Source organism: Streptomyces klenkii (assembly GCF_003626645.1).
GTDB lineage: Bacteria > Actinomycetota > Actinomycetes > Streptomycetales > Streptomycetaceae > Streptomyces > Streptomyces klenkii.
This window is the reverse complement of sequence record NZ_RBAM01000010.1, coordinates 113,042-170,712: the sequence shown is the minus strand read 5'-3', so window position 1 is coordinate 170,712 and position 57,671 is coordinate 113,042. Positions and strand designations below refer to the sequence as shown.

Here is a 57,671-nt window from a genome sequence, read left to right as displayed (position 1 = left end):
GACCCAAACCCTGGGTCAGCCCCGCCGAGGGGCAGATCTGGCTGGCCGGCGGCATCGACTTCACATCCTTCGAGTTCGTGCAGGCGCGCGTCCTGCTCCTGCTGGAAGCCGGCAACGCGCTCACCCTCGCCCTGATCGGACGCGCCGAAGCGAGCTTCCCGAAGAAGGGCACCAGGAAATACGCGCGCATCGGCGTCGACCTGCGCATCGTCTACCAGTCGGCGCGCGGCGAGTTCGCCGCCACCGCCCAGCTCGTGGACTCCTACGTCATCGACCCGTCCTGCGTGCTCACCGGCGGCTTCGCCTTCTGCTCCTGGTTCGGGCCGAGCGCGCACGCCGGCGATTTCGTCCTCACCGTCGGCGGCTACCACCCCGACTACAAGCCGGTCCCGTCGCACTTCCCGGTCGTACCGCGCCTGGGTTTCACCTGGTCCGTCGGCTCCGCCGTCACCGTCAGCGGCGGCGCCTACTTCGCACTGACCCCGAACGCCGTGATGGCGGGCGGCTCGCTGGACGTGCGCTTCAAGGCCGGGAACGTCGAAGCCTGGCTGACCGCGCAGGCCAACCTGCTCATCCAGTGGGCGCCCTTGCACTTCCGCGCCGGAATCTCCGTACGTGTCGGCGCCCGCGTCAAGCTGCTGTTCACCGTCAGCGGCGAGATCGGCGCCTCGCTCGACCTGTGGGGGCCGCCCACGGGCGGCACGGTCACCGCGAAGTTCGTGTTCATCAAGGTCACCGTCAAGTTCGGCGCCGCGTTGTCCGGTCCGGACCCGCTCACCTGGGGCGAGTTCCGGGACCAGCTCCTGCCGCCCGAGGCACCGCTCACCGCGCACGCACTCACCGGGCTGCTCACCGACTCCGATGCCGACCCCGTGCTGCGGGCCGCGCGGATCGATGCCGGTGAGGAGCCTTGGCTCGCCGATCCCGCGGGCTTCTCCTTCGCCGTGTCCACCGCCGTCCCCACCGCGCGGGCCCGGTTCAACGCGCGTGATCCGGAGGGCAGCGACACCGTCGACATCCGGCCCATGAAGGTCAAGGACATCGACGGACTGCTGCACGTCACCGTCGAGTACAGCGACACACGCCGCCGGCAGGTGGCTTCCTGGCGCTCACTGCCCAACGAGGACAAGTGGCAGATCGATGCCGAGCACGGCAACGTCCCCTTCGCCCTCTGGGGCGACCCGGACGTCCCCCAGGACGAGGCCCTCGGCCAGGAGCCGCTCCTCGACCACCTCACCGGGCTGCGCGTCACCGTGCCCCCGCCCCGAATCAACGGCCAGGACCTCGGCACGATCGCCGAACGCGACCTCTCCTGGGAGAAGCTCCCCGACGACGCCGCGCTGCCGCTCGACCCGCACGCCGGCCCCACCGGCTCGCCCGTCGAACTCGCCGCACCACTCGGCGCGGGCGTCGGAGTCCTCGCCGACCGGATCGCCGACCTAGCGGCCGGCTCCGCCCGCACCCGCATGCACACAGTCCTCGCCGGTCTCTGCCCCGACATCCCCCTGCCCAACGGCACGGTCAGCGCCTACGCCGAGCAGGCCCGTACCGCCGGACTCGACGCGGACCCGCTGCTGCTCACCGAGGACCCCGCACCGCCCGCCCCCGGGCCCGTGGTCCTCGTCCTGGACGACACCACCGGGGCCGTTCTGTCCGTCGACCCGGACACCGCGACCGTCGTCGGCCGCGTCCCCGTCGGGCAGCCCGGCCCGTACCTCGCGGTGACCTCGGCGGACGGCGCGACGCTGTACGCGGCCGGGACGAACCCGCGAGAGCTGGCAGTCATCGACGTCATCGCCCAGCAGGTACGCGCGCCGCGCACCGGCATCCAGCTGGCCGGGCAGCCGACGGTCCTCGCGGTCAAGCGGGACGGCTCCCGGGCGGTCGTGGCCCGTCCGGCGTACATTGCGGCTGCCGCTGTCGATCTGACCGGTGGCACCGAGCCCATCCGCACGGACGTCGAACATCAAGACGTGCAAGCCTTCGGGGGCATCGCGGTCGACGTGGAGGCGGGCCGCTTGTACGTCAACGCCAACGACGGCACCAAGACCCTCACGTACGACACCTCCACCGGTGAGAAGCTCGGCGTGGTCTACGGCCCCGCGACACCCACGTTCGTCACCCCCGGGGAGCCGGGACGGGTGTACGTCTACGGTGCCGCGGCGGGGACCAAGGGGCAGGTGCAGGTGACGCCGGTGCCGGCACCAGGCGTCTGGTACGCGCCGTACAACTTCCCGGTGCACGGCACGGCGCTGGCCATGCTGACCGGCTCCGCCCGTCGCGCCGTCGTCCTGCGGAAGACCGGCGACAGCGGGCATGTCGTGACGCTCTACGAGCGTACGGGCTCGACACCGGTCACGATCGCCGAGCACGACGTCGCGGTCGGCCCCGACCCCCGCTCCCTCGCCCTCGACCCCGCCGCCCGCGCCTGGGTCCTGCACGGGGCCGCCGTCTCCGTCGTCAGCGGCGACGACCTCCTCGGCGCACTCCCTCTCGACGCCCGCCCCCTGTCCGTCACCTTCACCCCGGACGCCACCCGCGCCTTCGTCGCCTGCGACGACGCGAGCGTGACCGTCATCGAGATCCACGACAACGCGCCGGTCGCCACCGCACACTGGCCGCTGCCGTCCGGCACTGTCGCCTCCGCCGCCCTCTACACCGTGTTCGCCGACACCGCCTCCGAAGGGGCCGCCCGATGACGGACCAGCGCCGCGCTCCCGCGCCGGCCGACGACCCCGGCTTCGTCCTGCGCTTCCAGGACAACCGCGAACCGGCCATCAACGCCGGGCTCTACCGCGTGAAGGCCACCCAGACCCTGCCCGGCGTGGACACCGGCGGCTACCTCGCCGACACCGAGGAGACCTTCGAGGTCCGCGCCCCGCAATTCGCGCTCGCCGAGGAAAGGGTGCACGCCGTCAACCCGGCGCCCGAAGCCCGCTCCGACTACTCCACGACCCTCGCGCACCTCACCCTCACCGATCCGCTCCTGCCGTGGATGCGCCGCCTGGACGAGCCCGAGCCCGAGACGGCCGAGGCGGCGGAAGAGCCGTGGCTGGCCCTGCTGCTCTTCGCCGAGGGCGAGCTGCCCGGTGACCCCGAGTCCGCGGCCCTGACCGTGACCATGACGGCGGAGGAACTGCTCACCGACGCGGACGGCGTACGCCACCCGCACATCGCGCCCTCACAGATCGAGGGCGACCCCACAGCAACCTGCCGCACCATCGACATCCCCGGCGACGTCTTCGCCACGATCGTGCCCCGCACCGACGAACTCCGGCACCTGATCCACGTCCGCGAGGTGCGCACGGACACCGGCCTGCGCGGTGAACAGCTCGCCGAAGGCACGTACGCGATCGTCCTCGCCAACCGCCTGCCCGACCGCGAGCACGAGGTCCGCTACGCCGCCCACCTCGTCGCACTGGAAGGCTGCCGGTCCATCCTCGCCGACGCGGACGACGGGCTGCTGACCGGCGACGTACACATCCGCCTCGCCGCACTGCACAGCTGGTCCTTCACCAGCAACCCGGCGCCCGGCGGAGGCTTCCCGGGGCGGGTGCGGCACTTCCTCTTCGACGCCGAGGGTGAGCAACGCGATCTGCTGCTGCGTGCGCCCGCGCCGCCGCCCGAGCCCCCCGCCGGGGCCGACCCCGCCGCGTACGCCGAGGCCCGCGCCCGGCTGGCATCGGGCCGCGTGCCACTGGCGTACGGTCTGGAGACCGGTGAGCGCAGCGTCGCCTGGTACCGCGGCCCCCTCACTGCCGAGCCTGCCCAGCAGCTGCCGGACCAGCCCGCAGCCGGCTGGACGAGCGCCGCACAGCTGATGGCGTACGAGAAGGCATGGGGCCTGTTCGACGCGGGCTGGGGCGCGGCCTGGACCCTGGGCCGCACGCTGGCCCTCGCGGACGCGGACTTCGCGGCGATGCTCACCGCGTGGCACGCGAAAGCCCGCACGAGGGCAGCGATGCTGGCACAGCGGCTGGCAGCGGTGGGGCTGGACGTAGCGGGGCCGCAGGAGGCAGCGACCCGCGCCCTCGCTCCCCGCCCCTTCGGCACCCTCCTCGAAGACCTCGCCTCCGACGGCGCGGCCGCCCGCCTCCTGCGCGCCGGCACCCACCCGGCCGAGACCCGTCACACGCCCCCGCCGGGCCCCTTCAAGCGCGTCCCCACCGCCGGACGCCGCGGAGCCGGACGAGCCACGCCGACCGCCGCACTGCTCGCCGATCCACCGGCGCCCCTTCGCGCCGCCCTCACCGCCCAGCTCGCCGACACCGCGGCCCCCATCAGCGAGTGGCTGCAGCGGCTGCGCCTGCTGCACCACGTCCCCTTCGCCGACCTCGTGCCCGACGAGCGCGCCCTGCCCGCCGAGTCCCTGCGGCTGTTCTACGTCGACCAGGGCTGGCTCACCGCGCTCGTCTCCGGCGCGGCGGGCATCGCCATCACCGGCGAGGCCGACGCCGCCCTCGCCCGGATCGCCGCGCCCTGGGCCCGCGGCGAAGACGAGCCGGATCGCCACGCGGGCGTGCTCATCCGGTCCGCGCTCGTGCACGAGTGCCCCGGGCTGCTCGTCCGCCCGTACCGGGGAACCGGCGACAGCCGTACCCCCATCGCCGTACTGCGGCAGGACGCCCTCGGGCCCGGCGTCCTCCTCGTCCTCTTCGAGCAGGTACCCGACGAGATCGAGCTCGCCGAGCCTCCCGAGGGACTGTCGTTCGGCGTCGACACCAGCTTCGACGACAAGCGCGTGATCGGCCTGCGGCGCGTCGACGCGCCCGGCGTGGCCCGCCAGATCGACGGCGAGGCCTTCCCGCACCCCGCCGGCGGCGACGGACTCGACGCCCACCTGCGCCCCGACCCCGCCGGCCGGCGCGCAGTCCTTGACCTGCGCCCCGCGGACGCGGACGGACTGCTGAAGGAACTCGGCACCCGCCTCACCGAACTCGGCCAGCAGGCCGCCGCCGAGTTCGGTCCCGCCGGACTCGCCGTCCAGCTCGTGAACGCGCCCCGCCGTCAGCTCATCACCCGCGGGCAGGCCCGATGACCCCGAACGGCACCGACGCCCCCGCACGACACCGAAGGAAGGGCAGGACAGCGCAGTGAGGCAACCCCCCGGCTCCCGAGGCGAGTCGCAGCCGCTCGTCGTCCCCTTGCAGATCGAGGCCCTGACCGTCAACGAACGCGTCCGCTACGCCGAGGTCTTCCAGCGCTGGCAGGCCAACTACGCTCTCACCCGGCTCAACCTGTCGCCCGAACCGCCCGCCTTCTCCAACACCGACACGGCCTTCAACGCGGACCCCGGCCGCGAAGGCGTCTACCTGCACTGGCAGCTGCCCGAGGCCCTCACCCACGGTGTGGACGACCAGGGCGACGGCGTCCCCGTCTTCCCGCTCGTACCCAACCGGTGGCTCGTCGTCCGCCAGGCCGTCGTCGGCGCCGCGGGCACACGCACCGACACGGGCTGGATCGTCGAGAGCGACTACCTGCACCCGGCGCACGGCTCCAGCGCCTACATGGACCGCGACGGCCGGCTCACCCGCATCGGCCGCCGCGTCGACCTGGCAACGGGGGAGTGGAGCGAACCCGGCACGCCGGACGGCGGCCTGTTCCTGACCGCGGTCGGCCCCGGCCTGCCGACCTTCGCCGCGTACCAGCCGTACAACACCGACGTCTTCTCCGTGCACGACCGTACGGACGACCTCGACCCCGACACCCCGTACGAGCTCAACTACCTGGTCGCCGGCTGGTACAGCGACCCCGCCGCCGACCCGCTCGCCGGAGACCTCGCCGCCCGGATGGCCGCCCTCAACTGGACGGCCACGGGCACCGCGCCCGACTCCGCCCGCACGGTCTGCCACGGCACCGCCCTCGACGTGCAGTGGCAGCGCCGGGGCAGCGGCATGCCCGCCTCCGACCGGCCCGACTACGTCACTGTCGCCGTCGGCAACAACACCGAACACGCCGGCAAGGCGCTCACGGAGTACGCGGCCCGCAGGGCCGGATCCGCGCCCCAGCTGGCCGCCCTGATCTCCGCCGCGCACTCCGGCGTCCTCGACCTGCTCGACGAGCCGGACGGCCAGTTCCAGGCCGAACGCGCGCTGCACGCCTCGTGGTTCACTCCCGAACCGGGCGGATACACGTGGGTCCTGGAGGACGCCGAACAGCCCGCCGGGCAGGCTGCCGAGCGGTCCGCCGCGCCGGGTGGCAAGCGCCGCCGCCCCCGGGCGGTACGCAGCGCGTACACACAGGCCCTTGCCCAGCTCAATGAGGATCAGGCAGCGCACGACACCGCCTTACAGGACCTCATCGCCGCACAGCGCCGGCTGTACGACCTGTGGTGGGCCGCCAACCTGCCCAAGGTGCCGGACGCACCGGGGGAGCCCGCGGGCAAGTACCGCGACGACCTCGACAAACTCGTACAGGACGCCACCAGGACGGCGAAGGACCAGCGCGACCGGGTGGCACGGCTGCGCGCCGCGATCCCCTGGGGAGACACCCCCGAAGACCTCACCACCGCCATCGGCTGCTACCAGCGCGACCACGGCCTCCCCGAGGACGAGGTCGTCCTCAAGCGCGCCGTCCAGCCCGACCACCACCGGCCCAACGACCCCGTCGTCGTCATCCGGGGGACGAAGGACCGGCCCCTCCCGCCGGACCCGGAGCACTCGACCGCCGTCGCCGACCCGTACGCCGTGCCCGAAGGCGCGTACGACGACTCGGAGCAGGACGAGGACCCGCCGCTCGGCTGCCGCTGGCCGGACGCGCTCATCACCGGCGTGAGGGTGGCGGGCAGCCCGGTCTCCGCGACCGAAGCCCAGGCTCCCAAGCCGCCCAACCTTCCGGCCCCCGAGGGGCTCCCCGGCATCCTGCCGGCCCTGCTGCGCGAGCTGTTCCACCTCGCGTCCTCCAACGCCCGCACGCTCGCCACGGCCACCGGCTTCACCGGGAACGTGACGGCACTCGCCGAAGCCATGCGCGACCCGTACGCGAACGCCGCCGGCACGCCGGGCGCGTACACCGCCCAGTGGCGCCAGCCCTGGCAGCCCCTGTTCTTCGAATGGAAGGTCGACTACTTCCCCATCGAATGGCAGGGCGACCCCGACGGCAGCCACAGCGACCGCGACAACTGGGCCTTCGACGGCAACGAGTACCACTGGCTGGGAACCGGCGCCCACACGATCCCGCGCACCCTCAGCGGCCGCCAGTTCCTCACCCCGGCACCCCGCGACACCATGGCCGACGCGCTGCGCCAGTACGCCCGCACCCACCCGGGACCGGGAGCCGCCGCGCTGCGCTCCCTCGCCCGGCAGGTCGAGGACGACGCCGACTGGCTCTCCCAGCCCCTCGTCGGCTTCACCGAACAGCTCGCCGCCCGCGGGTCCCACCCCGCGACCCTCAACCCCCACACCGAGCTGTCGCCCGACCTGCGCACCGCGCTCACCGAAGCGACCGGACGCACCCTGCCACCCGCCCCCGGTGCACTGCCGCGCCCGTTCACCGGCTGGAACGAAAGCCTCTACCAGCCGCTGCGCGCCGGACAGTTCGCCTTCGCACGGCTCGCCGTCATCGACCGCTTCGGACACGCGCTGCCCGCCATCTTCCCGGACCCCCGCGCCCTGTCCTTCGCGGCCGGGAACGAGCCGGGCGACGTCATCGGCGTCGGCGTGCCCGCGCGCCGCTTCGCGCCCGAGCTCCCCGAGGAGCTGACGCCCTCGTGGAAGGACCCGAACGACCCCGGGCAGGGCCACTGGACCATCAACCCACCCACCTGGTACCGCTTCACACAGCTCACGCCGCGCCTCACGCAGCCCGCGCGAGCCGGCTTCACCCTGCTGGACGCGAGGGACGACCTCGCAGCACTGACGACGGCGAGCGACCCGGACGCGACCCCCGTCTCCGCGTGGCTGGTCCCCGCCCATCTCGACCAGGCCCTGTACGCGTACGGACCGGACGGCGCCCCGCTCGGCGAGCTCCGCACAACCCTGCCACCCAGCGGAATCCGGCAGGTGACCTGGCACGCCCTGCCGTACTCGCAGTACCGCGCGATCGACGACCTGCGCGAGGGGTATCCGCACCTGCACGGCTTCCTCAGCGCGCTGGTCGCGCAGGACCGGGGGCCGGAGGCCCTGCGCGCCCTGCTGAGCGTCATCGACCGCACACTGTCCACGACCGCCCCGATCGGGGACGCCGCGCCTCCGCACGCCCCGAGCGTGCTCGTCGGGCGGCCGCTCGCCCTGATGCGCCTGCGGTTCGGCATCGACCTCGACGGGCCGGCCTACGCCGACCCGTCGTGGGAGAACCTGCGCGAGGCGGAGCCGCCCGCGTACCCCGGCTACCGCTGGCCGGTGCGGCTCGGCGAACGCAACGAGCTGGCGGACGGGCTCGTGGGCTACTTCCACGGCGCCCACCGCGACACGGACTACCGCGTCCTGCACACGGTCCTGAGCGAGGCCGAACTCCCCGGCGAAGCACGGGACTACTTCGACCCGATCGGCGCCGGCGCGTCACTGACGCTCCCGGCCCGGGTGCCGGGCAGTGACCCGGAGAACCGTGACGCGGCCTTCCTGACGGTGCTCGCCGATCCGCGCGGCACGGTCCACGCGACCACCGACATCCTGCCGACCGCCGGAGTCCGGCTGCCGGCCCGGCTCGTCGAGCCGCCCCTGGCCGAACTCCCGGTGTCCTTCCGGCTCGGCCCGCTGCCGGTGAGCGAGTACGTGCCGGACGCGTCGGCCGTACGGGCCACTGGGGAGCCGCCGGCGCTCGTCCTGCCGCGCCCGTCCGACCGGCACGGCACGTGGACCTGGGTACAGAACGAGTCCGCCGCCACGTGGAGCGAGGCCACCACGTACGCCTCCGACGGCGAACCCCGCCACCCGCACCCCGCCCCCACCCTGCGCTCCGGCCGCCTGACCCTCCGCCCCGGCGGCGACGCCGACCACACCGAAGGAGACCGCCGATGACCGACGAGTCCCACGCCTGCGTGCTCAGCTACGCACTCACGACCGTCCCCGCTCCGCTGACCGTCAGCCCGCCCAAGGTGGACTCCGGCAACGAGGACGAGCTGGCCTACGGATCCATCGACCTCGTCATCTCCAACAGCGGCAGCACACCGGTGCGCTGCGGCAAGATCGCCATCGTGCTGCCGGTGGGCTCCCTCGCGCAGGACCTCGCCCTCACGGGCGAGGGCATCGCCCCGTACGTCGAACCGGAATCCGGGTGGACGATCGTCGGCCCGCAGCCGGACGTCCTGGTCGCCGTGCCGACGGCGGAGACGGCGGTGTTCCCGGCGGCGGGGGAGACGCCGAGCGAGACCTCGGGGGACTCGTCGAAGGTCCGGTTCAGCGTGGAGCCGAGCGGCGGGGCGAGCGAGGTCACCGTCGACGGGCTGTACATCACCCTCAAGAACATCGCGATCAGCAACAAGACAGGCGTCGCCCGGATCGGCATCGAGGAGTGGGCGACGACGGAGGGCGAGATCCCGGCCACGCCCAACACCGGCAGGCTGGAGGTCGCGAAGTTCCCGTTCCGGAGCGGGGCGGACCCGTCGCCGGGGATCGGGCGGGCGCTGGTGGCCGTCAAGAGCGTCGGCGGCCCGCCGGCGACGCGGATCTCCGCCGGCGCGGAGGTGCGGCTGGAGTGGCACCACGTGCGGGGCGACAACCACGAGCTGTACATGGACGACCGACGCGTCGCGGATCCCTCGATCGCCGGCGGAAGCGCGTACCAGGTTCCGGCGGACACGGTGCTGCGGGACACCGCCTTCGCACTCAAGACGGTGACGCCGACGCCGGACGGCGGGTATGTGACGCGGTGGGACCACCTCACGGTGTGCGTCACGGACCAGAGGCTGGCCTCGCTGACGGTGAACGGTGCGTTGGATGCCAAGGACGTGGTGACCGCCAGGAGTTCCCTGGAGGTCACCGGGGCGGTGACGGCGCGGAGCACGCTGAATGTCACCGGGGACGCTACGGTCGAGGGGACGCTCAGGGCCACGAATGATGTGACGGTCGGAGGAACGCTGGGCGTCACGGGCCTGCTGACGGCGAACGGTCCGATTCAAGCGAACGACTCGCTTACCGTCGGCAAGACCCTGACGACACACGGTTCGATCGATGCGAAGGCCGGCGCGACAGTGGCAGGCACGCTCAACGTCACGGGCACTCTGGCCGGCGTCTCCGTGACGGTGACGCACGGTGGCTGGGTCGACTGCAGGAAGGAGAGCGGCAACTCATCGACGGCGCCCTCGGGGCAGGTCATGGTCGGCCGTAAACACGACGGTGACGAGAACGGCCAGACCTGTTACAAGTACGCCAGTCTCACCGTCAGCTGAGGCGTGTTCCGAAAGCCGGTCGGCCGCCGCCTTACGTGAGGCGGCGGCCGGCGATCAGGAGCTGTTCGACTTCACAGGCCCGGTGCTCACGGCGGTCAGAGCCTCCTGACCTGCCCGTGGCCGGCTTCGCAGTGCGAACAGGCAGAGCAGGAGCAGCGACAGGGCAGGCAGGGCGATCGCCAGAGCGAGCGCCGAAGCATCGGGAGACCCCGGGATGCCGGTCAGGGCGGTGTAACAGGCTCCCGATGCCATCTGGAGGAAGAAGAACAACCCCGAAGCGGCACCGGCGTACTCGCCCTCGTATCGCATCATCCCGGCCTGGCAGGTGGGGAACAGCGCTCCTACGCCGAGCATGCACACCGCCATCGGCAGGACGATGCTCAGAGTGCTGTGCGGCCACAGGCGCACCGTGGCCGGCATCAGCAGGGCGGCACCCGCCGCCACCGCGGCGGCGCTGCGCGCGACGAACTCCAGCGACCGCGTCCTGCCCAGCCGTTTCGCCGTGGTGCTGCCGGCCACGTAACCCGTGATCACCAGGGTGTACAGCGCTCCGTAGAGGGTGGGGGAGGCGCCCAGTTGCAGCTGGAGCAGGTCGCTGGAGTAGGTGGTGAAGGTGAAGTAGGTGCACCAGGCGAGGCTGATGGCACCGGCGAACACCGTGAAGTCGCGGTTGGCGAGGACCGTGCGGTACGCCCTGCCCAGCCCGGCGAGGCCTCCCGGCGGCCGCACGGGATCGGCGGCCGGGGCCCCTGAGGTTTCGGCGGCCGTGCCCGTGCCCGTGCCCGCCGGCAGGAACTTGGCGACCGCGCCGACGGTGACCGCTCCGAGCACGGCCATGAAGGCGAACAGCGCACGCCAGGACGTGTGTTCCACGACCAGGCCCGCCAGCGGCGGCGACGCGGCGGGGGTCACCGCGATCACGGTGGAGAGCGCGGTCAGCATGGGCAGTCGCTGCTCCTCGGGCAGCGCCCGCTGCACCCACAACCGGGAGATCACCGTGCCGGCACCGGCACCGAGCGCTTGCAGCACCCGGCCCGCTACGAAGACCTCGTACACGGGAGCCAGCAGACAGAGCACGGACGCGCCCGTGAACAGGACGAGCCCGGTCAGCTGGACGCGTCGGGAGCCGTAGCGGTCCGCCAGGTTGCCGGTGAGGATCATGCACACCGCGTACGCGGCCATGTAGCCGACCAGCGAGCTGCTGGTGCCGCCCGGCCCGACCCCGAACGACCTGCCGATGGCGGGCAGGGCGGGAACGTAGGCGGCGAGCGCCAGCTGAGGCACGAAGACCAGTGACATCAGGCAGACGGCCAGCCCCCGCGGAAGTGCGGGTGCCTGCTTCACGCGACGGCCCCCACCAGGAGGCGGTCCGGGGCCGGTACGAGCTGCCCCGCCACCTTGGCCGCCTGCCGCGCCACCAGTTCCATGGAACTCACGTGGAAGTGCTCCCCCGAAGCCAGGTCGCCGATCACGTAGAGCCGGGGGAACGCCGCTCCCGCGGAACCCCGCACCTGGTTGGTCTCCGGATCGACCCGGATGCCGCCCAGCGGGTGCGAGACGAAGGTGCCGTTGCGCACCAGCCGGGACGTCAACGAGGAGGCGGACGCGGCGGCTGTGTTGTTCGTACGTCCCACCGCGTTGACGACCGCGTCGTAGTGTTCGGTGCGCCCGTCGGCGAAGGTCGCGGTGAAGCGGCCACCCGCAGTCTGCGTGACGCTGGTGATGCCCTTCGCGAAGGCGAGCCGGCCCCCATCGTGGAGGCCGAGCAGCCGGTGCGCGTTGGTCACCGGCATCGGATTGCGCAGGCAGTTGTACGTCCGGTAGTGGTCCCGCAGGAACAGGCGCCGGCTCGCGTCCGGAAGGGACCGCCACAGCTCCGAGTAGAAGGGGGTGAGAGCACCCACGCAGCGCTGCGCGAGGCCGCCGGGCAGCGGGTTCTCCAGCCGGTGGCGCATCAGCTCGGGCGCGGACCAGGCGTCGGTGTACGGGAGGAGCGCCTCGCGGATGCTGGTTCCGCCCAGCCGGAGGGCGCTGTCGAGGAGCTCATGGATGCTGCGGAGGCTGACGCGGCCTTCAGCAAGTAACGTGCGTGCGCCTGCGATGAGTTCCGGCAGTTCTCCGGTGCCGAGGTCGGTGCGCACGTCCGGGATTCTTCCGGACCGCGAGGCGAGGGTGATCCGGCGCTCGCGCCCGGCGTCCGCCAGGACGACGGCCGCGTCGATCGCCGTCAGCCCGGCCCCCAGCACCAGTACCTCCGCGCTACGGTCCACCTGGCTCAGTGAGTTGACGAGAGGGTACGGCTGGGCGACGAATCCGGCGCTCCCGGTGAGCCCGTAGACATCGGACGGAGCGATGGCGCCGATCGCGAAGACCACCTCGTCGGCGACGAAGCGATCCCCGTCGGCGGTGGTCAGGACGTGGCTCTCGGTCCCCCCGTTCCCTCGGTTCCCTCCGGTGGCCCCGGTCTCCACGGTCAGGTCGATGACGGCCGACGGCACGAGCGTCACCTGCGACCCGAGCAGCCGCAGGTCCTCCCGCGACTGACGGAAGACGTTCTCCAGATACTGACCGAAGAGCGAGCGGGGGACGAAGTGCGAACGCGTCGTGGGCCGGGCTTCCGGGGCGCTGCCCGCGCTGTTCTCGCCGGCCTCGTTGTTATCGCTGCTTTCGCGGGCTGAGGGTTGCCGGTAGAGCCAGCGGCGGAACTGTCCCGGGTCTCCGTAGTCCACGGACATGGCGGAGTAGGGCCGGTTGAGCAAGGCGGTGTCGGCGTCCTCGGCATAGGCGATGCCGGGCCCGAAACTCTTCCCCGGTTCGAAGACGATGACATCTGCCGACGCCCCGGCCACGTCGCCCGACAGCCGTCGGGCGTATGCGGCGAGGAACGCGGTGCAGGCGGCACCGCCTCCCACGACGGCGATGGTGCGTTTCTTCAGCACGGCTACTCCGGTGTGTGGTGGACAAGGCCCGCGCTGCGGGCGGCCTCCGGCGGTCGGCTCCACCGGAGTTCCGGCATGCGTATCGAGCCGATCCCTCAACTTGCCTGCTGGGAACCGACGTCGAGTCCGGGCGGGTAAGGCTTACCTCACCAGTTCGGGACGAGGTTCCACAGTGATGGAGGCCATAATTCCCCCACCAGGATTCCCCGGCCTCGGTTCCGGTGCCCCACGGAGCCTGATCAGGCCGTCCACCAGGTGAAGGCCCGGCAAACGCGGGGCCTTCACTTGCTGTCCGGCGTGAGGTGAGGGTCAGTCCGCCAGGTCGTACCGCGGTGCGGCCTGACGTACGGTGTCCGGCTTGACCTCGCGCTGGCGCGCGGCGCGGCGTCGCACGTCGCTGTGGCCTCGCCGGCGGACCGGCTTACCCGATCGAGTGAAGCCATGCCTCACGGGTGATGATGGTGGTCAACACATCGGTACATCGATTGCAAGCCCAATCACAAGCCCAATCACAAGCCCAATCACAAGGCCAATCACAAGGCCAATCGCAAGGTCAGGAGCTCGGATGGCAAAGCTGGTCCACCAGCCACGGGAGGACGAGGAGTTCGATTTCATCCTCAGGGTGAGCCGTGCCCCGGTCCTCGCGTACTTTTCCGGGACGTGGCCGAAGGCGATCGAGGCATGCCGGGCCATGGACCTCGTGATGGGCGGGATCGCCGAGGAGTACGCGGGCCGCCTGACGGCCGTCAAGGCCGACATCACCCGCTGCCCGGCGGCGACCAAGCGGTACGGCGTCACCGGGGCCCCGTCCTTCGTCCTGCTCCGGGAGGGTGAGGTGGCGGCACGCGGTGCGGGGCCGATGACCCGGACCGAGTTCCAGGACTTCCTCGGCCCGTACGTGTGATCGATGGCCGCTCGTCCCCCAGGGAAGCGACGCGACCCCGATCGCTGTCTGCGCCGCCGTGGCCGTCGGGGGAGGTCAGCGACGCGGTACGCCGGATGTTCGCCAACGGGCCGTTGGACTCCTCCGAAGCCGACCGGGCCGGGCCCGGAGGGCGATTCAGCGGCACCCTTGCTCGCCCCCGGCGGCGCGATCCTGGCGGACGGAGGCGGCTGCCCGGGGCGGGGCATGGGCCGCTCTGCGGCGGCGGGACCAGGTCCTGCCGCGCTCGCTCCTCGACGCAGGCCCCACCAACCCTGTGGCCGGGCGGACGGCGCCCTCTAGCGGTCCGACACCGGTAGCCGAACGCGTGTCGACCGTTTGTTGAACGCCGGTTCCTAGCCTCCTCGAGTCAAACACCCCGGGCGCCCGCTGCGTCCCGGGGTCACTCGAAGGATGAGGAAACGGGACCCATGCAGGCGTCGACCAAGAAGTCACTCAACAAGTCGCTCAAGGCCTCCCACATATGGGGCGTCCTCGCCCTGGCCACGGTCGGCGTCACCGTCCTGCCGGCACCGGCGCAGGCGGCCGCGCAGGCCGGCCCTCTCGTCGGGCTCGCCGGCAAGTGCCTGGACGTCCGCGGCGGCGTCCGGGACAACGGCACCCCGGTCCAGCTCTACGGCTGCAACGGCACGGAGTCCCAGCAGTGGATGTACGTCGAGCAGCCCGGTGAGATCGGCGCCACGATGACCGCGTTCGGCAAGTGCCTGGACGTCGCCTCCAGCGGCACCGCCGACGGCACCCCCGTCCAGCTGTGGGACTGCAACGGCACCGCCGCCCAGAAGTGGGTCCGCTACCAGGGCGACGTCCTGGTCAACCCGCAGTCCAACAAGTGCCTGGACGTCCGCGGCGGCAACACCGGTGACGGCACCCCGGTGCAGATCTACGGCTGCAACTACACCGCGTCCCAGGTCTGGAAGTTCTCCGGCGGCGGCCAGAACCCGAATCCGAACCCGGACTCGAAGTCGCTGCAACGCCAGGTCTTCGACCTCGTCAACGACTACCGCGCGCAGCACGGCAAGGCCCGCCTGGAGTACGACCCCGTCGTCGAGCACGCCGCCCAGGACGCGGCCGACGAGCAGGCCCGGCGCCAGCAGCAGGGCCACTACATCGGCACGATGGACTCGCTCCACAAGTACGGCTACTCGCGCCCGTTCAGCGAGACCGCCGAGAACGCCGCGGGCGCCCGCGGCTTCTGGAAGGACGCCCCGTCGGTGGTCGACGCCTGGATCAAGGAGCCGCTGCACGAGCAGAACATCCTGAAAGACCAGCACAAGTACACCGGCGTCGGCGTGACGATCGACGCGAACGGCACGTACTGGTGGGCGCAGGACTTCGTCGGCTGACGGCTGTCCGTTATGCAGGGACGCGAACCTGGTCGACGCGCTCCGGGAGAGGAGCCGCCCAGGGCGGCCGTCTCCACGATCTGCACGTACGAGTCGCGGATGCGCAAGGTGCTGCACCGCGACTCGTCCGAGTCCGTGCTGGACTCGCTCGGCGACGGCTACCGGCTCCGGCCGCCCGACGACGCCGTCGACGCGGCGCGGCGAGCCGCCGGCCAGGCTGCCCGGCCCGTTCGCCGAACGGCACCGCGAGTGCTCGCCGCTCCGGAGGAGCGTCTCGCCCTCGCCCTGGACCTCGGCGGCTCGCTGTGCTGCCTACCTGTCCTCCGTCCGTGAGACCGCCCGGCTCATGGGCGACCTGGGCGCCTCCGCCGGGGGCGCTACGTCACGCTTCGGTAGTGGTCATTGCGAGGACCACCAGGTCGACGAGGTGGCGGCGGTGTAGCCCAGCGACTCGTACAGTGGCCGTCCGAGCCGTGAGGCAGTGAGTGTCACCGGAAGGTTCGCCATGGGCGCGAGCGAGCCGAGCATGACGGCCCGCCCGGCGCCGCGGGAGCGGTGCGCCGACGGCGTGCCGACCCAGTAGTGGCTGCCGTACCCGTCGTGGACGACGGTGACACCGGCTCCGACCGCCTCGCCGTCGAGGACGGCGAGAAAAACGTCCACGCCCGGCTGCTCGGTCAGCGTCGTGGGGAACAGCTCGCCGGGACGGTAGGGGGCGAATCTGGTCAGCTCGAAGCCCTCGATCACGATCTGCTCGGCAGCCCGCAGCTCGGGCGTCCCGTCGACTCGGACAACCTCCATCGCGGGGGCGGGGACAGGACCGGGCGGGCGCACCATGATCGGCATCTGCCAGTTGCGCATGCCCAGGTGACTCAGGTCGGTGGAACTGAACGGATCTTCAACGTCCACCGGTCCGGTCGATCGGCCGGTCAACTCGGTCAGCTCGGCGAGCTCGTCCGCGTCGGAGTCGGGCTCCTGCAACAAGACGCGTGTCCCGGCGCGCTCACCGCCGAGCACGGCGAGGAAGCTGCGTCGGCGGATCACCTCGTGGCCGCGGGAGTTGCCGATTGCGGTCCAGAACGCGGCGGAGTTGCGGGCCTGGCGTATCACCGCATCGTCGAAGGCCGCGGGGTGATCGGGATGGTCCTGCCTGCTCCGATCCTCGACACGAGCGTCGGGGGTGGTCTGCCAAGTGTTGGCCACGGATGGCTCCTGTTCAGTTTCAGTCACTGTGCGGTGATCCAGGCGAAGGGGTAGACAGGGCCCAAGTAGATGCCGACTCGGGCCCTCGTCATGTCTCCAACCTGACGACGTAATGTCGCTGATAGCCGGGCCGATCTCAACTGGGATTACTGAGCCGTTCGCCCTATGAGTTCTCGACGGCCAGTACAACAAGCGCCGTCGCCGCGGAGCTTCCAAGGGCCGTCCACTGGCGCGCGGAGGTGCTGGGGTATCGCGCGAGCTCTGTCGAGATCACCCAGGAACGCCCGGCTTGAGTGACGCCCCCGCCTACTCCGCGGCGCTGTCGGCGCTGTAGCCCCGCAGCAGTGCGCTCAGGATGCCCGTCAGCCGGGGGGCGACGTCGACGACGGCGTGAGCGAGGTCCGGGTCCGACTCGTAGAGGCGGCGCAGTTCGGTTCCCGGGGCGGCCATCTGCCACAGGGCTCCTGCCATCGCCGTGGCCGTGGCGACGACGTCACCGGCCTGCGCCGGGCTCAGCGCGGCCACGCGGCGCAGCGCCTCACCCACGGCCGCGACCTCGGCGATGGCGATCAGCTTGAAGGACCGGACGCTCTCCAGAGAGACGTTGCGCTCCAGGGTCATCGGCGTGTGGGCGAGCAGGTCGCAGAACAGGGGTCGCCCGACCAGCGACTCGGCCAGCAGGCCGGCGGCCGCGTGCAGGCGAGGCTCCCGGTCCGCGCTGTTCGCGGCATGCGCGGAGTCCTCGTCATCCGCGCCGGGCGAGATGCCGGCGAGCTGCTCGCGTACCGCCTGCGACCACTCCACCCACCCGGCGCCGGCCAGGCGGAGGAAGATCTCTTCCCGGGTCTCGAAGTAGCGGAGCATCGCCGACTTGTGCATGCCGACCTCTGCCGCGATGTCGGTCAAGGTCACCGATCGGATGCCGTTCGCCGTGGCCAGGCGGGTGGCCGCGGCGAGGATCGCGGCTTCACGGGCGCGCTTGGCCTCGGGGCTCCGGGCTCTCGTGGGCTGACTGCGGCTGGCCATGCGGACATCCTAACGCAACGAGGTTGCGCTATTAACGCAACGGTGTTTTGCTATCTGTATGGCACCCCAGACGTGGTTCATCACCGGTTCCTCCCGCGGCTTCGGCCGCTCCCTCGCGGTCGCCGCCCTGGAAGCGGGTGACCGGGTCGCCGCCACTGCGCGCAGGCCGGAACAGCTCGCCGACCTGGTCGAGCGGTTCGGCGGCCGGGTCCTCCCGGTCGCGCTCGACGTGACCGACGCCGAAGCGGCCAGGGCCGCACTCGACGCCGCCCGTGACCGCTTCGGCCGCATCGACGTGGTCGTCAACAACGCCGGCTATGCGAACGTCGCCCCGGTCGAGACGGCTCCGGAGGACGATTTCCGTCGCCAGTTCGAGACGAACTTCTGGGGCGTGTACAACGTCTCCAAGGCGGCACTGCCCCTGCTGAAGGCCCAGGGCGGCGGCATCGTCGTCCAGTTCTCCTCAATCGGCGGCCGGGTGGGCGGCAGCGCAGGCCTGGGCTCCTACCAGGCCGCCAAATTCGCCATCGACGGCCTCACTCGTGTGCTCGCCACCGAGACCGCGCCGTTCGGCATCCGCTACCTGGTCGTCGAGCCCAGCGGCTTCGCCACCGACTGGGCCGGAGCCTCCATGGGTGTCCAGGACGTCCCGCCGGAGTACCAGGCGACCGTCGGCGCCTTCAACGACCGGGCCCGCGGCAGCCGCACCGCCGGTGACCCGGACCGCGCCGCCGGCATCCTCGTACGCATGGTCAAGCGCGACCATCTCCCCACCCACCTGCCCCTGGGTGCGAACGCGGCCCGGATGGCTCTCGCCTACTCGCGGCAGCAGATCGCCGAGGCCGAAGCCTGGCAGGCCGTCTCCCTCTCCGCCGACTTCGGTGCGCAGTACCCCGTAGAGCTCCCGGCGGACACCGAGTAGACCGGCCGCATCACGCAGGGGGAACCGTCGTTGCGCCGGCACTCTCGATGACGCTTCTTGCCGGCCCCGCGTCGGCCGATGGCCCCGCTACCCGACAGGCGGCCACAAGGTTGTGGAGGCCATGGGACCCCGTGGGCTTCCACGGCTCCTTACGCAGCAGGTCAGTCGCCCGACGCCGTTGGCCGGAACGGCACTCTGGGCCGGATCTGATGCGTGGCCAAATACCGCCTTAGTGGCGGATTGGCCGGTTTTGAAGCCGTGATGTTGCGGGGGAGTTAACACGAAGGACATGATCACTGCTCGTATCGACCCGATCACTCATCCGGGAGACGAGAAGTGATACGCAGAACCGTTCTCCGCACCCTCGCCACCGCCGCCGTGACCGCGGCCCTCGCCCTGCCCCTCACCCAGGGGGCCCAGGCGGCCACCCCGGACACGACCGCCCCTGCGGCCGCCACCACCCCCGCCCCGATCAAGGCGGACGACGGCAACCCCTTCCGCTGGATGGAACTGGACGGCCTGCGGGCCGACTTCCGGTTCATGTGTCCCGCGGGCCACTGTGTGGGCTTCTGGTCCCTGGTCCTGACGGACGACGTCGCGCGGCAGAAGTTCGAGGGCGGCAAGTTCTTCGTCTACGCCCCGGCTACGCGTGAGTTCAGCTTCTTCCTCGACACGGACATCGCCGTACGCACGGTCGCCCACCCCGGCCAGGTCCGACTGGTCGACACCGAGTTCATGCGCTCCCACCCGCGCGTCGAGGTCCGCTACGGCGACCCCGACCACCCGGGCCGGGCCCGCGTCGTCGCCTCGGCGACGACCCTGATGTAGCGAGCCACCGGCCCCGCCCTGCCCGGCCGATCAGCTCACACGCCGGGCCGGCGACCGAGTCGCGTTGGCCCCCGCCCGGTGGCCACCACGGTCACGACCGGCGATGAGCGCGCCGCAGGACGGCGCGGCCAAGCCCCTGAGCGGCAGCTCGCCGCAAACCCCTCCATCGCGTCGTGCTCTCGCATGCCCTCGTTTCACGACCTTTCAACAAGGGAGTTGTTGATTTCCATGCGCAAACATCGGAGATTCCTCGCCTTCGCCACCGTGGGTGCAGTCGTATGCACCGCCGGTCTCATCCCGTCGGTCAGCCAGGCCGCCGACAGCGGCGACAAGGATGAGAAGGGGTCCTACGCCGCAACACACGGTCTGACGGCGAACGACGTCAAGAACATCAACGCGCTCAACGAAAGCGCTCTGACTCCGGGGCAACCGCCGAGCGCCGGCTCCTTCTCCCGGACCCCCGACTCCGTCGACGACAGGGAAACCCCTCCCGCCGAGCCGCTCGACAGGATGCCTGACGCGTACCGGGCCTACGGAGGCAGGGCCACCACGGTCGTCAACAACTACATACGCAAGTGGCAGCAGGAATACAGCCACCGCGACGGCAAGAAGCAGCAAATGACCGAAGAGCAGCGAGAGAAGCTGTCCTACGGTTGCGTCGGCGTCACCTGGGCCAACTCGGGCCCCTACCCGACGAACAAGCTGGCGTTCGCGTACTTCGACGAGAACAAGTACAACAACGACCTCAAGAACACCAGCCCACGACCCGACGAGACGCGGGCGGAGTTCGAGGGCCGCATCGCCAAGGACAGCTTCGACGAGGGGAAGGGCTTCAAGCGGGCGCGTGACGTGGCGTCCCTCATGAACAAGGCCCTGGAAAACGCCCACGACGAGGGGACGTACATCGACAACCTCAAGACAGAGCTCACGAACAACAATGACGCTCTGCTCCAGGAGGACACCCGCTCGAACTTCTACTCGGCGCTGCGCAACACACCGGCCTTCAAAGAGCGGGACGGAGGCAACTACGACCCGTCCAAGATGAAGGCGGTGATCTACTCGAAGCACTTCTGGAGCGGACAGAACCAGCGGGGCCTCTCTGACAAGAGGAAGTACGGCGACCCGGAAGCCTTCCGTCCCGACCAGGGTACCGGCCTGGTCGACATGTCGAAGGACAGGAGCATCCCGCGCAGCCCCGCCCGCCCTGGCGAAAGCTGGGTCAATTTCGACTACGGCTGGTTCGGGGCTCAGACCGAAGCGGATGCCGACAAGACGATATGGACCCACGGCAACCACTACCACGCGCCCAACAGCGACCTGGGCCCCATGCACGTATACGAGAGCAAGTTCCGGAACTGGTCAGCCGGGTACGCGGACTTCGACCGCGGAACCTACATGATCACGTTCATCCCCAAGAGCTGGAACACCGCTCCCGCCAAGGTGAAGCAGGGCTGGCCGTGACAGGCCGGTACTGCGGCCACTGCTGACTCCTGCCCGGTCGGTCCACGCCTCCCGGCGTGGACCGCCGGTGCCGGCACATCGCAGGCGTTCACCCCGCCGGACTCCACCTCGCAGGCGGCTTCCTTCGGTCAGCACGCTGATCCGAAGGAAGCCGCCTAGTCCTGGTCATCGGCCGTCGGCGGCCAGGTTGTGCGGTCACGCAGGTGGTTGAATTCCACCAGTTCGCGGGCGAGGACGTCGAAATGGGGGAGCGGGGCCCACAAGCTGCGCTCACCGATGACGTAGAGGCGGCGCTTGGCACGGCTCGCGGCGACGTTGAGCAGATGAGGGGTGCGGGCCGCCCACTCGCGGGCTCCGGGGCGGCCGCCGCCGAGTACGAGGATGACGACGTCGGCCTCCTTGCCTTGTGCTCGGTGGACGGTGGCGCAGCGTTCGTCGAGGAGTTCAACGGTCCAGCCCTCACGGCCGCGGCAGACCTTCTTGCACTCGGCGACGAGGGCCCGGAACGGGGCGATGACGCGTACGCGCTCGACGCCCACGCCGTGCCGGTCCAAGAGGCCGAGGACGAACTCGAAGGCACGGCGGTCGCGTTCGCCCCACGGTGCGTCGGCCGGGCGGGCGGGGTCGTCGGTGTTGAGCCAGCGGCTGGGCAGCAGCCCGTCCCGTCCCCCGTCGGGGAACGCCTGTTGCGCGGTGCCGTAGACCATGAGGCCGTCGTACGCGACCTCATTGCTGACGGTGAACATCGGTTCTTCGCAGCGGCGGTGGACTCGCAGCGGTGAACCCACCCAGACGTGCTCGTCGTCCCCGTCCGGGGCCGGCAGGTAGGTGCCGTACCGGTTGGACCGGTCGGCCACGGCCTGCGCCGAGGTGGCCGAGGGCAGCCACCGCTCGTCGACGCCGTAGGCGCGCAGCAGCCGGCGTTGCAGAGCGGTGGGCATGGTGACGACGGGCTCGAGCTGGAGAGGATCGCCGACCAGTACGGCACGGCGGGCGCGCCACAGTGCGCCCACGGCGGCCTGCGGGGTGGCCTGCCCGGCCTCGTCCACGAGCAGCCAGCCGATCGACTCCCGGCCGAGGCGCGCGAACATGCTGCCGACGGAGGAGAACGTGGTGGAGACGACGGGCACCATGAGGAACAGGGTCTGCCAGGCACGCTCGACCTCTTCGTCGGGCAGCGGCCCACTGGTTCCCGCCATCAGCTCCATCAGGACCTGGAGATTGCCGCGGACCCTCTTCGCAGCCCCGGCCACGAAGGCGCGGTGCAGGTCGAGGGCGCGCAGGAACAGGTCGCTGCGCGCGGTGGACCACGCCTCGTCGGACCAGGGGGAGCCGAGTTCCTGGTCGGCTTCGTCGAGGTGGAGCCAGTTGAGCGGCAGTGAAGGCAGAGTCCGAGCCGCGTGTTGCAGTTCGTGGTGGCGTTCGTTGAGCTCGGTCACGGCGGCCCGCAGGTCGTGGCGGGCCGCGTCAGCGGCCTGCCGGGCCCGCCGCAGTGCGGTGTCCGCCGCAGCCTGCCGGGCGCGCGTGGTCTGTTCGTGCGCGAGGGCGGTGGTGAGGCCGGCGGCGGCCTCGTCGACGGCGGTGGCGGACCGGGAGTTCCGGTCCTCGGCCAGGGATTCGGCGCGTACGGCTGCGGCGACCCGCTCCAGGGAGTCGTCGAGGGCGGCGCGCTGCTGGACGAGCAGTTGCGCGTTCTCGGCCCGGGCACGCTCTTGCTGCTCTTCGGCGGCCTGCCGGTCGGCGGAGCTCTGGAACAGGTGCCGTAGTCCGCCGCGCAGGCCCCGCCGGACGGCAGGTGGTGCGTCCTGACGGGCGGTGAGCACCGTGACGTACTCGCGGTGGTGCGCGGCCAGCTCACGAGCGGCCGACAGGTCCGCACGGGCGGCGGCAAGCTCCTGCTGGGCTCGTGGTACGCGCTCGGCGGCCGCCCGGTGTCCGGCCTCGGCCGCCGCGGTGGCACTCCGGGCTTCGCCGGTGGAGACGGTGGCCCGTTCCAGGGCGGACACCGCGGCGGTGACCTGCTGGTCTGCGCGGAACACGGCGGCTTCCAGGTCCGCGATCCGCTGCCCGGCCGACGGGGACTCGACGGCTGCCAGCGCCGAGGCCAGCCGGGCACGCTCGGCACGCAGGCGCTCGACCTCGGCCCGGGCGGTGCGGAACGCGGCGACGGCGGCGGTCCACGACGGCACGGGCTCGGCGGGGCCGGACGCCGGGTTTTGGCCCGCTGCGTTCCGGTTCGCCGCGTCCCTGCCCGCCGCGTCCCGGCTCGCCGGAGCGGCGGGGCGCCGGCCGCCGGGCGGAGTCCTCGGCGGGATCCAGTCACTCAGGACAGCCTGCATGCCGCGCAGCGGTGGCAGTCCTGCTGCGGACCGGGCCTCGGCCTCCTTCTCCGGCAGCCGGCCCCACCAGAACCGGTCGCCGAACTCCTTGCGGTTGGTCTTGTTCCCGAGCACCGCCGCGACCAGGCCCCACGCTTGGCCGCCGAGGAGGGCGGAGGCGAGGTCGGAGAAATGATCGGGGCCGCCGTGCCAGTGCTCACCGAGCGCGCCGATACCGGGCAGCTCGGCAGTGACGTTCTCGACCGCGCCGTTGTTGGAGGAGGCGACCACGATCTCGAACCCGGTCAGCCGAGGGTCGAGCCGCGACACGAATCGCGCGTGCTTGCCCTGCCGGTCCTTGCCTCGCCACGCCGGACCGGTAAATGCCTGTCCGGGCCGGTCGAACGTCGCCAGCACCGCCGCCCGCTCGACCACCAGCGCGGCGACCAGGTCGCGCAACATCGTCGTCTTGCCCGTGCCGGGCGGCCCGTTCACGGAGAACATCCCGCCTTCGGTGCCCGCGCGGTCGGCGAGCATCCGGTCGACCGCGAACTGCTGGCTCAGCGCGAGCGGGTACCGTGCCGGCGCGGGCCACCGCCCCGGCGGAACCAGCTCCGGACTCACCCCGGCCAGGACGACTCCGCGCTCCCGGCGCACATCCGTCCGCATCCCCACGGCAATGGCATCGTGCTCGGTCAGGTACGCGTCCAGTGCCGGGCCGATCCCTTTACCGAGGGCCCCGGCCACCCGGGCGAGATCGGGAGGCAACAGGCTGTTCAGGAAAGGCGCCGCGGCGGCGACCTTCGCCTGCGGGTCCCGAGGCCGGTGGACCAGCCTGCTCCGCACCCGGATCACCTGGGGTCGCAGATGGTCCTGCACCCCGCACAGGTCGGCGATCTGCGCGGTCAGGGCGACGAGATCGGCGAACGTGAGCGCGCGGGGACCAGAGCCATCCCTGGACGCCTCCGGCATGTCCGCAGGGTCGGCCGGAGCCCGCTCGGGAACACTCCTGCCATCCTCCGGATGCCCGGACTCGACTTGGTCCTCGGCAGGCCGGCGGGCCGCTGCCCAGTCGGCGGCGCGGCGCACCAGGGGTTCAGCCGCGCCCTGGAGGACGGCGCCGACGACGTCGCCGAACAGGGCCCCGACCGCGCCGACGGCGGCCTCGCCCAGGATCTCGCCGAGCAGTCGCTGCCAGCTCACACGGCCGGCCCCGGCCGCGGTTCCCGGCCTGCTGCCGGAGCCGGGCCGCTGCCCGTACGCCGCGCCGGGGGCCGAGGCGGTGGAGCCGTAGGGAATCGCGGTGGCCGTCAGCTCGTCGATCGCCGTGCCGAACGCGTCGTCGAGGTCCTCGAAGCCGTCCAGCCAGCCCGGCGCGGACGGTCCCGGATCGAAGAGGCGGCCGGTCGCCCAGGCGCAGGCGGAGATCACGGACGTGTCCTCGACCGGTCGCCCCTCATCGTCCAGGACCAGGGCGAACATCGCGCTCTGGCCCGGCAGCGTCAGCTCGGACTGCGGCACACCGGGATCCGGATCGGTCCCCGCGGGCAACACCGCGATCATCGCCTGACGGAGCAGCTCCAGATCGAAGACCCCGCAGTAGATCTCGTGCCGCCACATCCGGCCGTACGGCGCCCGGCGCGCGCCCGTCTCCGGATGGTCGGCATCCCACGGCAGGTGCGGCGGTATCCGTCCCGGCAGCGGCGTCAGGTCGACGACGTACTCGTCCCTCGGGCCGGACCGCGCGGCGGAGCGCCGCCGGGGCAACGCCGGGATGCCCGGCGGACCGAACAGCTCGATGGCGCGCCAGCACTCCAGCAATGCTTCCCGGCGGCGGTCCTGCCCCTGTCCGCTCCGCACCCCCCGGCCCCCTGTCCCACACGCGGCACCCGGCCGCTCCCCTTGCCGATCAGCAGTCCGTCGAATCTACCGGACCTCCATCAGGCCGGGTCCCGGCGAGCTGGGATACAGCTCGGCGACAAGTGCAAGTACAAGTACAAGTACAAGTACAAGTACAAGTACAAGTACGAGTACGTGTGTCGGACGCGCCGCGGTAATCGATTGCCGGGAGTGGATGGTCGCGTCCCGATGCGGATAAGGCGGAGCGGCGGCGGCTCCTAGGGTTCGGTGAATTCGGGGCTCAGGAGGCGTATATGAACACCTTTCGTGGCGTGCGGACGGCCGTGATCGTGGGCGCCGGCGTGGCCGGGCTGACGGCGGCATCGGCTTTGGCCCGTAGGGGGTGGCGGGTCGAGATGGCCGAGGCGGCCGGCCCGGAAAGGACGACGTCCGGATGGGGGCTCTGCCTGACGGGACCGTCGCTGCGCGCGCTGGACGAGCTGGGCCTTGCGGAGGTGTGTCTGGCCGAGGGCTACGGGTTGAGTGTGATCACGCATGTGGACGTGAACGGCGAGCCCGCGGGCCGGGTCCGGTTGCCGCGCCTCCTCGGCGCGGAGCGGCCGGCGATGGTCGGCATGGCGCGCCCCGTACTGCATCGGATCCTGCACGAGGCGGCCGAGCGGAGTGGTGTCGTGGTGCACCACGGGATGACGGTCGTGGCGGTGGACCAGGAGGACGAGCTGGTCCGTGTCCGGTTCTCGGACGGGACGGTCCGGCGGGTCGCGCTGTTGGTGGGTGCAGACGGGATCTGCTCGTCGGTCCGGGGCCTGCTGGGGCTTGAGACCTCGGTCGACTACCACGGGCAGATGGTGTGGCGGGCTCTGGTGCCGCGCCCGGCGTGGGCGACGGGTGTCCATCACTTCGCCGGCAAGGTCAACACGGCTGGTCTCGTTCCCCTTTCGGACAGCCAGGCGTATGTGTTCCTGACGGAGAACGGAGTGGAGGCGGGCACCCTGCCCGACGCCGAGCTCGCCCCGCGCCTCCAACAGCTGCTGGAGGTCTTCCCGGGGCGCGTGGGGGAGACCAGCTCTCTCGTGTCCGTGCAGGAGTCGGTGGTACGCCGTCCGGTGCAGACGGCGTTGCTGGAGAGCGCCTGGAACCGCGGGAACGCCGTCGTCATCGGTGATGCCGCGCATGCGCCGGCACCGCAGATGGCCAGCGGCGCGGCCCTGGCCATCGAGGACGGGCTCGTGCTGGCCGAGGAGCTCGAACGACGCGAGTCGGTCGGCGCGGGGCTCGCGTCGTTCGTCAGCCGGCGCGCACCGCGCTGCCGAACGCTCGTCCGGGCCTCGGTGGAGATCGCCGGGCTGGAACAGGCACAGCGTCACGACGAGGCGTACCGACTGGTCGATGCCTGCCACCGCCGGATGGCCGAGCCCGCGTAACCCCCAACCCCGACGCGCAGAGCGCTTCGGCGGTCTGCCGTCCGCACGACGTGCCGGTGACACCGGTGCCGACGCCCCCTGCACTATCTTGTTCGTCCTGCTGGACGCCGAGCCGTCGGCCGATGGGCCAGCAGGACATGGGAGGTGAAGCCGTGGCTGCTCCACTGGGAGACTTCCGCATCACCCGGTCCCGGAATCCTGTCGACCTGCTCAATGCCGCCACCCGGCTGTTCGGCGGCTCGATCACTACCTCCCCCCTGCACGGCTTGCACGGCCTGCGCGGCGGAGATCACGAACTGCGCGGTGCGGCCGCCCCCGATTTCGCGATCGGCTACTTCGCCTCGCCGCTCGGCGTCCGCGTCGCTTCGGCAGCGGCCGGCCGCGGTTCCTACTTCGTCAACATCGGTGTTGCCGGAGAAATCGTGGCGTCCCGGGGCACCCTGCGCACGACCCTCGACAAAACCACCGCGGGAGTCGTCAACCCCGGAGACACCCAGGAACTGCGCCCCTGCCGCCGCGGCCGGACGCGGTTCCTGGGGCTGAAGATCGATGCCGCCTTGGTCGATCAGGAGTTCGCCGCGCTGACCGGGCACCTGCCGGTGTCCACCGTGCGTTTCGACTTCCCCCTGGACCTGGCCGGGCCGAAGGGCCGGGCGGTACGGCTGCTGGTGCATTCCCTCGTGGAGCAACTGGACTCGGGAGACTTCTTGTTCCAGCGTGCGGAGCTCCAGCGCAGCCAGCTGCGGTGCATCGTCACCGCCCTGCTGCTGGCCCAGCCCCATACCCACACCGCCGAGCTGCGGGACGGCCCTCAGCCCGGTCACCCGCGCTCTTTGCGTGCGGCTCTCGCGTTCATCGAAACGAACATCGCCGAACGCATCACCCTCACTGACATTGCCGCCGCCGCAGGCTGTAGTCCGCGGACCGTCAGCTCCGCATTCCGCGCACGGCTCGGACTGTCCCCCATGTCGTACGTGCGCAACCTGAGGCTGAACCGGATCCGCGAGGACATCCTCGCCTCCACCGATCACGTCAGCACCATTGCCTACCGGTGGGGCATTTCCCACCTGGGGCGCTTCGCCGGCGAGTACCGCGACCGCTTCGATGAGCTGCCCTCCGCCACCGCAGCTCGCCGGTAGCGAGCCCGTACCGAGATGTGCGGTGCGACCCGCCTGCGCATTGACGGTACGCGCCGATCCGCGCCGGAGCGCGTCCGGGCGTACGGCGCGTGGGGAGTGAGATGCCCCGGGCTTCGCAACCGCACCACCAGGTTGAGTGCGCCTGTTCCGGTGAGGCTGGTTTTCGTCTCTGGTGGCCGGGAATCGTCGGTGCGGTGGGGATTGCCGGGACGGCGCAGGGCTTCTCAGCTACCTCACGGCTCGGCCCGCGACGCCCGTCGGCCGGTTTTCCGGCAAGGCACAAGGACCTGCCTGCTGCCCTGATCGGAGGAGTTCTTTGGCCGCTGCGAGACCTGGGAAGCGGCCTGCGGAACGCCCCTCCGTGCCCAGTGCCCTTCGCTGCCGGGGCGGAGGAACTCATGCGGGTGTTCTCGGCTGCTTCGAGCATGACTCGTCCGGCCGGCTCTCCCCGGATCTGCTGCTGGAGGTGCTGTGCGAGGCGGGCATCCTGCCCGACGACCCCAGGATCGCCGAGACCATTGCCAATCTGGACCGCGCGTGTTCCGCTCAGCCGCCGGCCGAACCGTTGCTGCTGACGGCGGAGGAGTTCTCCGCCGCCACCCGGCTCAACCGGGGCCTCATCGAGCGGGCGGCCCGCGGGGAGCTCGCGGTTCCTGACTTCCCCGCGCTCGTGGACGATCTCCAGCGCATCTACCAGGAGGTCCGCGCCGACCGGAGGGGCGCGGTCGCCGCGTACATTCCCCAGCTCGCGCGGGTGGATGCGGACCAGTTCGCGATTTCGGTATGCACGGTGGACGGGCAGCGTTTCTCGATCGGGGATGCGGGAGTGAAATTCTGCCTGCAGTCGGTGTCCAAGACCGTTAGTTACTGCATTACCTTGGAGGAGCACGGGCCTGACACCGTCCACCGCTATGTGGGACGGGAGCCGAGCGGCCAGGGCTTCAACGAGCTGACCTTCAACAAGGCGGGCCTGCCGCACAACCCGATGATAAATGCCGGGGCCATCATGAGCTGCGCGCTCATCCGGCGCGGCCTGGACGCCGCGGACCGCTTCGACTACGTGGCCGAGACCTGGAAACGCCTCGCGGGCGGGCGCAGCGTCGGTTTCAACAATTCCGTCTATCTGTCCGAGCGCAACACCGCGGACCGAAACTTCGCCCTCGGCTACTCGATGCGGGAACGCGGCGCCTTCCCGTCCGGCACGGACCTTCTGGCCACCTTGGAGTTCTACTTCCAGTGCTGCTCGATCGAGGTGGACGCGCAGCAGCTGGCCGTTGCGGCGGCTTCTCTGGCCAATGCCGGGGTGTGCCCGCTGACGGAGGATCCCGTGTTCTCCGCCCAGACGGTGCGCCACTGCCTGTCACTGATGTCCTCGTGCGGCATGTACGACTTCTCGGGCGAGTTCGCCTTCACGATCGGACTGCCCGCCAAGAGCGGGGTGTCCGGTGCCTTGATGCTGGTCGTGCCCCAGCTGATGGGCATAGCCATCTGGTCGCCCCGTCTGGATGCCCAGGGGAATTCGGTGCGGGGGATCGAGGTCTGCCGGCGCCTGGTCGACTGCTACAACATCCACACCTACGACCTGCTCACCGGCACCGGTGCCGGGACCGGCAAGCGCGACCCCCGCCTCAAGCGTCAGCAGAGTGCTATCGAAGGCATCGTGGGACTGTGCCTCGCCGCCAGCCGGGGTGACCTCAGCGAGATCCGCCGCCTCGCCGCCTGCAACGTCTCCCTCGGCGCCACCGACTACGACGGACGCACCGCCCTGCACCTGGCCGCGTCTGAGGGGCACCGTGACACCGTGGAATTTCTCCTGTCCGTGGGGGTCGACCCGAAGCCCGTGGACCGCTGGGGCGGGACGCCCTTGGACGACGCCAACCGGGCAGGTCACGGGCAGGTGGCCCGGCTGCTCGCCGACGCCGCGGGGTTGTGACCCGGGCCGGGCGCCGGGGCGGGGAGGGCTCAGGGCCAGTAGGCGTGGCGGAGGGCCACGAGGACGGGCAGCAGTTCCGTGGCCGGCGGGAGGTTCCGGCCACGTGCCGTGACGATGTCCCAGGTGCCGTTGCCGGTGCGGTGAGCCTCCCCCAGGACGACGGGGCGAGTGATGTCGGTGACGTCGTGGAAGACGACGGTGTCGCCCTGTGCACGGGCACGGTAGGAGCGGCCCATGCACCGGATGGCGATCGGCCGGGCGGTCACCTCGGCGATCTGAAATGTTCGACCGGTGCGGACCGGATCGGTACCGCTCGCGGATTCCCCTCGCAGGGCATCGCCATCAGACTCCATCGGTTACCTTCGGTGGCAGACTAATTACTATTCGTCATGATAGTGATCCGGGGTGATCTCCTGTGAGAGAGCTTCTGCGACAGATGATGGTTTCGAGGGGCACATAGCGGTGAGAGGGGCGCACAGGGAGCCCGCACCAGCGCACGGAGTGCGACCGCGACGCGCCGGGCCGGCGTGCCTGGCAGGCCACTTTGCCGCGGCCATCCCGGCCTGCCATTGCGGCCTTTCGACGACTGCCTTTCGGTGACTGCCTTTCGGTGACTGCCTTTCGACGACTGTCTTTCGGTCGCTGCCTTTTGGCCCGCACTCAGCTGTGACTCAATCGCGTATCTACAGGCCGGTCCACCGCCGGGCTTCCCGTGCCGGGGACGACGAAGCCGTACTCGTAGGCGAGGATCACGGCCTGGGTGCGGTTCCGGGCGCCCAGTTTGGCCAGGAGGTTGCTCACGTGAGTCTTGACGGTCTCCAGGCTGACGACGAGCCGGCCGGCGATGTCCGGGTTGGACAGGCCCCTCGCCATGAGGCGGAGGATCTCGGCCTCGCGGCCCGTGAGCGGGGGCACGCCGCGCGCGGGGCGTGCCGGTGGCGAGGGCCGCGCGGCGACGAGTCTGCGGACGGCGTCGGGGAAGAGGACGGAGTCGGTCGTGGCGACCAGGCGTACGGCATGGGCGATCTGCTCCGAGGGCGCCCGCTTCAGGACGAAGCCGCTCGCGCCGGCACGCAGGGCGTCGTAGACGTACTCGTCGTTCTCGAAGGTGGTGATCACCACGACCTTGGGCGGCCGGGGGAGAGCGGTCTGGAGCCGGCGGGTCGCCTCGATGCCGTCGATCCCGGGCATGCGTACGTCCATCAGTACGACGTCGGGCCGGAGCTCGGTGGCGAGGGCCAGGGCCTGGTGGCCGTCGGCGGCCTCGCCGATGACGTCGAGTCCCGGTTTGGCGGACAGCAGGGTGCGCAGGCCGGTACGGGTGAGCTCCTCGTCGTCGGCGACGAGGAGGGAGACGGTGGCGGTCGTGGTCATGGCGCCGACCGTAGCGGGATGCGGACGGCGAGCAGCCAGCAGGTGCCGGAGGCGTCGGGGCCCGCGGAGACCTCCCCGCGGAGCAGGTGCACGCGCTCGCTGATGCCGGTGACGCCCTGACCGTTGCCGCGGCGGTGGGCACGGCCGGCGAGCGGGTGACGAGCCGTGGCGAGCACCGGATCGGCGATTCGGTTGATCCAGTTGATCGGGTTGATCCGGTTGGTCACCTCCACTTCCAGCCACGCCGCCGTGGCGGCCACCCGCAGGCCGACGGGCTCGGACGGCCCGCCATGGCGCAAGGCGTTGGTGAGGCCCTCCTGGACGATCCGGTACGCCTCCCGGGATACGGTCGCCGGTACGCCCGCCATGTCACCGGTGACGTCGGAGGAGACATCCGTCCCGGTCCGGCGCACCCGGTCCACCAGAGCGTGCAGGTCGGTCAGTGAGAACGGCGGGGACGTCGGCGTCCGGCCCTCCCGTAGGAGGCCGAGGACGTGGTCGAGGTCGTCCAGGGCCGCGCGGGAAACCTCCTCCAGCCCGGTCAGGGCGCGCCGGGCCGCAGCGGGGTCGGTCTCCACGAGTTCCTTCGCCACCGCGGCCTGAATGGTGGACGCGGTCAGGGAATGGCCGATCGAATCGTGCAACTCCCGGGCGAGTCTGTTGCGTTGTGCCAGCACGCGCACTTGGCCTTCGAGCGCGGCGAGCCGCTCGGCGGGAAGCGGGCCGAGCAGCGGCGGAGCCAGCCGCCTGAAGAGGGAGCCCGCGCCCTTGGCCGCGCAAACGGCCAGGGCCGGGAGCAGGGCGGCGGCCGGCAGCGTCCACAGCCCCGGCGCACCGCCGGCCACGTCCACGGGCAGGAACACGGTGATCCTGTCTCCGCCCCTGAGCCAGGCGGTGGGGAGGGCGGCGGCCACCATGAGGAGGAGCCCGGAGACGGTGATCGACGCCCCGCCCAGCAGCCCGTGCAGGACGAGCCACGCACCTGTGCGCAGGCGGTGCGGCTGTGCGTCCGCTCCTGTGACTGAGTGGCCGGGAGCGGGCAGGGCCGTGTCCAGCAGGCTGTTGGCCAGCCGTACGGATACGGACCGGGCGACGCGGAGACGGCCGGCCGCGACGCAGAGCCCGGACCAGACGACGAGGCAGAGAGCCGCGCGTACGGGCCCCGGCCAGCCGGCCGGGGCCGCCGCGACCGCCAGGACCGCCGCCGCGAGCGCCGGCAGGCCGGCGGCGGCGCCGAGAAACGCGTGGAGCCAGCTTTTGCAGGTATCCGCGAGGAACGGCGGAGGTATGAGCGTGCGCACGCCGGGGAGTATCGCACTCGCGTCTCGCCGCGGACTTCCCCCGCAAGAGCCAGATGCGGGTTCCCCCGCTACCGGGATGTGCCGACCGCCCCGCCCGGCGAAAGTTGCCGTGCACTTGCAGACAACATGGGGAAAGCGGGGGTGCGTTCATGGCATCGAAGGCGTTGTCGCCGGAATCAGGCGGGATGAAGAAGAGCCGGATGAGAGAGAACCGGACGAGGAAGAAGGGGGTGACGGCCTTCCTCGTCATCTGCTTCGGAGCCAGTTGGGCCTACGTCTTCACGGTCCGTTTCGCCTGCGGCCTGTCGCTGGAGAATCCCCTCGTACAGCTGCCCTTCGGGTTCATGCCGGCCATTGCGGCGGCCGTGGTGCGCCGCTGGGTCACCAAGGAGGGCTTCGCGGATTCCGGCCTGCGCCTGCGGCTGCGCAGCGCGTGGCCCTATTACGCCGCTGCCTGGCTCGGCCCCTTGGCGCTGACCGCCGCCACCATGGGACTGGCGGCGGCACTGGGACTGTGGACCCCGGACCTCACCCCGCTCCGGGACTTCGCCGGCGGCATGCCCGCGTGGGCATTCGTCCTGCTGCTCATGGCCGTTCTACCGCTCTTGACACCGATCTACGGTGGCGAAGAGTTCGGCTGGACCAGCTATCTGCGCCCCCGTCTCTCTCCCGGCAGCTCCGCGAAGGCCACCGTGCTCACGGGCCTCATCTGGGCGTCGTGGCACTACCCGCTGGCTTTCGCCGGCTACATCGAATTCCCGGGCGTCCTCGTCGGCCTGCTGGCCTGGACGGTTTCCTTCCAGTTCCAGGAGGCGCTCCTGGTGCGGCTCTATGTGCGCAGCGGGAGCGTCTGGGTCGTCAGTCTTGCGCACGCCGGCAACAACATGGTCCTCTCCCTCGTCTCAGGCATCCTTCTGTCCGAGGGCGCGGGCCTGGAGACCACACCGGTCACGCTCCTGATGACCGCCCCGATGGCCGTCGTCTGCGCCGTACTGGCGCTTTGGGGGAGGAGGCGCCCCCGGCCGGCCCGCTTCGATCGGTCAGCCCCCGTCGTACGCGCGTTTCGCGAGCGCATCGGCAGCCGTGTACCCGCCGTCCACAGTGATTTCCGTGCCGGTGACGAAGCGGGCGTCGTCGGTGAGCAGGAACGCCACGACCGAGGCGATGTCGTCGGGGAACCCATTGCGCCTCAGCGGAGTCAATCCGGCTGATTCCGCGGGCGCGTCGGCATCGATATAGCAGGGCGAGACGGTGTTGACCCGGATTCCGGCCGGCCCGAGCACGTTGGCGAGGCTCTTCGTCAGGTTGGTGAGGGCGGCCTTGCTCGCCGAGTAGGCGAGTGCGTTGAATGAGCCCGTCGCCCCCGCCGTGCTGGAGATATTGACGATGGAGCTGCCGGGCGGCATGGCGGGAGCGAGCGCGATCGCGGTGGCCAGCGGGCCCCGGAGGTTGACGTCGAACACCCTGTCCCAGGATTCCAGGCTGGACTCCCAGGAGGTGAACTCGATCACCGCGGCGTTGTTCACGAGCCCGTGGAAGGGGCCGGCGGCGGCCAGCCGGGCGAGCGTGGCCGCTGATTCCTCCCGGTCGCAGTAATCGAGGTGGACCATCTCCTCGACGCCGAGGGAAAGGAGTTCCTCCGCGTCGGCCGCGCCGGTGTTGTACGTGCCGACGACGGTCACTCCGCGGCCGGCCAGTTCGAGCGCGATGCCCCGGCCGATGTCTTTCGACGCTCCGGTGACCAGAACACGCTTGTCCGCGAACATCACGCCTGTGCCTCCGATGTCCCTCGGTGCGGCTTCCGGTCATCAGTCTCGGCCGCAGTCTCGGCCGCAGCTTCAGTCTCGGCCAGGAAATGGGCCAGGCGCCGCGCCAGTGCCAGGGTCGTGAGCGAGGGGTTGGCGGCGCCCATGCGAGGAAAGGTCGCCGGCCCGCAGGCGTAGAGACCCGGGACGGCGGCGAATGCGTGGCGGTCGTCGAGTACCTCACCCAGCGGCAACGTACAACCCTCGTGGTCCTCGGTACCCAGCAGGCTCGACCACGTGAACGGCCCTTCGGACGCTTCCGCGCCGATCGACTCCGGCAGCACGAACGCGTTGGTGCGAACCGGGTGGTCGAAGTCGTCGAAAGCCAAGGGCGTGGCGGTGAGACCGAACTCGGCGGCCAGCCGGCGCCACACCTCCTCCAGCACCCGGTGCTGGCGTCCGACGACGTCCCGGTCGGCCGGGGCCAGATTCGCCGTGACCGTGGTGCGCCACGGGTACGCGCCGCCCGGCTCGCACGTCACGCGGCTCCCCGTCCCGGGCAGCTGCTCCCCGGTGAGCCGCACGTCGAAGAGAAGGACGCCGGGTTCGGGCCGTTCAACCGTGATGAACAGGTTCGACCGGACGACGTCCTCGCATGCGGCCACGTACGAACCGGATGCGATGCCCGACAGGCCATGGGATGCACTGCCGCCGCCGGCATCACCGCCACCACCGTCACCGGAATCACCGCCATCACCAGCATCACCGGCGTCGCGAACGCGCAGGAAGAAGCCCTGGACGATGTGATCGGTAAGCCCGTCCAGGCGGGGCGGGCGGCCGGGGTCGACGGCGCACAGCGCCTGGATGGCCAGTCTGCTGCTCTCGATGGTCCCGGCTGCCAGGACCACCGAGTCCGCCGAAATCCGGCGGGGCTCGGCGTTCGGGCCGGTTTCCCTGACGAGGACGCCGCGGGCCCGCCCGTCCTTGATGTCAACCGAGAGGACTTCGGTGCCGCACAGGAACCGGATGCCGCGCGGGCCGTCCAACGCGGCGCCCGTTACGGGGTCCCGCCAGTGGTCCAGAGGGGAGTAGGCGTACCAGCGGCCGTCGTCACCGAACCGGGTTTCGGCCTGCGGGGTGCGGACGAGACGGAAACCTCCGAGCTCCAGCACCGGTTGCTGCCGGTCGAGCCGGTTCGGGTCCACTCCGAGGTCCGCCGCGACCTGTTCGTAGAGCGGTCCGCCGCCCCGCCACGAGCCGCGCAGGTCTTTCACGATCGATTCCGGCCAGTCGGCCAGCGCCCAGTTCTCGACCGGCAGCGACGCGCCGTACCAGTACAGTGAGCGCCCGCCGAGGCGCTTGCGCAGACCGGCGTTGGCGGCGTAATGCGGGGCGGATTCCGGTATCCAAGGACGGTGGAAGTGCGGGTCGCCGGCGGGATCGAGGAAGGTGCGCAGCGCTTGATCGGGCTTGTGTGCGGAATGGATGTGCAACAGATCCTGCGCGGGTCCGGCTTCGATGACCAGGACGTCCTCGACACCGAGAGCGGCCAGTTGCCGGGCCACTTCGAGGCCGGCGAGCCCACCTCCGGCGATGACGACCCGGCTGTGCGGGTCACCGGTGTCACCGGTATCCGGAACCGGAGCGTGCCACTGCCGTTCGGGAAGATGCGGATCGGGAAAGTGTGGAGAGGGATCAGCTGTCGGCACGGTGGTACTCCATCGAGTTCGTCGGGTCCGTGCATGCGGCCATGTATGCGGTCCATGCATGTGGTCCATGCATGCCGTCCACGGATCGGGTCGCACTCATCCTGAGGGGGCTGTCAGCCGTCCCGGCAACGCGTCGGAGTTCAGGGCGGGTTCGGCGATCGGCCACGTCCGAGCTGCCAGGTGGCGCCGGTCCGGTTTCCCGCTCGGGGCGAGGTGGATTTCCGCGACGGCTGTGCTGCGGCCCGGAACTTGACAGAACGTCCTACCACGGGTAGCCGGCAGGTCGCAATCGGTTCGTAGTTATCCGTCGATGGCGTGGCCCTCGACCCGGCCCGCGGGTCCAAGGGCCGTGCCCGGTCACCATGACCGTAAGTATTCGCTACGGCCGTCCGATAGCCGGCCGGGGGGTTGACAGGCCGCGGCGCGGCACCGGAGGATTTCCAGCCGGTGACGAAGAAAAGATGCTTGTCCTGCGCCAAGGCCGATCTCCAGCTGCTCTCTCCCTCACTCAAGTCCCAGGGCACGTCTCCGAACGCCGGCTCGACTTTTCTTCCGCTCCCTCCATCGAGTGCGAGCACGAGCACGAGAACGGCCGAATCCGACCTGCCTTCGCGCACCGGCACCGTGCCGGTCCGGTGCCTTTCGGATTCTGTGACGTCAGATTCCATGAACGCGGATGCGGCCGTATCAGGTGGCGGAAATTCCGTCACTCCTGGAGGAGGATCGCGGCTTGGACAGTGAATCGCAAGACCGTGTGAACGCGGCTCCCTCGGTCACCGCCTTCGACCACATCAGGCTGGACGTAGCGGACATCGACGTCGCCGAACGGTTCTATGCCGACGCACTCGGGCTGTCCAGCGTCGTGCGCTACGACCTGGCCGATCGCGTCATCCTCCAGATGGCGCCGGACGGCAGGCCGGCGGGTGTCGAACTATGGCAGGAACGAGACCTCGTGCCGGACCCGCATCCGACTCACCACGTCGCTTTCCGCGTCGCCGACGTTCCGGCATTGGTGGAGCACATTCGCGCGCTCGGCTACCGGATCGTCACCGAGCCGCATCGCATCGCGCAGGAGACGGTGGCATTCGTGGCCGATCCGGACCACCACACCATCGAACTCAACGATTTCCTGGGACGCCCGACAGCAGGAGCACCGGCATGACGGCCGACACTTCGACTGCTACGGAATACCTGAACCAGCTCACTACGGCCCTGAGTGAGATCGACCTGTCCAGAGTCGCGAACTGGGGATCGCGGCTGGCTCGATTACGCGGGGAAGGCCAGCGCCTGCTGGTGGCCGGTAATGGCGGGTCCGCGGCGGAGGCCCAGCACCTGACGGCCGAGCTGGTGGGCCGGTTCCGGACGGAACGCTCTCCGATATCCGCATTAGCGCTGCACGCCGAGACGTCTTCGGTCACCGCGATCAGCAACGACTACGGCTACGAAGAGGTCTTCGCCCGGCAAGTCCGGGCCCACGCGCGCCCGGGCGACATCGTGCTGCTCATGTCCGGTTCCGGCCGCAGCCCCAACCTGTTGCGCGCCGCGGAGGCCGCGCGCGAGGCCGGCGCGGTGACCTGGGCGCTGACGGGACCGGCACCCAACCCGTTGGCAACGCTGGTGGACGAAGCGGTGACCGTAACGGCGCGGTCGTTATCCACGGTGCAGGAATGCCATCTCGTGGCGGTCCACCTGATGTGTGCCGCCGTGGATGCCGCCGTCACCCCGAGGGACGCCAGCGCCACGAAGGCCGCCGCGAGGGACACCACTGCCACGGAGGCGGCCGCCACGGAGTCCGTCGGTTCCACCCCGTCCGCCGCGCCGCCGCTTTCGTCTACTTCGTCACCGGAGCCGGCGAGGGAACGCCGGCCGGCCACGGCACGCAAGGCCCGCCCGGACCTGGTGGTGGTCGGCGACGCGTTCCTCGACCACGATCACCTCGGCCGTGTGGAGCGGGTCGCATCCGACGAGCCGGCCCTGGTCGTGTCCGGTGGCAGCACACACATGCGCCCCGGCGGTGCTGCACTGGCCGCCGTATTGACCGCGCGACAGGGCTACCCGGTCACCCTCGTCACCGCCCTCGGCAAGGACGCGGTCGGCGACCGGCTGCGCACGCTGCTGGACGAAGCGCGAGTCGAGGTGGTCGACCTCGGGCTGGACGGCTCGACCGCCGTGAAGACGCGGATCCGTGCCGCCGGGCGCACCCTGATGATGCTGGACGAGCACGACGTCTGCCCGCCGGTCGGGCGGGAGGGCGAATCGGCACTGGCTGCGGCACGGCGCGCGTTGACGGCGGCCGGCGGCATCCTGGTGTCCGACTACGGCCGAGGCGTCGCCGCGCATGCCGGCCTGCGTGCCGTACTGGCCGAGGCCGCCCGGCGGTCCCCGCTGGTCTGGGACCCGCATCCGCGCGGCGCGGCCCCGGTCGCCCATACGGCTGTCGTGACGCCGAACAGCCGCGAAGCCCGGGTGATCGCCTCCCTCGCGGGCAGCGACACGCTGTCCGATGACGTCGAGGCGGCACGCGCGGTGTGGGGCGCGTGGGGGCCGGTCCAGGTGGCGCTCACCCGGCACGAGCACGGCGCTGTCCTGCTCACCGACGCGGACATGCCGCCGCTGGTCGTGCCCACGAAGGTCGCCGCGGGACGGAAGGCCGACCCGTGCGGTGCCGGCGACTTCTTCGCCGGTCACCTCGCCGCCATGCTGGCCTGCGGCCGGCTGCCCAGCGAGGCGGTGACATCGGCGGTGGCGGCAGCGTCGGCGTACGTGGCAGCCGGTGGTCCCAGGTCCTTGGAGCACTCGCCGGAGGACCCGCCCGACGACGATTCAGCGATGACCGGGCCGGCGACTGGCCCGATGACCGGGCTCTCCAGCGGCGGGCCCGCGGCGGCCGCCCACGGAGCGGTCGAGCTCGCCGATGCGGTCCGTGCCAGAGGCGGCACCGTGGTCGCTGCCGGCGGGTGTTTCGACCTGCTGCACATCGGGCACATCCAGCTGCTCGAACAGGCGCGCAGGCTGGGTGACTGCCTGATCGTCTGCCTGAACAGCGACGACTCGTTATCCCGGCTGAAAGGCCCGTCGCGCCCCATCGTGCCGGCGGCACAACGCGCTCTCGTGCTTGAAGCGCTCGCCTCCGTGGACGCCGTTCTGGTGTTCGATGAGGACACCCCCGAAGCGGCCATCCGCGCGCTGCGGCCTTCGGTCTGGGTCAAGGGCGGCGACTACTCGGGCATGGAAATTCCCGAGAACGAGCTGGTCAGCTCCCTGGGTGGACGAACCGTGGTCGTGCCCTTCGTCGCCGGCTGGTCGACGTCGTCGCTGATCGAGTCGGCACGGACACGGTGATACACGGTGATGGCGAAACCCAAGTCTTCCGAAAGCGCGTCAGCCGGGGCGCGATAGCAAGCCGATCGCTGGAATGTCCGCAGGGATGGAGATCACGTGAGCATTGATACGGTCGTGGTGAGCAAGGACAAGCTGGACATGCTCATGCCGCTGATCGCCGAGCAGCAGTACGACTGCGGCAAAGAGGTCGACCTCGTCACCACCCGCACCTTCTTCGAGAGCATCGCCGACAATGGGGCGAGATTCCAGATGATGGCGGTCGAAGAGGGCGTCGCCGTGGGCTTCGTGATGGTCGATCCCCTCCCGAACCTTCAGTTCGCCGACAAGGTGGCGTACGTACACGACGTCTATGTGACCGAGTCCCATCGTGGTGTCCGGGGCATCGGAGCATCCGTGATCGCCGCGGTGTTCACGGAGTGCATGCGGCGCGGCTATGAGTTCGCCGAAGGCGAGACCGAGCCTGACAACCGTCCCGCGCGGGGACTCTACAAGCGCATGGCGCAGAAGCTGGGGATCGGCTGTAAGGAAGTGGCCTCGGTGCGCTACCTGATGGACCTTCGTCCCGGCATTGAGCGCGCGCACCGCGAGCCCGAGTACCTGGACCGGATCGCCACCCCCCGGCTCCTCAGCCGTCTGAGTGCCCGACCGGGAGCCGATAGCTAGACGCTGACCTGGAAGGTAGCTGGACGCTGACCTGGAAGGGCAAGCATGCGTACTGCAATGATCGTGATAAACGAAGGCGTGGGTAACGGGATCATTGTGGCGCCCCTACTGGCGGCGCTTGAGCAATGCCATCCGGAATGGCGCTACTTCATGGCGCCGAACATTGCGCTCGACACGGACTGGGTACGTTCGGCGGCCGGCATACAGGGTGCTTCCGGGATGTTCCCGGCACTGTGGCGACGGTTCCTGCTGGCTGACCGGGAGGCGCTGTGGAAGTTTATCGATCGCCATGGTGTGGAGCTGGTCGTCAACCTCAGGATGGAGTCCGCCGAAGAGGACGGAAACTACTTCGAATTCCGGGCGGAGGCGACGAAAAACGGAGTCGAGTGCTGGGATCTGCACGAATTAGGTGAGCGGCCCCGGCGGCTGCCCTTCGGTGAACAGGCCGCCGGTCTCCTGCGTGCGCACGACGTCCCCGTCGACCTGAGTCGCCCGGCCTGGCTCGCGGACCGGCGGAAACCCCGTCCGGGCGTGGTCGGTTGCTACGTCGGCGCCAGTGCCGCGGTCAAACGCTGGCCGCCGGGTGAGTGGTCGACTCTGATCACGCGGCTGGGCGACCGGGGGCTGACCGCCGAGGTCGCGGTCGGCCCGGGAGCGGACGAGCAGGCACTGGCACGCCGGCTGTCGTCATCGCCGGTCGTCTCCGACACGGTGTTCCTGCACTCCCTGGAAGCCCTCCGCGACTGGATCGCCGGGCTGGACGTGCTGGTCAGCAACGACACGCTGGCCGTACACCTGGCGGCCGCACTGGGCTGCCCGGTCGTCACGCTGTACCTGGCCACCGACGGTGCCATCTGGTCACCGGTGGCGGCCCCTGATGTCTCGCGGGCCGTGCAGAGCACCATCGCGCTGTCCTGTTCCTCCATGAAGCCGAACGGCACCTGCCGGCGCTACTACTCCGGCTGCCCGGCTCCGTGCGCGGCCGGTGTGCGCCCGGCCGATGTGCTGATCGAACTGGACCAGCTGGAGTGGAGCACGCGGCGAGCCGGGCACCAGGAGCAGGAGGTGGTCAAATGACCCGCCGGCGCGCGATAGCGGTGCTCGGTGGCCGGCCCGGCAACGCGGGAGGCGACGTCCTCCGGCTGGCGGAGAGGATCGGCGAAGAGCTCGCCAAGCGTGGCTACGGCGTGGTGAGCGGCGGCGAGGGCGGCGTGGCGGCCGCGGCGAACAAGGGCTGCCGGGCGGCCGGCGGCGACACCCTCGCGCTGCTGAAGTGGAACCGGCTGTCCGACGCCGAGGACGGGACCACCTGGGCCCTGCCCACGTCAATGGACCTGGCCCGGAGCAACATCCTCAACTGGTGCGGCGACGGCATGATCGCGTTCGAAGGCCGTTACGGCACGCTCACCGAGATCGGTCTCGCCCTGGACACGGGACGCCCGCTGCTGGTCCTGGGCAGCCACCCGTTCCTCACCGCCGAGGCGTTCGCGGCGCCCACGTGCCGCGTCGTGCCGGACCCGCGCCCGGAAGACGCCGCCGCACTGGTCGACCTGCTGGAAACGCTGATCGCGGCCGGCGAGCAGGAAGCCGTACGGCCCGGTGCCGCCGTCGTCGCGGACGACCAGACCGACGAGAGCGGCATCGGCCTGCGCCGCGCGATACCGGGAGACCTCGACCTGTTCCGCCGGGCGTTCGGCGACGCCGACGTTCAGGCGTGGCGAGCACTGGAACCGGCCGACGGGGTGCTCAGCCGGTTCCTTCACGAACGCTGCCTGATCATGCTTGAGCGCGATCGTCCGGTCGGCTTCCTGGAGTACCGCACGGAGGCCGACCCGGAGCTCGGCCACATCCACGTCGAGGCGGTGGCGGTGTCCGACGCGGCCGACCGGGGCCGGTCGATCGGGACCCGAGCGCTGAGGCTGTTCGCCGGATCGGTCTTCGCCGCCGGCCGGCACCGCGTCACCGCGGCGCCCCACCCCGGCAACGCGGCCGCCGTGCGGTGCCTGGAGAAGGCGGGATTCCAGCAGGTCGGCCTGATGAGGGCGTACGAACGCCACCATGGCACGTGGCGCGACGCGCTGCTGATGGATCTGCTCCCGAGCGACCCGGCCGCCGGAGACCCCGGCGCCCGGCAAGCACAAGAAACGACGTTTTAGACGTCTTGGACGAAAGGGGGGATCGCCATGACCGGACCAGGAATTTCCCGCTTCGGCCCGGAAGAAGAGGCCGAGGTGCTGAGCGTGCTACGTGAGCGAGAGCTGAGCCGGTACCGCTTCGACGACCACGACGGGGTCGCGCCGCTGTCGAAGGTCGCCCGGTTCGAGCAGGAGTTCCGCACCTTGACCGGTGCCCGCCACTGTCTGGGCATGAACAGCTGCACCAGTGCCTTGTTCGCCGGTCTGCTCGCCGCGGGTGTCGGTCCGGGCGACGAGGTGATCGTGCCGGGCTACACGTTCATCGCCCCGATCGCCGCAGTCGTGCACACGGGAGCCGAGCCGGTGCTCGCCGAGATCGACGAAAGCCTGCTGCTCGACCCGGCGGACGTGGCCGCGAAAATCACCGCCCGCACGAAGGCGGTGATCGCCGTGCACATGCTCGGAGCGCCGTGCGACCTCGACGCCCTGGGCGCCGTCACCCGAGAGCACGGCCTGCTGCTCGTAGAGGACTGCGCGCAGGCCGGTGGTGGCACGTACCACGGCCGGCACCTGGGCACGTTCGGCCGGTTCGGCGCGTTCAGCCTCAACGTCTTCAAGACCTTCACCGCGGGTGACGGCGGCGTGCTGCTCACCGGCGACGACGACCTGTACGAGACGGCGTTCGCCCTGCACGACCACGGCGCCGCGCCGCTGCGGATGGGCGTCACCGACGGGCCGCCGCTGTTCGGCCTGAACCTGCGGATGCACGAGCTGACCGGTGCGGTCGCGCTCGCCCAGGTGCGCAAGCTGCCGGACATCCTGCGGACGCTGCGAGCCAACCGGGACAAGCTGGCGGACGCGATCGGCGACCTGCCCGGGGTGACGCGCCGCCCCCTGCACGACCCGGACGGCGACTGCGCCACGGTGCTCGCGTACACGTTCGCGTCCGCGGCCACGGCCGGTGAGGTGGCAACCCGGCTGGGCACGATCACCTTGAACCAGTCCGGCAAACACCATTACGCCAACATGTCCCAACTGCGGCCGGATCTAACGGATCTAACGGTCCCGAGGGCATCGGAGACGCCCAGGCCGGAACGCGCCGTCCTGCACCGGTCCTATCCGCCGGGCAGCCTGCCGCGCACGGACGACCTGCTCAGCCGCAGCATCCTGCTGAGCGTCGGGGTGGTCGACTCCTACCTCGGCAGCGGTGTGGGCATCGACGTGAACGCCGACGACGACGCGATCGAGGCAGCGGCACGGCTGTTCAAGACCACGGTCGAGGACGCCACCAAGGCAGCGTTATGAGCGTGGGGAGGGATACCGCCAGGGATGCCGACGCCGAATTAGCCGAATTAGCCGGCTTAGAAGCGGCTCTGTCCACCTGCGTTGAGCAGAAGCTGTGGCGGATGGAGCGCGCCGGATGAGTACGGTGGCGTTCGCCTACGGCGTGCGGGCGGCGACGGACTTCCTGGACGCGCACCAGCTCTCGGCGCGGACGCCGTTCCAGACGCGCGGCTGGTGGCGGGCGTGGATGCGCGAGGCGGCGGACGCCGAGGGCGCGACCCCGGTGCTGATCCACATGACCCGTACCGGCCGGCCCGCCCTGGTGGCCGGTTTGCAGCTGCACCAGGACGGCAGCATGGCGGTCCTCCGCCCCTTGTCCTGGCCATGGGCCGACTACCACGAAGTCGCGGAGGTGGGCGACGCGTCGCCCACCGGCCCCGAGCCCGACATAGGCGGGCTGGCCGAGGCGATCGACCGGTGTCAGCGGGAATTCGGCGCCCGCCTGGAGCTGAGCAACCTGATAGCCGGAGGACCGCTGCTGCGCGCGGTGTCCGAGCTGGGCGCCGCGCCCCGGCCGTCGGAGACGGTCTTCCGGCTCGACCTCACCGACCCCGACGTCGTCCGGCGCGTCAGCGAACGGCGCGACATGCGGCGAAAGCGCCGCCGGATCGAGCGACTCGGCACGCTCCGGCTCACCTGCGCGGACACCCCGGCGCGGGCCGCCGCCCGTCTGCCGGCGTTCATCGCCCTGCACGTTCAGCAGTGGCGCGACCGGCCCGACGCGGTGGCGCCGTTCGACGGCGGCGTGGTCGACCGGACGTACGCGGCCGTCGCCGCCGAGCCTTCCAGCACCGTGCGATTGCACGAGCTGTGGCTGGACGAAACCCTGCTCGCCGGATGGTTCGGCTTCCGGCACGATCGCACGTACTACGCCTACCGCGCGGCCTACGACTTGAGCCACCGCCGCGACTCGCCGGGGCACCTGCTGACGGCCGCGATGGTCACCGAACTCGCCGCCCAGGGGACGGACACCTTCGATCTGACCCGCGGTGCCTACGCCTACAAACTTGAGCTGCCCAGCAGCAGCACGCTCACCATGGCGGCGAGTCTGGAGCAACCGTGCCGAGTGAACCACTGAACAGGGGAAGGGGAAGGGGAAGGAAGGGGAAGGCCTTGGTCGATGTAGAGACAGACGTAGAGACACTCGTGGTCGGTGCGGGAATGGCCGGTCTCGCGACAGCGGCGGAACTCGGCCGGCGGAGCCGCGGCTCGGTGGCCGTCTTGGAGGCCGGCCCGGACCGGGGCCGCACACACATCCAAACCGCACACTCCCCGGCCGAAGCGCTCCGGCTCTGGTTGCACCCGGACAGCGACCCCGACTTCCACCGTCCGTACCGGACAGCCGGCGGGGTCTACCGCGACCTGGCCGGACTGCGCCGCCGGGTCGGCGGTCGCTCGCTCTACTGGGGTGGCGTACTCCTCCCCATCGAGCGCTGGGCCCTCTCCGAGGAGTGGCCGGACGCGGTCGTCACCGCATTGACCGGGACGTGGGACGGCGGGCCGTCGCTGTACCAGCGGGTCGTCGACGACGTGGTCGGCTGGGGCGCCGAGCCTCCCGGAGCGGCCGGGCTGACCATCGGTGAGCTGGCGTTCGACCGCACGCCGCACGCCACCCGTACGGAACCCGGCGGCGGGTGGAGCGCGTTCAGTCCGCTGGCATGGTGGGACGGCGGCGACGACGGCTACGGCGACCCGAGGGTGCGCCGTGTGCCGATCCTCGCCGGCCATGACGTACTGGGGGTCCGTGTCGAACGCGGCAGGGCGACCGGCGTGCTGGTCCGCGGCGAGGACGGTGAGCTGCACGATCTGCGGGCGAACCGGGTGGTCCTGGCCGCCGGTACGGTCGTGAACAGCCGGCTGGCGATCCAGGCCCTGGCCGCCGCGGACGCCGACGTACCACGCGAGCTGCCTGGACTCGTGGACAAGATCTCACAAGGGTTCACGGTCGCCCTCACCGATGCCGAACGACTTCCCGACGCCGTCCGGGCGGCTGCCCGCGAGGGCCACGTCTACCACCGGACCGGCACCGTCGGCACCCGGTCCAACCAGTTCGTGCGATTCACCGAAAGCGCGGACGGCGGCACGGTCACCCTGGACAGCTGGACCATGGGCGAGCAGCGCCGCGGCCCGCACGGCCGGGTGCGGTGCGACGAAAGCGGCGCATGGCCCTGGCCGACGACCGTACACGCCCGCCTCGAAGCGGCCGACGAGGCGGTGCGCACCGCCCAGCAACACCTGCTCGGCGAATTGTGGGCCGAAATGACGCACCTGCTCGGAGTTCCGGCTGACAAGCTCAGCTTCTCGCCGCAGCACGGTTCGCCCGACCTGGCTGACCGGCTGACAGCGGTACGCAAACCGACGCCGCTCACCTACAGCTTCCCGCTCGGTTCCGAGCAGCACGAGGCCGGCACGCTGGCCCTCGGTGAAGTCCTCGACGAAGACCACCAGTTCACCGCAGTACGGGGTTTGTACGCGTGCGGCCCGTCGGTGATGCCACGCACCGGAGCGGCGAACCCGTCGATGACGACGCTCGCGCTCAGCAAACGGCTGGGAGCGATCCTCGCCGGGTGAGGCGCACCGGACGTAGAGGTCAGAGGTCAGTAAGCAGAGAGGGAGTTCCGGTGCAGGGAATGTCGATTGCGGTGTCAGGCACCGAATTCACGGACACCGACGGCGTGGACGGCCTGATTGAAATGGCCGGGTCCGCTCAGTGCGACGCGGTGGAATTCTGGCATCCCAAGAACGCCGTACGGGACGGTATCGACGCCGCACTCGGCAAGCTGGACCGTGCAGGGCTGCGGATAGCCTGCGTATCAACCCCCAGCCAGCTCTACGGCACGGGTGAAGCGGACGGCGTTTCGCTTCTCCACGAGGCGATCACGATTGCCGCACGGACCGGCTGCAAGCGGGTGAACACCTACTTCGGTCACGCGCCGGTGGTCGATGACCGGCGCGCCATCGCGGCCTACGCCGCGGCGCTCGCACCGGTCCTTGACCACGCCGCGGCCGAAGGCGTGGTGGTCGTGCTGGAGAACGAGTTCGACGCGTTCGGATGGGACCCGGCCGGATCCGACGTCAGCCGGCGGCCGGTGGCGCTGGCGGAGCTGTGCGCCAGGGTCGGCTCGCCCTGGTTCGGCTTGAACTTCGATGCCGCGAACTTCCTCTGCACGGCGGTCTCCCCGGCCCGCGACGCGCTGCCCCTGCTCCTGCCGTGGGTGCGCTATGCCCACGTGAAGGACGTGCGCCGGGCGCCGGCGGAAACCCCGCCCGACGGCTGGACCCGGTACACCGATCACGGCAGGGCCTACGACACGGCGCCGCTCGGCACCGGGGAACTCGACTGGCCGGCGATCATCGCAAGCCTGACGACCGCGGGCTACGACGGGTACCTCACGCTCGAACCGCACTGCGCGCGGTCGATCCTGCCGGCCGAGACGGCCAGGGCGGCCGACTACGTGCGCGACGTGATCAAGGTTCACGCGCCGTCCCACCAGTGACCCAGGAGCGCGTCGTGACCTCCGCTCACCCAACAGACAGGCGGACAGGCACACCATGAACCCGCACGTGCTCGTCACCGGCGCGGCCGGATTCATCGGCCGGCACACCACCGCGGCCTTCCACCGGGCCGGTTACGAGGTCACCGCACTCGACCTGCGCGCCGCCCCCGGGCACCTCGCCGGGTCAGTGCGCCGGCAGCGCACGCCGTTCGCCTCCCGCGACGTCCTGGACGAGATCGCCGCCGGCCGGTACCGGACCGTCGTCCACCAGGCCGGGATCAGCGACACCCGCGCGGTGGCGGGGCCGGAACTGGACGACACCAACACCCACGGCGTACTGCGGCTGGCCGAGGCCTGCCGCACCGGGGGCGCCCGCCTGATCTACGCCTCCTCGCACTCGGTCTACGGCACCCTGCACCACCGGGAGCCGATCCCCGAGCACGCCGACAGCGACCCCGCACGTTGCTCAGGCCCGCTGAATCCGTACGCGGCATCCAAGCTCGCCCTCGACCAGCAGATGCGCTCCCGGTACCGCACGGGCCTGGACTGGGTGGGTCTGCGCTACACCAACGTGTTCGGCCCCGATGAGACCGACAAAGGCCCCATGGCCTCGATCCTGTCCCAGCTCCTGCGCTCGGCCGCCGGTACCGGCGAAGTGCGCCTGTTCGACGACTCCCTGACCGCGGCCCGCGACTACGTCCCCGTCGAGACCGTCGCCGCCACGATCCTCCGGCTCGCCCGGCAGCAGGTGCCTGCCGCGGTCTACAACCTCGGTGCCGGCTTCGCCGTGTCCTTCGCCGAGATCACCCAGTGGTGCGCCCGCCTGCACCGCGAGACGAGAGGTGAGAAACCGCTGCGGGTGACGCTGATGCCGAACGCGGTCGCAGCCGCCTACCAGTACTACACGTGCGCGGAGATGACGGCCCTGGACACCGCGCTGCCCGGCCGGCCCACGGTCTCCCTCCAGGGCGTGGAAACCCGGGCCGCCGAACTGTTCCACGCCTTCGGCACCCGTGAAGCGGCATGAGCGATCCGGCGCGCGCCGGCGCCCGCGGGCGGCTGGCGGTGTTCCTCGACCGCGACGGCACCCTCACCGAACCCCGGCACTACCCGTCCCGCCCCGAGGACCTGGTACTCCAGGCGGGCATCGGCCCACCGCTGCGCGCCCTCCAGCACGCCGGATTCGCCCTGGTCGTGGTCACCAACCAGAGCGGGCTGGCCCGCGGCCTGGTCGACGAGGCCGCCGTTGCCCCGATGCATCAGCGGCTGCGGGAACTCCTGGCCCACCATCAGGTCCGGCTGGACGGCATCTACCTGTGCCCGCACCATCCGGGCGGTACCGTGCCGCGGTTCTCCCTCGCCTGTTCGTGCCGTAAGCCCGCCCCGGGAATGCTCCACCAGGCCGCCGGTGACCTCGGCCGTGACCTGTCCTCCTCGTGGATGGTCGGCGACTCCGCCTGCGACATCGACGCCGGCCACCGCGCCGGAACCCGCACCGCCCTCGTCGGCCCGCGGCCCCTCGCCGGTGTCGCACCGACCTTGTACCGGACCACGACGGCCCAGGCACTCACCGCGATCGTGAACGCGGGCATGAGCAAGAGCAAGAGCAAGAACCCACCGATCGTTTGATCTCTATGCTGGCGACATGATCAACATCCCCCTTTCAGCGCTGGAAGTCGCGATGGTGCAAACGGGCACCCGAGCCGTGGACACCCTGCGTGACACAGCAGCCTTCGCTCAGGCGATGGAGCGGCTGGGCTATCACCGGCTCTGGTACGCCGAGCACCACCACTCGCCCGCGATCGGCGCGTTTCCGCCGGTCGTCCTGACCGCACATGCCGCGGCTCTGACCTCGTCCATACGTCTCGGTTCGGGCGGAGTGCTGGCCCCCAACCATGCCCCCATCACGATGGCGGAGCAGTTCGGAACCCTGGCCGCCCTGCACGAGAACCGCATCGACCTGGGGATCGGCCGGGGCCCCGGGACCTTCGACGAGGCCACGGCGCGGGCACTGCGCCGGGGAGCCGGACCGGCGACGGACGAGGAGTACCGGGGCGACATCGCCGCGACCCTCTCCTTCCTGGTCGACGAGGTCGCACTCGGCCCGCTGCCGGAGCCGTGGCTGCTGGCATCCAGCACCGCGGGCGCCGCTCTGGCCGCCGAGCTGGGGTTGCCGATAGCCGTCGCGCACCACATCCGGCCGCAGAACACGCTCGCGGTCCTGGAACGCTACCGGTCGGCGTTCAGTCCGTCCCGCTGGTGCGAGGCACCCCGGGTGCTGGTGTGCGTCGAGGCGTTGTGTGCTGAGACGGAAGAGGAGGTCGCACGGCGAGGCGGACCGATGGCAGTGGTCAAGGCCGGGCTTCTCAAGGGCCGGAGCGAGACTCCGTTCCCCACGCCGGAAGAGGCGGCCGCCTACCCCTTCACGACGGAAGAGCGGCAAGCACTGGAGGCCTTCCGCGCACAGCAAGCCGTCGGGACGCCCGGGATCGTCGTGCACCGGCTCGCACAACTGGCCGATGAGACGGGAGCGGACGAACTCATGCTGACGTCACCCGTCTACGACCTCCACGACCGCATTCGCTCGTACGAACTCATCAAGCAGTACATCGAGAGCACCCCCACGCCGTAGGGGACAGCCGGGAACGACGCCGGCGTCCGCACATGGGGCAGGCGCGGCTTTCGTACGTGCGTACGTAGGATCTCGGCGTGACAGAGATCGATTACGGACGTTTCCACGAGTGGCTGGAAGAGGCACGGAGCGCGGCCGCCGCCGGCAGTACGGACGGTGGCGGCGCGCGCTGGGACCTGCTGCGGCGCTTCCAGCAGGAGTGGGGGTACGAACCTGCCGGCCACACGGAGTCCGATGCACCGGTAGACGAAGAAGCCGGCGACGACGACGTCGACAGCTCGCTCGCGATACCTGCCGCACTGGACGAGTGGTGGGCCCTGCCGTGCAACTCCTTCGCCGACCGGGGGGAGCTGTACGAGACCAATCCTGTCTGGCCTCCCACTGTCCGTCCGGATCCCACCGGCTACGGCGTCGCCGGCGCCCTGCCGCAGGTGAACCCCTTCGTCGGGCCGGACGAGGACCTGCGGGTGTGCGTCTTCATGGCGGAGAATCAGTACTGCAACGAGTGGGGCTACCCCGCGGCACGCAGCGGTCTCGCCGAACCGCCGGTCCTGGTTTCGGCGCGGGATGACGACGGACAAGAGGTGTGGCTGTTGCAGAGCCACTCGGTCTCGGAGTTCTTCCTGCACCTGGCCGTTACGCGGCTGCCCGCCCACTACGCATGGACCGTCGAGGAGGGTGTGGTGAGTCCGCAGGTCGTGGCCGGACTGCGGGAGCATCTGCGCCCGCTGGGCCTGCTGCCGTGGCGCGAGCTCGGAGCCCGTACCGAGTTCTGGGGCGGGCCGGATGTCATCGTGGCCCACAACACCGGTTACGGCGACTCCGAGCTCGTCGCGTACGGACGCACTGAGCAGGCCCTGCAACGGCTCGCCGAGAAGCTCGGGGTGGACTGGTCGGAGTGGATCTGCGCACCGGAGAGCCACGACGAGGAGGGTTGAGGCCACCGACGTGCCCGGCCGCCGCAACGCAGAGCGGGGCCGGCACTCATCCGACCGCACGCTGCTGGAGCAGGGTGCGGTCCAGGCGGCGGGACACGGTGTCGACGAGGCCGAGAGCGGTGAGCCGTTCCTCGATGTACCGCTGCACCGGCAACGCCACCCCGCACAGCAGCCGGCCGGTCAGGGGATCCCGCCAGCGCTGCTCGGGCGTGGACTCCGCACTGAAGAAGCCGGTGCAGGAGCCGTGGAAGCGGCAGCCGGTGCAGGTGTCCAGGACCCTTCGGCGGGACTGGCGCAAGGCTTCGGCGAAGCCCGGGGAACGTCGCATGCGGGGGACGGTCTCGGTGAAGATGTTGCCGTGCCGCAGGGCCGGGTCGTAAGCGTCGCCGTTGGAGTAGACGGAGCCGTCCGTGTCGACGATGAAGATGGTCTCTCCGTGTTCCTTGTCGTAGTAGCTCCGTTGTTCGCCGGAGAGCGCGTGGAGGACATGAGCCGCGTAGCCGTGGATCGGCTCGACGCGGATGAAGCTGTCCGAGCTCAGCCACCGGTCGGTCACCGTCTTGAGCGCTTCGACGATCTCGGCCGCCTCCAGTTCGTGCGCGGCCTGCTGTCCCGCATATCCCGTCCGGTAGATCGGCAGGAGCCGGAACCCCAGGTCCGTGTCCTCGAAGAAGCGGTGGATCGCCGCGACGTGGGGTGCCGTGGCACGTGACAGGACGGTGATGCACCCGAAGGGCACGCCCGCGTCTCTGAGCTGCTGCATGTGGGTCAGGATCCGTGGCTGGGCGGAGCGGCCGGCGATGTTCACGCGCTGGCCGCCCACCAGGTCCACGGAGACGCCCACCTCGTCGAAGACGTCCCGCATCAAGGTGATGTCGTCGTCGGTGAGCCGGTAGAGGTTGGTCTGGACGGAGTTGGCGTACGGGACTCCGGCCGGCTCCAGGAACTCCTGCTGAGCCTGCTTGACCTCGTGATAGAAGCTTCCCGGCATCAGCAGCGGCTCGCCGCCGTGCCAGACGAAGTCGGCCTCCCTGCCGGGCTGGTCCGCCAGCCACTCGCCGACGTGCCGGATCAGCGTGCGGACCTGCGGTACCGACATCGCGGTCCGGTCGCCGAGCGAGGGGAATTCGTAGCAGTACCGGCAGCGCAGGTTGCAGAACTTCGACACTTTGACGACGAGTTGCAGGTGCGACGGCCATGGCGTCCGCCCGGAAGGGAGGCGGGCGCTGTGATCCGCATCCCGTCGCGGCGCGGCGGCACCGGTGCTCATGCCGGTCCTTCGCCCAGCGACGACCGCAGCCGCGTGTACGCCTCGCCGACGTCCACCCGGTGGGGCGAGCACAGTCGCGCGTCGGGGGTGCCGAGAAGGTCGTCGAGGTCGTCCGCGCCGAGCAGCGCGGTCGCCTTGTCCGGGAACCTCTCGTGCCACCCTCGCCCATTGCGCACGTACTCGACCCAGACGTCGGGGTAGGGCGACTCGGGCCACATCCGTACGGGGGACCGCAGCTTGTCGACGATCGCCATACGGGATCGCCGCGTCTTCCACTGCTGGGCCTCCGCGGTGTCCGGAGCGCCCTCCGGGCGGGCGTCGTCCGCGGCCGCCGCCGCGCCGGTCGCCGGCTCCTCATCGCGTTGCAGTGCGAACAGCCGCAAGTACGCGCTGCGGGAGGCGCCCTGAAGCCCTTGCGTCCGCGTGTCCGTGCAGGTGATCTCGCTCATTCCGGCCGGCTCCGATCTCGCTCGTGGGGGCTGGATCGCCCCTGGCCTCCATGACAGACGGATCCGGCGACTCCACCAACCCCCCAACTTTGGGGAGTACACCCGGGCACCCCCATAGCCCGAGACTTCCCAGCAAGCCCTTCACCGGGCACGGGAGTCCTTCGAACGATCGGAGTGCATGCGATGATCGCGTCAGGTACAACGGCCGCAGCCGTCAGCGTGGACGTGGTGACCGTCCCGCCCGATGCCGCAGGCGTGGAGGACGGCGGCATGCTGCCACCTGCGGGATCGCTGGTGATCTACACGGGGGACGCTTCCTCTCGCACGTGGCGAGGACTGCGCGAGGCGATCCTGCGTGCGGACTGGCAACCGGTACGCGATACGCCCGGCCCGAAGCGCCCCGCGAAGATGGTGGCCGCCTCGCACTTCTTCGACGTGCGCTGCGCCGGGCACACGCTGGTGCGTGACCTGGTGCTGCCGGCCGGGACGCCGTTCAGGACGCTCACGCTCCCCTATACCGGCGGTCCGGTCGCGGATGCGGACTTCGATGTCGTCGAACACATCGACCGGGGCGCATCCGAGGTCAGGACGGAGCACCTGCTGCTGCTCCGGGCGCCCGAGCTGAGCAGGGTGGAACGAGAGCTGCTGGAGAGCGTCGGCCCGGAGCTCCGGCACATCCACATGGGACCGCCACGGCCCTGCGGCTCGTACACCACGATGGAGCAGGTCACCGCGGTGGTCGAGCGGATGGCGACGGACGCCGTCAGGGACAAGCATCGCGCGGGGGTCGTCCCCGGCGAGCGTGCCATGGCGCTGCCGGAAGCGGTGGCCGGTGAGGCCACAGGGCAGCAAGGCGATCTCGCGGCGAGCGTGGCCCGCCTGCTCGCGACGCGCCGGCGCCTGCTCTTCGGCTAGGAGCGGGCGGCGTGGGATCCGTGATCGTGGCGGTCCTGCTGGCCGCGTGGCTGGCGGTGACCGTCCTGGCGGCCCTGCCCCGCATCGGCGGGGGTGTGCGGGGCAGGGTTCCCGCCTGGTTCTCTCCGCTGGTGCCGTCCTGGGCGTTCTTCGCGCCCAGGCCGGCGACCAGGGACCAGGTGCTGATGTACCGCGACTTCCTCGCCAACGGCGCGTTCGGTCCGCTGCGGGAAGTGTGGCCGGGAGGCGGTCCCGGCGGGCGGGCGGGCAAGGCGGTGTCCGACACCGTCGGACATCTGCTGGAGACGGTGGGCAAGAGCCGGCGTGCCGGCCGGGCGGGCGGGCCGGAGGAAGCCCGGCTGCGTGACGCGCGCCTGATGATCAGTACGCCCTATCTCCTCCTGCTGGGCCGGGCGTGCGCCGCCCCGCACGACGCCGCTGCCGTCGGCCTTCAGTTCGCCGTCGCCTTCGCGAGCCTGCGTGAGGAGGAACCAGAGGTGGTCTTCGTTTCCGCGGTGCACCGGCTGGAGACCGGCGTACCCGAGGGGGTCCCGTGCTGAGCGCGGCCGGCCCCTTGCTGAGCGGAGCCGAGGCGGCCCGGGCGGTCCTCGCGCTGTCGGGCCCCGGCCTGGCGGTGGCGGCGGCACGCGACCTCCGTCAGGCCCGTGAGTTCACCGGCGGCGGTGTCCTGTCATGGGCGGTGATCGGCACGAACTGGCCCCGGCAACTGGCCCCGGTCGGCGCGCTCCTGGTGTGGGAGCGGTACCGGGTGGTCCTCGCGCTCCAGCTCACCGCGGGCGTCGTCGCTCCCTTCGCGGCGCTGACACCGGGAAGCGGCGCCGCCGTGGTGGCCTGGCTGCTGCTGGCCGCGGCGCTGCTCTCGCTGCACCGCGGCGGCTACGGCACCGACGGCGCGGACCAGATGTCCGCCCTGGCCGTCCTCTGCGCCGCGGTCACGCTGAGCGTCGGCGGCACGATCGGCCGGCTCTTCCTGCTGTTCCTGGCCTGCCAGCTGCTGCTGAGCTATCTGATCGCGGGGGCGGCCAAGCTGGTCTCGCCGGTGTGGCGCGACGGTTCCTGCCTGGCGCAGATCCTCTCCACCCACTCCTACCGCTCGCCCCGGCTCGCGTCGCTGCTGCGCTCCCGGCCACGGATGGGGCTGCTGCTGTCGTGGGGCGTCATGATGCTGGAAGTGACGTTCTGGTGTGCCGTGTTCCTGCCGAGCGGACCGATGTGGGCCTTCCTCGCCGCCGGCGCGGCGCTCCACCTCGGCATCGCGCTGACCATGGGGCTGCACACCTTCGTGTTCGCGTTCCTCAGCGCGTATCCGGCGCTCGTGTTCACCGCTACCACCTTCGCGAGGTGGTAGCCGGCATGCGTCGCCGATACGTACGCGGCCGGCGGGCACAGGAACACAGCCGGCGGGCACACGAGAACGGGGAGAACGACGGGTGCGAAGACGGGTGCGAGGACGGCGTGCCCTCATCGGATTCCGATTCCGAGCATCTGCTCTTCGGCGGCCCCCTGCGCTACGACACGGGCTGGGCCCGGCACGAAGAGGCGTACCTGGAACTGAGCCTGCGCGCGGTGATCTGCCGGCTGCCCCGGCTGCTGGCATCCGGCTTCCGCCTGGCGTGGCGCGCCGACCCCTACGCGGCACGCGCCCTCGTCGCCGCCAACGCCGGCCGGGGTCTGACCCAGGCCGTGGGGCTCCTGGCGGTGAACCGCGTCCTGGCCGTCCTGATGACCGGTGCGACGCTCGAGGACCGTCTGCGCAGCGCGCTCCCCTCCCTGTTCGTCATGGCCGTGGCCGTGTCCGCGGGTGCGCTGCTGCGGGCCGCGTCGACCTACGCGGCCGGGCGGCTGGGACCGCGGGTCGAGCGGGCGGCGACCGAGCTGTACCTCGAACGGGCCGCACAGGTGGAACTGGCCGCGATCGAGGACGACCGGTTCCGCAGACTGCTCGATTCGGCACGGTACGGCGCGGCCTCGGCCCGTCGCATGATGGACATCGGCAACCGCGTCATCAGCGCGGTGATCTCCTTCATCGCCGCCGCGGGCGTGCTCACCGTGCTGCACCCCGTCCTGCTGCCCTTGCTGGCCGCCATGACCCTGCCCGGCACCTGGAGCGCGCTCACCACCGCTCGCCGCCGCTACCGGTCCTTCCACGCCTGGAGCCGGCACACGCGCGCCGGCGGCCTGCTCGGCCACATGCTGACCGATACCGGTGCGGCGCCCGAGATCCGTGTGCACGGAGTCGGCCCGTTCCTCCTGCGGCACTTCCGCTCCTTGTCCGAATCCGCCGAAGCGGAACAGACCCGGCTGGCCCGGCTGGAAGCGCGTACCGGCCTGATCGCGGCCGGCCTGGCCGGTGCGGCGACCGCCGCCACCTATCTGGCCCTGGGCGGCCTGCTCCTCGGCGGGGCGATGGAGCTCTCCGTCGCCGGAACCGCCGTGATCGCCATCCGCACCGGCTCGTCGAGCCTTACCGCACTGGCCCTGGAGGTCAATGCCCTGCACGAACAGGCCCTGTTCGTCGGTGATCTGGACCGGCTGTGCGAAGAGGCGGCGCGGCGTACCCCGCCCCCCGGAACCCTGGCCCTGCCCGACCGGCCGGAGAGGATCCGCTTCGAGCACGTCACCTTCACCTATCCGGGCGACGGCGCCACCCCGCCGCGGACCCCGGCCCTGGATGACGTGACGCTGACCGTACCCACCGGGAAGATCGTCGCGCTGGTCGGCAGCAACGGTTCGGGCAAGACCACCCTCGCCAAGCTCCTGGCCGGCCTGTACACCCCGCAGCAGGGCCGCGTTCTGTGGGACGAAACCGATGCCGCACTGGCGGACCGGCGGCAACTGGCGGACCGGGTGGCGATGGTGGCGCAGGACTTCACCCGGTGGCCGTTCACCGCGCGGGTCAACATCACTATCGGCCGCCCCGAGGCGCCGTCCGGCGACGCGCGCATGGCGAGCGCGATCCGCCATGCCGGGGCGCAGGACATCATCGACGGCCTGCCCCGCGGTCTGGACACCCTCCTGGTCCGCGGCTTCCGCGGCGGTCACGAGCTGTCGGGCGGCCAGTGGCAGCGCCTCGGCTTCTGCCGCGCCGCCTACCGGCAGGGACAGATCCTCGTCGTCGACGAACCCACCGCCGCACTCGATGCCCGCACCGAGCTGAAGGTCTTCGACGAAATCCGGTCCCTGGCCGACGAGGGCAGCACCGTCCTCCTCATCACGCACCGCCTCGCCTCCGTCCGGCACGCCGACCTCGTCCACGTGCTCGACAAGGGGCGCCTGGTGGAATCCGGTACACCGGCCGGCCTCCTGGCGTCGGGCGGGTTGTACGCCGAGCTCTACACGCTCCAAGCGAGCCAGTACGCCTCCGGTGATCCGCCCCGCGCGAGCGCCGGCCGGCCGGTGGGCTCCGGCGCCGTCGACTGCTGAGTTCCCAGTGTCCGAATGCCCAGTGCCCGAGTGACTGAGTGTCGGCAGGAGGCTGGACCGGTCAGCGAGCCCGGGCCGATAGTCGTGGGTGTGGTGGACATAGACCGGGTCGCCCGCTGCCTGCGGGCGGCGACGGGAGAACACTTCGTACGGGACGAGCTGGCCACGCTGGTCTCCGAAGCGATCGGTCCGTGGGTCCCGCACGACGCGTTGCGCCTGTTCGGAATGAACCCGGTCACCGGGGCGGTCTCGTACGGCTTCCTGCACGGCATCAGCCCTGACCTCATTCAGGCGCAGCTGTTCGACTCCTACCTGCGGGACGACCCCTTCAGCCCGGCCGACGTCGGCCGGTTACGGACGCCCGTCGGGCTGCTCGGCGGCCACGACCGTGAGACGCCTGGACACGTGCGTGCACGGCAGACACTGGCGGCACACGGAGCCGGCTGCGAGGCACGGTTGCTGCTGCGTGATGGCCAGGGCTTCTGGGGGCTGCTCGCCCTGCTGCGGGGCGCGGGATGCCGGAACTTCGACCGTGACGACGCGGACCGGCTCGCCGGGATCGCCCCGCTCCTGGTCGACCTGTTGCGCACGTACGCCACCGGGCAGCCGTGGGGCGACGGTGAGCCACTGCCGCCGGGCGTCGTCATCGTCGGTCCCGACCATCGCGTCCGCTCCCTCACACCCGAAGCGCGCGCCTGGATGCAGGCGATCGACCCGGTACGGGGCAGGGCACCGGAGTGGATGCCCGCCGTGTCGATGCTCGAGGTCTCCCTGGCCGCGCGTCGCCACGCGGTCGACCCGGGCGCGCCGCGTCCGGTGTCGGTCAGTCCTGCCGCTTTCCTCGGGCGCCGGGTGTCCGTGCACGCCCAGCCCCTGGACGAATACGGCGAGGGTGATGTCGCGGTGGTCTTCCACGAGGCCACCGGCACCCTGGTCCTCCCGACGTTCGCGGCATGGCACGGTCTCACCGCCCGCGAACGCCAGGTCCTCCAGTTCCTGTACTCGGGCGAGGCCCCCAAGCAGATCGCCCGCGGCCTGGACCTGTCGCTGCACACGGTCAACACCTACGTCAGGGCGGTGTTCCGTAAGAGCGGAGTCAGCGGCCGCGATGAACTGCTCGCTGTACTCGACGGGCCCGGGCGGGCGGCAGGGGACCAAGCCTGACGGCAGGCCCCTGGAAGTCGCAGCGCGGCCCGGAGCGTTCCAAGCGGGCGTTCCAGGCCGCCTCCTTCCCTCCAGGTCAGAGC

General features: G+C 70.9%; 43 protein-coding genes and 1 pseudogene (1 of these 44 cut by a window edge). 32 read left to right on the top strand and 12 right to left on the bottom strand.

Going from position 1 to position 57,671, the window contains the following annotated elements:
- The 4 genes in view from D7231_RS24205 to D7231_RS24190 are tightly spaced (at most 55 nt apart) and all read left to right on the top strand, a layout consistent with a single transcriptional unit that may run on beyond the window.
- On the top strand, positions 1-2,699 hold the 3' end of the coding sequence (locus D7231_RS24205; protein WP_120757645.1) for a DUF6603 domain-containing protein. It extends 2,770 nt beyond the left edge of the window; the window shows 2,699 of its 5,469 coding nt (coding positions 2,771-5,469); its start codon lies beyond the left edge, outside the window; the stop codon is at positions 2,697-2,699.
- The gene (locus D7231_RS24200; protein WP_120757644.1) at positions 2,696-5,038 is read left to right on the top strand and encodes a hypothetical protein; all 2,343 of its coding nucleotides are present in this window, start codon (positions 2,696-2,698) and stop codon (positions 5,036-5,038) included. Before D7231_RS24205 ends, D7231_RS24200 begins: the two co-directional genes overlap by 4 nt.
- Before the next feature lie 55 nt (positions 5,039-5,093).
- Complete coding sequence (locus tag D7231_RS24195; RefSeq protein WP_120757643.1) at positions 5,094-8,957, top strand: hypothetical protein; 3,864 nt, start codon at positions 5,094-5,096, stop codon at positions 8,955-8,957.
- Positions 8,954-10,327 carry a bactofilin family protein gene (locus D7231_RS24190; protein ID WP_199739441.1) on the top strand — a complete coding sequence of 458 codons (1,374 nt, stop codon included), beginning with the start codon at positions 8,954-8,956 and terminating at the stop codon, positions 10,325-10,327. Before D7231_RS24195 ends, D7231_RS24190 begins: the two co-directional genes overlap by 4 nt.
- A 54-nt stretch (positions 10,328-10,381) precedes the next feature.
- Here the strand turns inward: D7231_RS24190 and D7231_RS24185 are convergent, their stop codons facing one another.
- Both D7231_RS24185 and D7231_RS24180 read right to left on the bottom strand, forming a co-directional pair.
- Positions 10,382-11,671 carry an MFS transporter gene (locus D7231_RS24185; protein ID WP_120757642.1) on the bottom strand — a complete coding sequence of 430 codons (1,290 nt, stop codon included), beginning with the start codon at positions 11,669-11,671 and terminating at the stop codon, positions 10,382-10,384.
- The gene (locus D7231_RS24180; protein WP_158673814.1) at positions 11,668-13,266 is read right to left on the bottom strand and encodes an FAD/NAD(P)-binding protein; all 1,599 of its coding nucleotides are present in this window, start codon (positions 13,264-13,266) and stop codon (positions 11,668-11,670) included. Before D7231_RS24180 ends, D7231_RS24185 begins: the two co-directional genes overlap by 4 nt.
- 565 nt (positions 13,267-13,831) lie before the next feature.
- Between D7231_RS24180 and D7231_RS24175 the strand changes: the two genes are divergently transcribed.
- The 3 genes from D7231_RS24175 to D7231_RS24165 all read left to right on the top strand — a co-directional run bounded on the left by D7231_RS24175 (position 13,832) and on the right by D7231_RS24165 (position 15,885).
- Positions 13,832-14,170, top strand: a complete 339-nt coding sequence (locus D7231_RS24175) for a thioredoxin family protein (protein WP_120757640.1) — start codon at positions 13,832-13,834, stop codon at positions 14,168-14,170.
- A gap of 449 nt (positions 14,171-14,619) precedes the next feature.
- Positions 14,620-15,552 carry a CAP domain-containing protein gene (locus D7231_RS24170; RefSeq protein WP_120757639.1) on the top strand — a complete coding sequence of 311 codons (933 nt, stop codon included), beginning with the start codon at positions 14,620-14,622 and terminating at the stop codon, positions 15,550-15,552.
- Between the two features lie 99 nt (positions 15,553-15,651).
- Positions 15,652-15,885: a hypothetical protein gene (locus tag D7231_RS24165; protein WP_120757638.1), complete on the top strand. Its 234-nt coding sequence runs from the start codon at positions 15,652-15,654 to the stop codon at positions 15,883-15,885.
- Positions 15,886-15,951: 66 nt separating this feature from the next.
- Here the strand turns inward: D7231_RS24165 and D7231_RS24160 are convergent, their stop codons facing one another.
- Both D7231_RS24160 and D7231_RS24155 read right to left on the bottom strand, forming a co-directional pair.
- Positions 15,952-16,755 (bottom strand): GNAT family N-acetyltransferase, encoded by an 804-nt coding sequence (locus D7231_RS24160; RefSeq protein ID WP_241999892.1) that lies wholly within the window; start codon positions 16,753-16,755, stop codon positions 15,952-15,954.
- 306 nt (positions 16,756-17,061) lie between these two features.
- Positions 17,062-17,781: a TetR/AcrR family transcriptional regulator gene (locus D7231_RS24155; RefSeq protein WP_120757637.1), complete on the bottom strand. Its 720-nt coding sequence runs from the start codon at positions 17,779-17,781 to the stop codon at positions 17,062-17,064.
- Between the two features lie 58 nt (positions 17,782-17,839).
- Between D7231_RS24155 and D7231_RS24150 the strand changes: the two genes are divergently transcribed.
- From D7231_RS24150 to D7231_RS24140, 3 genes are all read left to right on the top strand, one after another.
- Positions 17,840-18,703 carry an SDR family NAD(P)-dependent oxidoreductase gene (locus D7231_RS24150; protein ID WP_120757636.1) on the top strand — a complete coding sequence of 288 codons (864 nt, stop codon included), beginning with the start codon at positions 17,840-17,842 and terminating at the stop codon, positions 18,701-18,703.
- Between the two features lie 336 nt (positions 18,704-19,039).
- Positions 19,040-19,531 (top strand): hypothetical protein, encoded by a 492-nt coding sequence (locus tag D7231_RS24145; protein WP_120757635.1) that lies wholly within the window; start codon positions 19,040-19,042, stop codon positions 19,529-19,531.
- Positions 19,532-19,759: 228 nt separating this feature from the next.
- Positions 19,760-20,992: a protein-glutamine gamma-glutamyltransferase gene (locus tag D7231_RS24140; RefSeq protein WP_120757634.1), complete on the top strand. Its 1,233-nt coding sequence runs from the start codon at positions 19,760-19,762 to the stop codon at positions 20,990-20,992.
- Positions 20,993-21,147: 155 nt separating this feature from the next.
- Here D7231_RS24140 and D7231_RS24135 read toward each other — a convergent pair whose 3' ends face one another.
- Positions 21,148-25,170, bottom strand: a complete 4,023-nt coding sequence (locus tag D7231_RS24135) for a DEAD/DEAH box helicase (protein ID WP_147449797.1) — start codon at positions 25,168-25,170, stop codon at positions 21,148-21,150.
- Between the two features lie 293 nt (positions 25,171-25,463).
- Between D7231_RS24135 and D7231_RS24130 the strand changes: the two genes are divergently transcribed.
- The 3 genes from D7231_RS24130 (at position 25,464) to glsA (ending at position 29,666) form a co-directional block, all read left to right on the top strand.
- On the top strand, positions 25,464-26,594 hold the full coding sequence (locus tag D7231_RS24130) for an FAD-dependent monooxygenase (protein ID WP_241999891.1): 1,131 nt from the start codon (positions 25,464-25,466) through the stop codon (positions 26,592-26,594).
- Positions 26,595-26,716: 122 nt separating this feature from the next.
- Entirely contained in the window at positions 26,717-27,733 is a 1,017-nt protein-coding gene (locus tag D7231_RS24125) for a helix-turn-helix transcriptional regulator (RefSeq protein WP_241999890.1), read from the top strand.
- Positions 27,734-28,094: 361 nt separating this feature from the next.
- Complete coding sequence (gene glsA / locus D7231_RS24120) at positions 28,095-29,666, top strand: glutaminase A (protein ID WP_120757632.1); 1,572 nt, start codon at positions 28,095-28,097, stop codon at positions 29,664-29,666.
- Between the two features lie 29 nt (positions 29,667-29,695).
- Here glsA and D7231_RS24115 read toward each other — a convergent pair whose 3' ends face one another.
- The 3 genes from D7231_RS24115 to D7231_RS24105 all read right to left on the bottom strand — a co-directional run bounded on the left by D7231_RS24115 (position 29,696) and on the right by D7231_RS24105 (position 32,341).
- Positions 29,696-29,932, bottom strand: coding sequence for a hypothetical protein (locus tag D7231_RS24115; protein WP_120757631.1), 237 nt, complete (start codon positions 29,930-29,932; stop codon positions 29,696-29,698).
- A gap of 394 nt (positions 29,933-30,326) precedes the next feature.
- A complete protein-coding gene (locus D7231_RS24110) occupies positions 30,327-31,040 on the bottom strand; it encodes a response regulator (protein WP_120757630.1) in 714 nt (237 codons plus the stop codon).
- A complete protein-coding gene (locus D7231_RS24105; RefSeq protein WP_241999888.1) occupies positions 31,037-32,341 on the bottom strand; it encodes a sensor histidine kinase in 1,305 nt (434 codons plus the stop codon). The genes D7231_RS24110 and D7231_RS24105 overlap by 4 nt, the downstream gene beginning before the upstream one ends.
- A 149-nt stretch (positions 32,342-32,490) precedes the next feature.
- Between D7231_RS24105 and D7231_RS24100 the strand changes: the two genes are divergently transcribed.
- Complete coding sequence (locus D7231_RS24100) at positions 32,491-33,552, top strand: CPBP family intramembrane glutamic endopeptidase (RefSeq protein WP_241999887.1); 1,062 nt, start codon at positions 32,491-32,493, stop codon at positions 33,550-33,552.
- Here the strand turns inward: D7231_RS24100 and D7231_RS24095 are convergent.
- Both D7231_RS24095 and D7231_RS24090 read right to left on the bottom strand, forming a co-directional pair.
- Positions 33,484-34,107, bottom strand: a pseudogene (locus D7231_RS24095) (SDR family NAD(P)-dependent oxidoreductase); the annotation flags it as partial. The gene D7231_RS24100 and the pseudogene D7231_RS24095 sit on opposite strands and share 69 nt — an antisense overlap.
- Positions 34,107-35,795: a GMC oxidoreductase gene (locus D7231_RS24090; RefSeq protein WP_158673812.1), complete on the bottom strand. Its 1,689-nt coding sequence runs from the start codon at positions 35,793-35,795 to the stop codon at positions 34,107-34,109. The gene D7231_RS24090 and the pseudogene D7231_RS24095, both read right to left, overlap by 1 nt.
- A 730-nt stretch (positions 35,796-36,525) precedes the next feature.
- Here D7231_RS24090 and D7231_RS24085 point away from each other — a divergent pair.
- The 13 genes from D7231_RS24085 (at position 36,526) to D7231_RS24025 (ending at position 50,346) form a co-directional block, all read left to right on the top strand.
- The gene (locus tag D7231_RS24085) at positions 36,526-36,957 is read left to right on the top strand and encodes a VOC family protein (RefSeq protein WP_158673811.1); all 432 of its coding nucleotides are present in this window, start codon (positions 36,526-36,528) and stop codon (positions 36,955-36,957) included.
- Positions 36,954-39,137 carry a PfkB family carbohydrate kinase gene (locus tag D7231_RS24080; protein WP_120757626.1) on the top strand — a complete coding sequence of 728 codons (2,184 nt, stop codon included), beginning with the start codon at positions 36,954-36,956 and terminating at the stop codon, positions 39,135-39,137. The genes D7231_RS24085 and D7231_RS24080 overlap by 4 nt, the downstream gene beginning before the upstream one ends.
- Before the next feature lie 96 nt (positions 39,138-39,233).
- Positions 39,234-39,800 (top strand): GNAT family N-acetyltransferase, encoded by a 567-nt coding sequence (locus tag D7231_RS24075; protein WP_120757625.1) that lies wholly within the window; start codon positions 39,234-39,236, stop codon positions 39,798-39,800.
- Between the two features lie 45 nt (positions 39,801-39,845).
- Entirely contained in the window at positions 39,846-40,877 is a 1,032-nt protein-coding gene (locus D7231_RS24070; protein WP_120757624.1) for a glycosyltransferase family 9 protein, read from the top strand.
- Complete coding sequence (locus D7231_RS24065; RefSeq protein WP_120757623.1) at positions 40,874-41,956, top strand: GNAT family N-acetyltransferase; 1,083 nt, start codon at positions 40,874-40,876, stop codon at positions 41,954-41,956. The genes D7231_RS24070 and D7231_RS24065 overlap by 4 nt, the downstream gene beginning before the upstream one ends.
- Positions 41,957-41,983: 27 nt before the next feature.
- Positions 41,984-43,240, top strand: a complete 1,257-nt coding sequence (locus tag D7231_RS24060; RefSeq protein ID WP_120757622.1) for a DegT/DnrJ/EryC1/StrS family aminotransferase — start codon at positions 41,984-41,986, stop codon at positions 43,238-43,240.
- Positions 43,241-43,355: 115 nt separating this feature from the next.
- On the top strand, positions 43,356-44,357 hold the full coding sequence (locus D7231_RS24055; protein WP_120757621.1) for a GNAT family N-acetyltransferase: 1,002 nt from the start codon (positions 43,356-43,358) through the stop codon (positions 44,355-44,357).
- The gene (locus D7231_RS24050) at positions 44,339-45,850 is read left to right on the top strand and encodes a GMC oxidoreductase (protein ID WP_338419880.1); all 1,512 of its coding nucleotides are present in this window, start codon (positions 44,339-44,341) and stop codon (positions 45,848-45,850) included. The genes D7231_RS24055 and D7231_RS24050 overlap by 19 nt, the downstream gene beginning before the upstream one ends.
- A gap of 59 nt (positions 45,851-45,909) precedes the next feature.
- A complete protein-coding gene (locus tag D7231_RS24045; protein ID WP_120757619.1) occupies positions 45,910-46,776 on the top strand; it encodes a sugar phosphate isomerase/epimerase family protein in 867 nt (288 codons plus the stop codon).
- A 55-nt stretch (positions 46,777-46,831) separates the two neighbouring features.
- Entirely contained in the window at positions 46,832-47,803 is a 972-nt protein-coding gene (locus D7231_RS24040) for an NAD-dependent epimerase/dehydratase family protein (RefSeq protein ID WP_120757618.1), read from the top strand.
- Entirely contained in the window at positions 47,800-48,405 is a 606-nt protein-coding gene (locus D7231_RS24035) for a D-glycero-alpha-D-manno-heptose-1,7-bisphosphate 7-phosphatase (RefSeq protein WP_120757617.1), read from the top strand. The genes D7231_RS24040 and D7231_RS24035 overlap by 4 nt, the downstream gene beginning before the upstream one ends.
- Positions 48,406-48,421: 16 nt before the next feature.
- The gene (locus D7231_RS24030; protein WP_120757616.1) at positions 48,422-49,408 is read left to right on the top strand and encodes an LLM class flavin-dependent oxidoreductase; all 987 of its coding nucleotides are present in this window, start codon (positions 48,422-48,424) and stop codon (positions 49,406-49,408) included.
- A 77-nt stretch (positions 49,409-49,485) separates the two neighbouring features.
- Positions 49,486-50,346, top strand: a complete 861-nt coding sequence (locus D7231_RS24025) for a hypothetical protein (RefSeq protein ID WP_120757615.1) — start codon at positions 49,486-49,488, stop codon at positions 50,344-50,346.
- Between the two features lie 46 nt (positions 50,347-50,392).
- Here the strand turns inward: D7231_RS24025 and D7231_RS24020 are convergent, their stop codons facing one another.
- A complete protein-coding gene (locus D7231_RS24020) occupies positions 50,393-51,616 on the bottom strand; it encodes a radical SAM protein (RefSeq protein ID WP_120757614.1) in 1,224 nt (407 codons plus the stop codon).
- On the bottom strand, positions 51,613-52,065 hold the full coding sequence (locus D7231_RS24015; protein WP_120757613.1) for a hypothetical protein: 453 nt from the start codon (positions 52,063-52,065) through the stop codon (positions 51,613-51,615). The genes D7231_RS24020 and D7231_RS24015 overlap by 4 nt, the downstream gene beginning before the upstream one ends.
- A 228-nt stretch (positions 52,066-52,293) precedes the next feature.
- Between D7231_RS24015 and D7231_RS24010 the strand changes: the two genes are divergently transcribed.
- The 5 genes from D7231_RS24010 (at position 52,294) to D7231_RS37750 (ending at position 57,588) form a co-directional block, all read left to right on the top strand.
- Positions 52,294-52,980, top strand: coding sequence for a hypothetical protein (locus D7231_RS24010; protein WP_147449796.1), 687 nt, complete (start codon positions 52,294-52,296; stop codon positions 52,978-52,980).
- 11 nt (positions 52,981-52,991) lie between these two features.
- Positions 52,992-53,540 carry a hypothetical protein gene (locus D7231_RS24005; RefSeq protein WP_120757611.1) on the top strand — a complete coding sequence of 183 codons (549 nt, stop codon included), beginning with the start codon at positions 52,992-52,994 and terminating at the stop codon, positions 53,538-53,540.
- Complete coding sequence (locus D7231_RS24000; RefSeq protein WP_120757610.1) at positions 53,534-54,349, top strand: hypothetical protein; 816 nt, start codon at positions 53,534-53,536, stop codon at positions 54,347-54,349. Before D7231_RS24005 ends, D7231_RS24000 begins: the two co-directional genes overlap by 7 nt.
- 107 nt (positions 54,350-54,456) lie before the next feature.
- Positions 54,457-56,424: an ABC transporter ATP-binding protein gene (locus D7231_RS23995; RefSeq protein ID WP_241999885.1), complete on the top strand. Its 1,968-nt coding sequence runs from the start codon at positions 54,457-54,459 to the stop codon at positions 56,422-56,424.
- A gap of 90 nt (positions 56,425-56,514) precedes the next feature.
- Positions 56,515-57,588 (top strand): helix-turn-helix transcriptional regulator, encoded by a 1,074-nt coding sequence (locus tag D7231_RS37750; RefSeq protein WP_147449795.1) that lies wholly within the window; start codon positions 56,515-56,517, stop codon positions 57,586-57,588.
- Positions 57,589-57,671: the final 83 nt, after the last annotated feature.

Coding starts and splice junctions, on each gene's coding strand:
- D7231_RS24200 (WP_120757644.1), top strand. CDS start 2,696: ATGACGGACCAGCGCCGCGCTCCCGCGCCGGCCGACGACCCCGGCTTC.
- D7231_RS24190 (WP_199739441.1), top strand. CDS start 8,954: ATGACCGACGAGTCCCACGCCTGCGTGCTCAGCTACGCACTCACGACC.
- D7231_RS24175 (WP_120757640.1), top strand. CDS start 13,832: ATGGCAAAGCTGGTCCACCAGCCACGGGAGGACGAGGAGTTCGATTTC.
- D7231_RS24170 (WP_120757639.1), top strand. CDS start 14,620: ATGCAGGCGTCGACCAAGAAGTCACTCAACAAGTCGCTCAAGGCCTCC.
- D7231_RS24165 (WP_120757638.1), top strand. CDS start 15,652: ATGCGCAAGGTGCTGCACCGCGACTCGTCCGAGTCCGTGCTGGACTCG.
- D7231_RS24155 (WP_120757637.1), bottom strand. CDS start 17,781: ATGGCCAGCCGCAGTCAGCCCACGAGAGCCCGGAGCCCCGAGGCCAAG.
- D7231_RS24150 (WP_120757636.1), top strand. CDS start 17,840: ATGGCACCCCAGACGTGGTTCATCACCGGTTCCTCCCGCGGCTTCGGC.
- D7231_RS24140 (WP_120757634.1), top strand. CDS start 19,760: ATGCGCAAACATCGGAGATTCCTCGCCTTCGCCACCGTGGGTGCAGTC.
- D7231_RS24130 (WP_241999891.1), top strand. CDS start 25,464: ATGAACACCTTTCGTGGCGTGCGGACGGCCGTGATCGTGGGCGCCGGC.
- D7231_RS24125 (WP_241999890.1), top strand. CDS start 26,717: ATGGGCCAGCAGGACATGGGAGGTGAAGCCGTGGCTGCTCCACTGGGA.
- D7231_RS24110 (WP_120757630.1), bottom strand. CDS start 31,040: ATGACCACGACCGCCACCGTCTCCCTCCTCGTCGCCGACGACGAGGAG.
- D7231_RS24100 (WP_241999887.1), top strand. CDS start 32,491: ATGGCATCGAAGGCGTTGTCGCCGGAATCAGGCGGGATGAAGAAGAGC.
- D7231_RS24080 (WP_120757626.1), top strand. CDS start 36,954: ATGACGGCCGACACTTCGACTGCTACGGAATACCTGAACCAGCTCACT.
- D7231_RS24070 (WP_120757624.1), top strand. CDS start 39,846: ATGCGTACTGCAATGATCGTGATAAACGAAGGCGTGGGTAACGGGATC.
- D7231_RS24065 (WP_120757623.1), top strand. CDS start 40,874: ATGACCCGCCGGCGCGCGATAGCGGTGCTCGGTGGCCGGCCCGGCAAC.
- D7231_RS24060 (WP_120757622.1), top strand. CDS start 41,984: ATGACCGGACCAGGAATTTCCCGCTTCGGCCCGGAAGAAGAGGCCGAG.
- D7231_RS24055 (WP_120757621.1), top strand. CDS start 43,356: ATGAGTACGGTGGCGTTCGCCTACGGCGTGCGGGCGGCGACGGACTTC.
- D7231_RS24045 (WP_120757619.1), top strand. CDS start 45,910: ATGTCGATTGCGGTGTCAGGCACCGAATTCACGGACACCGACGGCGTG.
- D7231_RS24040 (WP_120757618.1), top strand. CDS start 46,832: ATGAACCCGCACGTGCTCGTCACCGGCGCGGCCGGATTCATCGGCCGG.
- D7231_RS24035 (WP_120757617.1), top strand. CDS start 47,800: ATGAGCGATCCGGCGCGCGCCGGCGCCCGCGGGCGGCTGGCGGTGTTC.
- D7231_RS24030 (WP_120757616.1), top strand. CDS start 48,422: ATGATCAACATCCCCCTTTCAGCGCTGGAAGTCGCGATGGTGCAAACG.
- D7231_RS24020 (WP_120757614.1), bottom strand. CDS start 51,616: ATGAGCACCGGTGCCGCCGCGCCGCGACGGGATGCGGATCACAGCGCC.
- D7231_RS24015 (WP_120757613.1), bottom strand. CDS start 52,065: ATGAGCGAGATCACCTGCACGGACACGCGGACGCAAGGGCTTCAGGGC.